General features: G+C 70.9%; 57 protein-coding genes, 2 tRNA genes and 1 riboswitch (2 of these 60 cut by a window edge). Of the genes, 31 read left to right on the plus strand and 28 right to left on the minus strand.

Translation table 11 applies throughout. The features are described from left to right. Window positions 1-478 carry the 5' portion of a mycothiol-dependent nitroreductase Rv2466c family protein gene (locus tag C8E83_RS08675; protein WP_121369439.1) on the minus strand. It extends 167 nt beyond the left edge of the window, so only the first 478 of its 645 coding nucleotides appear in the window; it begins with the start codon at window positions 476-478; its stop codon lies beyond the left edge, outside the window. Between the two features lie 43 nt (window positions 479-521). On the opposite strand from C8E83_RS08675, the gene C8E83_RS08680 reads away from it, so the two are divergent. The 5 genes from C8E83_RS08680 to C8E83_RS08700 all read left to right on the plus strand — a co-directional run bounded on the left by C8E83_RS08680 (window position 522) and on the right by C8E83_RS08700 (window position 7,048). Further along, the gene (locus tag C8E83_RS08680) at window positions 522-1,973 is read left to right on the plus strand and encodes a purine-cytosine permease family protein (protein WP_121369441.1); all 1,452 of its coding nucleotides are present in this window, start codon (window positions 522-524) and stop codon (window positions 1,971-1,973) included. Continuing rightward, window positions 1,970-2,548: a cysteine hydrolase family protein gene (locus C8E83_RS08685; protein ID WP_121369443.1), complete on the plus strand. Its 579-nt coding sequence runs from the start codon at window positions 1,970-1,972 to the stop codon at window positions 2,546-2,548. Before C8E83_RS08680 ends, C8E83_RS08685 begins: the two co-directional genes overlap by 4 nt. A gap of 130 nt (window positions 2,549-2,678) precedes the next feature. Next, a complete protein-coding gene (gene pepN / locus C8E83_RS08690; RefSeq protein WP_121369445.1) occupies window positions 2,679-5,225 on the plus strand; it encodes an aminopeptidase N in 2,547 nt (848 codons plus the stop codon). A 78-nt stretch (window positions 5,226-5,303) separates the two neighbouring features. Further along, window positions 5,304-6,575 carry a mechanosensitive ion channel family protein gene (locus C8E83_RS08695; protein ID WP_211331679.1) on the plus strand — a complete coding sequence of 424 codons (1,272 nt, stop codon included), beginning with the start codon at window positions 5,304-5,306 and terminating at the stop codon, window positions 6,573-6,575. A 53-nt stretch (window positions 6,576-6,628) separates the two neighbouring features. Continuing rightward, complete coding sequence (locus tag C8E83_RS08700) at window positions 6,629-7,048, plus strand: globin (RefSeq protein ID WP_281270838.1); 420 nt, start codon at window positions 6,629-6,631, stop codon at window positions 7,046-7,048. 219 nt (window positions 7,049-7,267) lie between these two features. On the opposite strand, the gene C8E83_RS08705 is transcribed toward C8E83_RS08700, so the two are convergent. Then, complete coding sequence (locus C8E83_RS08705; RefSeq protein ID WP_121369447.1) at window positions 7,268-8,125, minus strand: NAD-dependent epimerase/dehydratase family protein; 858 nt, start codon at window positions 8,123-8,125, stop codon at window positions 7,268-7,270. Window positions 8,126-8,189: 64 nt separating this feature from the next. Next, complete coding sequence (locus tag C8E83_RS08710) at window positions 8,190-8,957, minus strand: DUF8185 domain-containing protein (protein ID WP_121369448.1); 768 nt, start codon at window positions 8,955-8,957, stop codon at window positions 8,190-8,192. Between the two features lie 21 nt (window positions 8,958-8,978). Between C8E83_RS08710 and C8E83_RS08715 the strand changes: the two genes are divergently transcribed. Further along, entirely contained in the window at window positions 8,979-9,869 is an 891-nt protein-coding gene (locus tag C8E83_RS08715; protein WP_121371820.1) for an acyl-CoA thioesterase, read from the plus strand. A gap of 69 nt (window positions 9,870-9,938) precedes the next feature. On the opposite strand, the gene C8E83_RS08720 is transcribed toward C8E83_RS08715, so the two are convergent. The 8 genes from C8E83_RS08720 to C8E83_RS08755 form a co-directional block, all read right to left on the minus strand. Beyond that, window positions 9,939-10,412 carry an acyl-CoA thioesterase gene (locus tag C8E83_RS08720; protein WP_121369450.1) on the minus strand — a complete coding sequence of 158 codons (474 nt, stop codon included), beginning with the start codon at window positions 10,410-10,412 and terminating at the stop codon, window positions 9,939-9,941. Window positions 10,413-10,414: 2 nt separating this feature from the next. Further along, window positions 10,415-12,097: an energy-dependent translational throttle protein EttA gene (gene ettA / locus C8E83_RS08725; RefSeq protein WP_121369451.1), complete on the minus strand. Its 1,683-nt coding sequence runs from the start codon at window positions 12,095-12,097 to the stop codon at window positions 10,415-10,417. A gap of 151 nt (window positions 12,098-12,248) precedes the next feature. After that, a complete protein-coding gene (locus C8E83_RS08730; protein WP_121369452.1) occupies window positions 12,249-12,569 on the minus strand; it encodes a hypothetical protein in 321 nt (106 codons plus the stop codon). Further along, window positions 12,569-13,054 (minus strand): DUF6993 domain-containing protein, encoded by a 486-nt coding sequence (locus C8E83_RS08735; protein ID WP_147430122.1) that lies wholly within the window; start codon window positions 13,052-13,054, stop codon window positions 12,569-12,571. Before C8E83_RS08735 ends, C8E83_RS08730 begins: the two co-directional genes overlap by 1 nt. Before the next feature lie 44 nt (window positions 13,055-13,098). Beyond that, the gene (locus C8E83_RS19875) at window positions 13,099-13,767 is read right to left on the minus strand and encodes a single-stranded DNA-binding protein (RefSeq protein WP_121369455.1); all 669 of its coding nucleotides are present in this window, start codon (window positions 13,765-13,767) and stop codon (window positions 13,099-13,101) included. A gap of 102 nt (window positions 13,768-13,869) precedes the next feature. Then, complete coding sequence (locus tag C8E83_RS08745) at window positions 13,870-14,088, minus strand: methyltransferase (RefSeq protein ID WP_121369456.1); 219 nt, start codon at window positions 14,086-14,088, stop codon at window positions 13,870-13,872. Window positions 14,089-14,138: 50 nt separating this feature from the next. Next, on the minus strand, window positions 14,139-14,666 hold the full coding sequence (msrA, locus tag C8E83_RS08750) for a peptide-methionine (S)-S-oxide reductase MsrA (RefSeq protein WP_121369458.1): 528 nt from the start codon (window positions 14,664-14,666) through the stop codon (window positions 14,139-14,141). 53 nt (window positions 14,667-14,719) lie between these two features. Next, window positions 14,720-16,498, minus strand: a complete 1,779-nt coding sequence (locus tag C8E83_RS08755; protein WP_121369460.1) for an alpha-keto acid decarboxylase family protein — start codon at window positions 16,496-16,498, stop codon at window positions 14,720-14,722. Window positions 16,499-16,604: 106 nt separating this feature from the next. On the opposite strand from C8E83_RS08755, the gene C8E83_RS08760 reads away from it, so the two are divergent. The 4 genes from C8E83_RS08760 (at window position 16,605) to C8E83_RS08775 (ending at window position 19,005) form a co-directional block, all read left to right on the plus strand. Further along, window positions 16,605-17,051 (plus strand): Lrp/AsnC family transcriptional regulator, encoded by a 447-nt coding sequence (locus C8E83_RS08760; RefSeq protein ID WP_121369462.1) that lies wholly within the window; start codon window positions 16,605-16,607, stop codon window positions 17,049-17,051. A 106-nt stretch (window positions 17,052-17,157) separates the two neighbouring features. Further along, the gene (locus C8E83_RS19880; RefSeq protein ID WP_245981527.1) at window positions 17,158-17,478 is read left to right on the plus strand and encodes a hypothetical protein; all 321 of its coding nucleotides are present in this window, start codon (window positions 17,158-17,160) and stop codon (window positions 17,476-17,478) included. A gap of 169 nt (window positions 17,479-17,647) precedes the next feature. Further along, window positions 17,648-18,589 carry a hypothetical protein gene (locus C8E83_RS08770; protein WP_121369463.1) on the plus strand — a complete coding sequence of 314 codons (942 nt, stop codon included), beginning with the start codon at window positions 17,648-17,650 and terminating at the stop codon, window positions 18,587-18,589. A 344-nt stretch (window positions 18,590-18,933) separates the two neighbouring features. Beyond that, window positions 18,934-19,005, plus strand: a tRNA-Arg gene (locus C8E83_RS08775). A gap of 94 nt (window positions 19,006-19,099) precedes the next feature. Here the strand turns inward: C8E83_RS08775 and C8E83_RS19885 are convergent. The 4 genes from C8E83_RS19885 to C8E83_RS08795 are packed head-to-tail and all read right to left on the minus strand — an operon-like array spanning window position 19,100 to window position 23,618. Next, window positions 19,100-21,634 carry a glycosyltransferase family 39 protein gene (locus C8E83_RS19885; protein ID WP_245981529.1) on the minus strand — a complete coding sequence of 845 codons (2,535 nt, stop codon included), beginning with the start codon at window positions 21,632-21,634 and terminating at the stop codon, window positions 19,100-19,102. Next, window positions 21,631-22,932, minus strand: a complete 1,302-nt coding sequence (locus tag C8E83_RS08785; protein WP_245981532.1) for a bifunctional glycosyltransferase family 2/GtrA family protein — start codon at window positions 22,930-22,932, stop codon at window positions 21,631-21,633. Before C8E83_RS08785 ends, C8E83_RS19885 begins: the two co-directional genes overlap by 4 nt. A gap of 56 nt (window positions 22,933-22,988) precedes the next feature. After that, window positions 22,989-23,288: a thioredoxin domain-containing protein gene (locus tag C8E83_RS08790; RefSeq protein ID WP_121369467.1), complete on the minus strand. Its 300-nt coding sequence runs from the start codon at window positions 23,286-23,288 to the stop codon at window positions 22,989-22,991. Window positions 23,289-23,336: 48 nt separating this feature from the next. After that, on the minus strand, window positions 23,337-23,618 hold the full coding sequence (locus tag C8E83_RS08795; RefSeq protein WP_121369469.1) for an oligoribonuclease: 282 nt from the start codon (window positions 23,616-23,618) through the stop codon (window positions 23,337-23,339). 101 nt (window positions 23,619-23,719) lie between these two features. On the opposite strand from C8E83_RS08795, the gene C8E83_RS08800 reads away from it, so the two are divergent. The 5 genes from C8E83_RS08800 to C8E83_RS08820 all read left to right on the plus strand — a co-directional run bounded on the left by C8E83_RS08800 (window position 23,720) and on the right by C8E83_RS08820 (window position 26,429). Next, a complete protein-coding gene (locus C8E83_RS08800; RefSeq protein WP_121369470.1) occupies window positions 23,720-23,971 on the plus strand; it encodes a MarR family transcriptional regulator in 252 nt (83 codons plus the stop codon). A gap of 54 nt (window positions 23,972-24,025) precedes the next feature. Then, a complete protein-coding gene (gene orn / locus C8E83_RS08805; protein ID WP_121369472.1) occupies window positions 24,026-24,646 on the plus strand; it encodes an oligoribonuclease in 621 nt (206 codons plus the stop codon). 61 nt (window positions 24,647-24,707) lie between these two features. Next, window positions 24,708-24,780: transfer RNA gene (locus C8E83_RS08810), tRNA-His, on the plus strand. 243 nt (window positions 24,781-25,023) lie between these two features. Further along, complete coding sequence (locus C8E83_RS08815) at window positions 25,024-25,380, plus strand: metallopeptidase family protein (protein ID WP_121369474.1); 357 nt, start codon at window positions 25,024-25,026, stop codon at window positions 25,378-25,380. A 62-nt stretch (window positions 25,381-25,442) separates the two neighbouring features. Next, window positions 25,443-26,429 (plus strand): acyltransferase family protein, encoded by a 987-nt coding sequence (locus C8E83_RS08820; RefSeq protein ID WP_281270839.1) that lies wholly within the window; start codon window positions 25,443-25,445, stop codon window positions 26,427-26,429. Here the strand turns inward: C8E83_RS08820 and C8E83_RS08825 are convergent. The 4 genes from C8E83_RS08825 to C8E83_RS08840 form a co-directional block, all read right to left on the minus strand. Then, window positions 26,413-26,952, minus strand: a complete 540-nt coding sequence (locus C8E83_RS08825; RefSeq protein WP_245981536.1) for an ATP-binding protein — start codon at window positions 26,950-26,952, stop codon at window positions 26,413-26,415. The genes C8E83_RS08820 and C8E83_RS08825 overlap by 17 nt on opposite strands. After that, window positions 26,945-27,739 (minus strand): energy-coupling factor transporter transmembrane component T family protein, encoded by a 795-nt coding sequence (locus tag C8E83_RS08830; protein WP_121369478.1) that lies wholly within the window; start codon window positions 27,737-27,739, stop codon window positions 26,945-26,947. The genes C8E83_RS08825 and C8E83_RS08830 overlap by 8 nt, the downstream gene beginning before the upstream one ends. Beyond that, the gene (locus tag C8E83_RS08835; RefSeq protein WP_121371823.1) at window positions 27,736-29,271 is read right to left on the minus strand and encodes an ABC transporter ATP-binding protein; all 1,536 of its coding nucleotides are present in this window, start codon (window positions 29,269-29,271) and stop codon (window positions 27,736-27,738) included. The genes C8E83_RS08830 and C8E83_RS08835 overlap by 4 nt, the downstream gene beginning before the upstream one ends. 20 nt (window positions 29,272-29,291) lie before the next feature. Beyond that, window positions 29,292-29,921, minus strand: a complete 630-nt coding sequence (locus C8E83_RS08840) for an ECF transporter S component (protein ID WP_121371824.1) — start codon at window positions 29,919-29,921, stop codon at window positions 29,292-29,294. Continuing rightward, window positions 29,916-30,026, minus strand: a riboswitch (TPP riboswitch). (Overlaps the previous gene by 6 nt.) 70 nt (window positions 30,027-30,096) lie before the next feature. Here C8E83_RS08840 and C8E83_RS08845 point away from each other — a divergent pair. The 3 genes from C8E83_RS08845 to C8E83_RS08855 all read left to right on the plus strand — a co-directional run bounded on the left by C8E83_RS08845 (window position 30,097) and on the right by C8E83_RS08855 (window position 33,282). After that, complete coding sequence (locus tag C8E83_RS08845; RefSeq protein ID WP_121369480.1) at window positions 30,097-31,182, plus strand: hypothetical protein; 1,086 nt, start codon at window positions 30,097-30,099, stop codon at window positions 31,180-31,182. Between the two features lie 169 nt (window positions 31,183-31,351). Beyond that, a complete protein-coding gene (locus C8E83_RS08850) occupies window positions 31,352-32,656 on the plus strand; it encodes a BPSS1187 family protein (RefSeq protein WP_121369482.1) in 1,305 nt (434 codons plus the stop codon). A 17-nt stretch (window positions 32,657-32,673) separates the two neighbouring features. Next, window positions 32,674-33,282 (plus strand): hypothetical protein, encoded by a 609-nt coding sequence (locus C8E83_RS08855; protein ID WP_121369484.1) that lies wholly within the window; start codon window positions 32,674-32,676, stop codon window positions 33,280-33,282. 17 nt (window positions 33,283-33,299) lie between these two features. Here the strand turns inward: C8E83_RS08855 and C8E83_RS08860 are convergent, their stop codons facing one another. Beyond that, window positions 33,300-33,785, minus strand: a complete 486-nt coding sequence (locus C8E83_RS08860) for a hypothetical protein (protein WP_147430123.1) — start codon at window positions 33,783-33,785, stop codon at window positions 33,300-33,302. Window positions 33,786-34,013: 228 nt separating this feature from the next. Next, window positions 34,014-34,976, minus strand: coding sequence for an NAD-dependent epimerase/dehydratase family protein (locus tag C8E83_RS08865; RefSeq protein WP_121369488.1), 963 nt, complete (start codon window positions 34,974-34,976; stop codon window positions 34,014-34,016). 137 nt (window positions 34,977-35,113) lie between these two features. Between C8E83_RS08865 and glgX the strand changes: the two genes are divergently transcribed. Genes glgX through treZ form a run of 3 tightly spaced genes read left to right on the plus strand, consistent with a single transcriptional unit; the run spans window position 35,114 to window position 41,402 of the window. Further along, complete coding sequence (glgX, locus tag C8E83_RS08870; protein ID WP_121369490.1) at window positions 35,114-37,231, plus strand: glycogen debranching protein GlgX; 2,118 nt, start codon at window positions 35,114-35,116, stop codon at window positions 37,229-37,231. A gap of 29 nt (window positions 37,232-37,260) precedes the next feature. Continuing rightward, the gene (gene treY, locus C8E83_RS08875) at window positions 37,261-39,621 is read left to right on the plus strand and encodes a malto-oligosyltrehalose synthase (RefSeq protein WP_121369491.1); all 2,361 of its coding nucleotides are present in this window, start codon (window positions 37,261-37,263) and stop codon (window positions 39,619-39,621) included. Continuing rightward, a complete protein-coding gene (gene treZ / locus C8E83_RS08880; protein ID WP_121369493.1) occupies window positions 39,621-41,402 on the plus strand; it encodes a malto-oligosyltrehalose trehalohydrolase in 1,782 nt (593 codons plus the stop codon). The genes treY and treZ overlap by 1 nt, the downstream gene beginning before the upstream one ends. 22 nt (window positions 41,403-41,424) lie before the next feature. Here the strand turns inward: treZ and C8E83_RS08885 are convergent, their stop codons facing one another. Further along, window positions 41,425-42,084, minus strand: a complete 660-nt coding sequence (locus tag C8E83_RS08885; RefSeq protein WP_121369495.1) for a lysophospholipid acyltransferase family protein — start codon at window positions 42,082-42,084, stop codon at window positions 41,425-41,427. A gap of 195 nt (window positions 42,085-42,279) precedes the next feature. Here C8E83_RS08885 and C8E83_RS08890 point away from each other — a divergent pair, with 195 nt between their 5' ends. After that, entirely contained in the window at window positions 42,280-43,284 is a 1,005-nt protein-coding gene (locus tag C8E83_RS08890; protein WP_121369496.1) for an aldo/keto reductase family protein, read from the plus strand. Between the two features lie 163 nt (window positions 43,285-43,447). Beyond that, window positions 43,448-44,008, plus strand: a complete 561-nt coding sequence (locus C8E83_RS08895; RefSeq protein ID WP_121369498.1) for a YceI family protein — start codon at window positions 43,448-43,450, stop codon at window positions 44,006-44,008. 67 nt (window positions 44,009-44,075) lie between these two features. On the opposite strand, the gene C8E83_RS08900 is transcribed toward C8E83_RS08895, so the two are convergent. Then, on the minus strand, window positions 44,076-44,681 hold the full coding sequence (locus C8E83_RS08900; protein ID WP_121369499.1) for a hypothetical protein: 606 nt from the start codon (window positions 44,679-44,681) through the stop codon (window positions 44,076-44,078). Between the two features lie 230 nt (window positions 44,682-44,911). Here C8E83_RS08900 and C8E83_RS08905 point away from each other — a divergent pair, with 230 nt between their 5' ends. Continuing rightward, complete coding sequence (locus C8E83_RS08905; RefSeq protein ID WP_121369500.1) at window positions 44,912-45,466, plus strand: TIGR03086 family metal-binding protein; 555 nt, start codon at window positions 44,912-44,914, stop codon at window positions 45,464-45,466. A 7-nt stretch (window positions 45,467-45,473) separates the two neighbouring features. Here the strand turns inward: C8E83_RS08905 and C8E83_RS08910 are convergent, their stop codons facing one another. Continuing rightward, window positions 45,474-46,412 (minus strand): oxygenase MpaB family protein, encoded by a 939-nt coding sequence (locus tag C8E83_RS08910; protein ID WP_121369502.1) that lies wholly within the window; start codon window positions 46,410-46,412, stop codon window positions 45,474-45,476. Window positions 46,413-46,494: 82 nt separating this feature from the next. Further along, complete coding sequence (locus tag C8E83_RS08915) at window positions 46,495-47,313, minus strand: SDR family oxidoreductase (RefSeq protein ID WP_121369504.1); 819 nt, start codon at window positions 47,311-47,313, stop codon at window positions 46,495-46,497. Window positions 47,314-47,459: 146 nt separating this feature from the next. On the opposite strand from C8E83_RS08915, the gene C8E83_RS08920 reads away from it, so the two are divergent. The 6 genes from C8E83_RS08920 (at window position 47,460) to C8E83_RS08945 (ending at window position 52,865) form a co-directional block, all read left to right on the plus strand. Next, window positions 47,460-49,142 (plus strand): long-chain-fatty-acid--CoA ligase, encoded by a 1,683-nt coding sequence (locus tag C8E83_RS08920; protein WP_121369506.1) that lies wholly within the window; start codon window positions 47,460-47,462, stop codon window positions 49,140-49,142. A gap of 6 nt (window positions 49,143-49,148) precedes the next feature. After that, a complete protein-coding gene (locus tag C8E83_RS08925) occupies window positions 49,149-49,940 on the plus strand; it encodes an NAD-dependent epimerase/dehydratase family protein (protein WP_121369507.1) in 792 nt (263 codons plus the stop codon). A gap of 176 nt (window positions 49,941-50,116) precedes the next feature. Beyond that, a complete protein-coding gene (locus C8E83_RS08930) occupies window positions 50,117-50,437 on the plus strand; it encodes a DUF7882 family protein (protein ID WP_121369509.1) in 321 nt (106 codons plus the stop codon). Between the two features lie 514 nt (window positions 50,438-50,951). Then, entirely contained in the window at window positions 50,952-52,163 is a 1,212-nt protein-coding gene (locus tag C8E83_RS08935; protein ID WP_147430124.1) for a TNT domain-containing protein, read from the plus strand. Next, window positions 52,163-52,486: a hypothetical protein gene (locus tag C8E83_RS08940; protein ID WP_121369513.1), complete on the plus strand. Its 324-nt coding sequence runs from the start codon at window positions 52,163-52,165 to the stop codon at window positions 52,484-52,486. Before C8E83_RS08935 ends, C8E83_RS08940 begins: the two co-directional genes overlap by 1 nt. 127 nt (window positions 52,487-52,613) lie before the next feature. Beyond that, a complete protein-coding gene (locus tag C8E83_RS08945) occupies window positions 52,614-52,865 on the plus strand; it encodes a hypothetical protein (protein ID WP_121369515.1) in 252 nt (83 codons plus the stop codon). Between the two features lie 124 nt (window positions 52,866-52,989). Here the strand turns inward: C8E83_RS08945 and C8E83_RS08950 are convergent, their stop codons facing one another. The 3 genes from C8E83_RS08950 to C8E83_RS08960 are packed head-to-tail and all read right to left on the minus strand — an operon-like array spanning window position 52,990 to window position 54,644. Beyond that, window positions 52,990-53,388: a DUF3054 domain-containing protein gene (locus tag C8E83_RS08950; RefSeq protein WP_121369517.1), complete on the minus strand. Its 399-nt coding sequence runs from the start codon at window positions 53,386-53,388 to the stop codon at window positions 52,990-52,992. Beyond that, window positions 53,388-54,047 (minus strand): spermidine/putrescine ABC transporter substrate-binding protein, encoded by a 660-nt coding sequence (locus tag C8E83_RS08955; protein ID WP_121369518.1) that lies wholly within the window; start codon window positions 54,045-54,047, stop codon window positions 53,388-53,390. Before C8E83_RS08955 ends, C8E83_RS08950 begins: the two co-directional genes overlap by 1 nt. A gap of 36 nt (window positions 54,048-54,083) precedes the next feature. After that, entirely contained in the window at window positions 54,084-54,644 is a 561-nt protein-coding gene (locus tag C8E83_RS08960) for a nucleoside deaminase (RefSeq protein ID WP_121369520.1), read from the minus strand. 286 nt (window positions 54,645-54,930) lie between these two features. On the opposite strand from C8E83_RS08960, the gene C8E83_RS08965 reads away from it, so the two are divergent. After that, a protein-coding gene (locus C8E83_RS08965; protein WP_121369522.1) for an SGNH/GDSL hydrolase family protein crosses the window boundary here: on the plus strand, window positions 54,931-55,612 show its 5' portion. 548 nt of this gene lie beyond the right edge of the window; 682 of the gene's 1,230 nt are visible here — the first part of the coding sequence; it begins with the start codon at window positions 54,931-54,933; its stop codon lies beyond the right edge, outside the window.

The raw sequence follows: 55,612 nt of genomic DNA on the forward strand, positions 1-55,612 counted from the left end.
TGCCGACGTCCTGCCCGACGCGCCCGATGCCGTCCTCGTGGCTGGCGCGCATCTGCGCGTCGAACTCGTCGCTGTCGGCGTGGGCGGCGAAGTCGGCGGGGAGGCCGACCTCCTCGAGGGCGCCGGCGATCACTGCATCCTGCTCGTCCTTCATGGCCTGCACGTGGATGCGGGTGCCCAGCGCGTCGTAGAGCGGTTTGACGATCTGCTGGCCGTGGAGCTCGGCCGCGGCGGTCACGATGCGCGTGTAGCGGATCAGCTTCGCGAGGTTCGCCGGGTCGAAGCCGTCGCGGCCCTCGTTGAGCAGACCGAGGCTCATCACGTGGAAGGTGACGTCGAGGTCGCGGTGGGCGGCCACCTCGTCCATCCAGCGGCTCGTCATCCAGGCCCACGGGCAGGACGGGTCGAACCAGAAATCGACGGCGGTGGCGGCGTCTGTCGCGGCTGAAGGCTGGCTGGAAGCTACTGTGTCGGTCATGGGTTGAGCCTAGAACCCGCCCCTTCCAGCGAGAAGAGAAACGATGTCCACAACAGCCATCGCAGACGGCGCCCCGCGCGGTGTCGAGGCCAACGGCGTCAACGCCATCGACGAGTCCGAGCGCAAGGGATCGCCGCGCGACCTGTTCTGGCCGTGGTTCGCCGCGAACGTGTCGGTGCTCGGACTCAGCTACGGCTCGTACCTGCTCGGCTTCGGCGTCTCGCTCTGGCAGGCGACCGTCGTCGGCGTGCTCGGCATCGCCGTGTCGTTCCTCTTCTGCGGGATCATCGCCCTGGCGGGCAAGCGGGGCAACGCGCCGACCATGACCCTCGGGCGCGCGGCCTTCGGCGTCAACGGCAACAAGGTGCCGTCGGTGATCTCGTGGGTGCTGACCGTCGGGTGGGAGACCGTGCTCACCTCGCTGGCCGTGCTGGCCACCGCGACGGTCTTCGACACGCTCGGCTTCCACGGCGGCGCGGCCACCAAGATCGTGGCTCTGATCGTCGTCGCGGCGCTCGTCGTGCTCGGCGGCATCCTCGGCTTCGACTTCCTCATGCGGCTGCAGCAGTGGATCACGATCGCCACGGGCGTCCTCACCGTCGTCTACATCGTGCTCACCGCCCACCGCATCGACTTCTCGGCGGTCGCCTCGCTGCCGAACGGAGCCCTGCCGGCCGTCATCGGCGGCTTCGTGTTCATGATGACCGGCTTCGGCCTCGGCTGGGTCAACGCCGCCGCCGACTACTCGCGCTACCTCCCGCGGAACGCGTCGAGCGGCGGCGTCGTGTGGTGGACCACGTTCGGGTCGTCGATCGCGCCGATCATCCTCCTCGTCTTCGGCCTGCTCCTCGCAGGCAGCTCGAAGAGCCTGAACACGGCGATCGGCGGCGACCCGATCGGCGCGCTGGCGACCATCGTGCCGACCTGGTTCCTCATCCCGTTCGCACTCGTCGCCATCCTCGGCCTCGTCGGCGGGTCGGTCATGAACATCTACTCGTCCGGATTCTCGCTGCTGAACGCCGGAATCAGGATCCCCCGCTACGCCGCCGCCACGGTCGACGGCGTCGTCATGATCGCCGGCACGATCTACGTCGCGTTCTTCGCCGGGTCGTTCATCGGCCCGTTCCAGGGCTTCCTCATCACCCTCGGCGTGCCGATCGCCGCCTGGGCGGGCATCTTCCTGGCCGACGTGCAGATGCGCCGGAAGGACTACGCCACCGACGAGCTCTTCGACCCGCGAGGTCGCTATGGCAGCGTCCGCTGGGCCACGATCGGGCTCATCGTCGTCGGCACCGGCATCGGCTGGGGCCTCGTCGACAACGGCTACGCCGCGAGCTGGCTCACCTGGCAGGGCTACTTCCTCGGTCGCGGCTCGTTCTACTCGACCTGGGGCGGCGCCAACCTCGGCGTCCTCGCCGCGCTGGTCATCGGCTACGTCGGCACATTGCTGCTCACCCGCGGCGCCGTGCGCCGCCAGGAGGCGCAGGCGTCGTGACCCTCGACTTCGCCACACCGCCCTGGCTGGTCCTCGTCGACCTGCAGAACGTCTTCAGCGACCCCACCTCCGACTGGGCGACTCCCGGCTTCGCCGATGCGGCCGCAGGATCCGCACGCCTGCGCGGTGCCTTCGGCGGCCGCACGGCTCTCACCCGGTTCACGGCCCCCGCCGCGCCCACCGGCGCCTGGAAGCCGTACTACCGCGACTGGCCGTTCGCCCTGGTGGCCGAGGACGACCCGCTGTACGACCTCGTGCCCGACTTCCCGGTCGCGGCCCCGGACGGATCCGGCGACGCCGTGGTCCTCACGCGGACGACGTTCGGCAAGTGGGACGCCGAGGCCTCGGCCGCGCTTGGCCATCCGACCGACATCGTGCTCGGCGGCGTCTCGACCGACTGCTGCGTGCTCTCCACCGCGCTGGCCGCGGCCGACGCCGGCGTGCGGGTGCGGGTCGCCGCGGACGCGTGCGCGGGGCTCAGCCCGGCGGACCACCAGCGCGCCCTCGACGCCATGGCGCTCTACGCTCCGCTCATCGAGATCGTGTCGGTCGACGAGGTGCTCTCGGCCGTGTGAGTGTCGGATCCTGCGCCCTGGAGCCGGCGGCCTGTGGACAACCCGATGGCGGCCTGCGGGCGGCGCTAGGCTCGATGAGGGCCAGAAGCCCGGGCCACAGCCGGCCGCAGCGACGCAGGATGGAGCACCAGTGCCAGGAGAGAACCTCACCCGAATCGAGGCGCAGGAGCGCAAGAGCATCGTCGACGTCGAGTCGTACGTGATCGACCTCGACCTCACGCGCGGAGCCGAGGTGTTCGGGTCGACGACGACCGTCACCTTCACGGCGACCGAGGGCGCCTCGACGTTCATCGACGCCCTCACCCGCACGGTGCACTCGATCACGCTGAACGGCGCGTCGCTCGACGTGGCGTCGGTCGACGACGGCGTGCGGATCCAGCTCGACGGGCTCGCCGCCCGCAACGTGCTCACCGTCGTCGCCGACGCCGAGTACACCAACACCGGCGAAGGCCTCCACCGCTTCGTCGACCCCGTCGACGACGAGGTGTACCTCTACACGCAGTTCGAGGTGCCCGACAGCCGCCGCGTCTTCGCCGTGTTCGAGCAGCCCGACCTCAAGGCGACCTTCCAGTTCACGGTGACCGCGCCCGCACGCTGGCAGATGGTGTCGAACTCGATCACTCCCGAGCCCGAGGTGTCAGCTACCGACGCGTCGATCGCCACATGGCGCTTCGCACCGACCCCGGTGCTCTCGAGCTACATCACGGCGATCGTCGCCGGCCCCTACGACGTCGTGCGCTCGTCGCTCACGTCGTCGGACGGCCGTGAGATCCCCCTCGGCATCTTCACGCGCAAGTCGCTGTCGGAGTACATGGACGCCGACTACATCTTCGAGAAGACCCGGCAGGGCTTCGCCTACTACGAGGCGAAGTTCGACTACGCCTACCCGTTCGACAAGTACGACCAGCTCTTCGTGCCGGAGTACAACGCGGGCGCGATGGAGAACGCGGGTGCGGTGACGTTCACCGAGACCTACGTGTTCCGCAGCAAGGTGACCGACGCGATCAAGGAGCGCCGGGTCGTCACGATCCTGCACGAGCTCGCCCACATGTGGTTCGGCGACCTCGTCACGATGAAGTGGTGGAACGACCTGTGGCTGAACGAGTCGTTCGCCGAGTGGGCGTCGACGATCGCCACCGCCGAGGCCACCGAGTGGACCGAGGCGTGGACCACCTTCCAGGCGATGGAGAAGAGCTGGGCCTACCGCCAGGACCAGCTGCCGTCGACCCACCCCGTCGTCGCGACGATCAACGACCTCGAAGACGTCCAGGTGAACTTCGACGGCATCACGTACGCCAAGGGCGGCTCGGTGCTGAAGCAGCTCGTCGCCTGGGTCGGCATCGACGCCTTCTACGCCGGAGTCGCCGCGTACTTCACGAAGCACCACCACTCGAACACCGAGCTGGCCGACCTCCTGGCCGAGCTCGAGGTCACGAGCGGCCGCGAGCTCGCCTCCTGGTCGAAGAAGTGGCTCGAGACGGCCGGCGTCAACACTCTCCGGCCCGAGATCGAGACCGACACCGACGGCGTCATCACGTCGTTCGCCGTGGTGCAGACCGCGCCCGCCGACTACCCGACGATCCGCCCGCACCGCCTCGCGATCGGCCTGTACGACCTCGAGGGCGAGAGCCTCGTGCGCACCCACCGCGTCGAGATCGACGTCGACGGCGAGCGCACCGAGGTCCCCGAGCTCGTCGGCCTGCCCAAGGGCGCCCTCGTGCTCACGAACGACGACGACCTCGCGTACGCCAAGGTCCGGCTCGACGAGGGCTCGCTCGCCACGGCGATCGAGCACCTGTCGAAGATCCACAACCCGCTCGCCCGTGCCATCGTGTGGGGCTCGGTGTGGGACTCCACTCGCGACGGCGAGAGCGCCGCGAGCGACTACGTGAAGCTCGTGCTCGCGAACATCGCGTCCGAGACCGAGTCGACGACCATCCGCACGACGCTCACGCAGCTGACCCAGGTCGCCCGCTCGTACGTCGCCCCGGCGAAGCGCGCTGAGACCATCACCGAGGTCGGCGACACGCTCTGGACCCTGGCGACGGAGGCCGAGGCCGGCTCCGACGCGCAGTTCCAGTTCGTGAAGTTCTTCGCGAACATCCCCTCGACCGAGGCTCACGCCGCGACCCTCCGAGGTCTCGTCGACGGCACCGTCGCGCTCGACGGGCTCGAGATCGACACCGACCTCCGGTGGGAGCTCCTCGAGGGCCTCGTGCTCCTCGGCAAGGCCGACGGCGACGACGTCGACGCGGCGCTGGCGCTCGACAACACCGCGAACGGCGCCCAGGCTGCGGCCCGCGCCCGTGCGTCGATCCCCACCACCGAGGGCAAGCTCGCCGCTTTCTCGTCGATCGTCGACTCGAAGGAGGCCCCCAACGCGATCGTGCGCTCCACGGCGCTCGGCTTCCAGCACGCCAACGATCCCGCGATCCTGCAGCCCGTCGTCGCGAAGTACTTCGAGTCGCTCGCCGGCATCTGGGAGTCCCGCAGCTACCACATCGCCGAGACCCTCGTCGCTGGCCTCTACCCCGCCGGCCTCGCCGACGAGGCACTCGCCGAGGCGGCCCGGGCCTGGCTCGCGGCGAACCCCGACACGCCCGCACTGCGGCGGATCGTGGCGGAGAACCTCGCGGGCACCGAGCGCGCCCTGCGAGTGCAGGCGGCCGACAGCTAGGCCGCACACAGGGGCGATCCGGCCCACGCCGAGGCGGCGGTCAGTGTTTCGATGTGACCGCCGCCTAGCATGGTCCGGATGATCTCCACCCTTCTCGCAGCAGCCACCCCGCCGCCGTCGGGCGTCGCTGGCGACGTCGCCGCCGGTGTGAAGTCCTTCTGGACCATGTGGGGCACCGCGATCACCGTGGCGGGCATCATCGTCGGCGCGGTCATCGTCCGCGTGATCGCCATCTTCGTGATCCGCCGCATCGTCGACCAGATCGTCACCGGCGTGAAGCGCAAGCAGCAGGTCGACGACACCCAGGCCCTCGTCGCGTCGCCGCTGCAGGCTGTCCGCGTGGTGCAGCGCACGCGCACCCTCGGCAGCGTGCTCCAGAACGTCGTGACCGTGATCGTCGTGGTCGTCGCGCTGTCCAGCATCCTGAGTCAGTTGCACGTGAGCATCGTCGGCATCGTCAGTGCAGCCGGCGTCATCGCGGCAGGCCTCGCGTTCGGCGCGCAGAGCATCGTGAAAGACATGCTGTCGGGCCTGTTCATCATCGCCGAGGACCAGCTGGGAGTCGGCGACATCGTCGACGTCGGCCTGGCCACCGGCATGGTCGAGTCGGTCGGCATCCGCGTCACCCAGGTTCGCGATGTCAACGGCACGCTGTGGTTCGTGCCGAACGGGCAGATCCTGCGCGTGGGCAACATGTCGCAGGGCTGGGCGCGCGTCGTGCTCGACACGGCCGTGCCGTACGAGGTCGACATCGACGAGGTCGAGGCGGTGATGCTGCAGACCGCCGTCGACCTGTCCAAAGAACCGCGCTGGAAGACCAGGATCGTCGAGAAGCCCGAACTCTGGGGCCTCCAGTCGATCTCCGAGTCGCACGTGGTGATCCGCCTCGTCGTCCGCACGAGGTCGGCCGAGAAAGACAACGTCGCGCGAGAGCTGCGCACGCGCGTCAAGCGGGCGATGGACGCGATGGACATCACGCTGCCGTCGCTCACGAACGTGGTGCTCACCGGGTTCGACGAGGCCACCTCCGTCAAGGGCGCGCGTCCGGTCGAGACGGCGCCGACGCCGGTCACGCGGAAGCCTCGGGCGCCGCGGAAGCAGCCGGCCGCACCCACGACGCCGGCGGCCACGGCCCCGCGGGCCCCCCAGCCCTCGGCAGCCCAGACGGCCCCGGCGCCCACGCCGACGCGCCCGGCGGACGTCGAGCGGCGGGCGACCGAGGCCGGCCGCGCCATCAACGTGCCGCCGCCAGGCACTCCGGGGCCGTCGAGCGCGCCGGGGCCCTCGGGCACAGCGCCGTCGAAACCCCCGCGCACCCCGAGGAAGCCCGCAGAAGGAGCAGACGAGTGAGCGACGAGACCGTGCCCGATCCTGCGCCCTCGACCGGCCCCGGACTCGGCTCTCTGCAGCCGGTCACGCTGCGCGCAGGACTCGGTGCCGATGCCGCGCAGGGCAACTTCTGGCGACAGGTCGGCGGTCGGGCGACGTTCGAGAAGCTGGTGCGGCGCTTCTACGAGGGGGTGCAGACCGACGAGCTGATCTGGCCGATGTACCCGCAGGACGACCTCGAGGGCGCGATCCAGCGGCTGACGGGGTTCCTCGAGCAGTACTGGGGCGGGCCCACGACCTACAGCGAAGAGCGGGGGCACCCGCGGCTCAGGATGCGGCACATGCCCTTCGCCATCACGCCGGCCGCCCGCGAACGCTGGCTCGTGCACATGCGCGCCGCCGTCGACTCGCTCGGGCTGTCGCCGCTCGACGACGCCACCCTCTGGGGCTACCTCGAGCGCGCCGCCCACGCGATGACGAACACCGCCGGCTAGACGTCGTTCCGGGCTCGCGGAGCCCGCGTGCGCCGCTCGAGTCCACCTCGCGGGAGGGACCATTCGCCCGGGCGTTCTACAGGTTTGCCTGAATTCAGGAATTCCTGAAGCTGGCCTCACCCTCGACCTGAGCCCCAATTTCAGGTTTGCCTGAATTCAGGCGAACCTGTAACTCGTCCACGACAAGGTCACCGCCCACCCGGCTCGGGCGCGAGACGGTCAGGGGGCGTAGCTGCCGGACTCGAGCTCGGTGAGAAGCGACGGCGCCGACGGGGTCCAGCCGAGCGACTCGCGAGCGTGCGCGCCCGTCGCCTGCTGGTCGAGCAGGAGCGCGTCACCGTACGCCTCCCCGAAGCGGTCACGCGCCTCCGACGCGGTCTCGGGCACGACCTCCCACCCGCGACCGCGCGCCACCGCTTCGCCGAGCGACCGCACCGTCGGGTTCTCGCCCGAGACGCCGAGGTAGTACTCGTCGGCGGCACCGGCCTCGAGGGCGAGCACGTAGAGGAGGGCGACGTCGTCGAGATGCACGGTCGTCCAGTGCTGCGAGCCGTCGCCGACGAGGCGGACCACGCCGTCGCCGATCAGCTCGGTCGGAATGCTCCGGCCGTCGCCGTAGACGACACCGGGCGCGACGATCGTCGAGTGCACGGGCGAGTCGCGCAGCCGCTGCTCGATGTCGACACGCCAGGCCGAGATGCCGAGCGGCACCTGGGGCGTCTGCTCGGTGAGGTCGGCGCCGGGGCCGAAGACCCAGATCCCGCCCGAGTGCACGTACGGGGTGTCGCGCCCTGCGAGCCCGCGGATCACCGTCTCGACGACTCCCGAGTCGACGGCCGCATTGGTCGCATCCCCGGGCGACGCCGTGTGGATGATGCCGTCGGCGTCCACGACGAGGTTCAGCAGCAGGTCGAGGTCGGTGATGTCGCCGACGACGGGCCGGGCGCCCGCTGCCGAGACGGCCTGGGCCTTCTCGTCCGAGCGGACCAGGGCGATGACGTCGTGACCGCGCTCGACGAGGGTTCGCAGCACGACCGAGCCGATGTAGCCGCTGCCACCGGTGAGCAGAACAGACATGCCGCTCAGGCTATCCTCGCCCGAGACCGGTCGACCGGGCAGACGCACGAGGGCGCAGGATCGGCTACAGTAGCCGGCCTCGACGCTTCACCAGCACGTGACCCCTCGACGTGCTGAGCCGCATCCACGACCCCGTCGAGAACACCCGGACGGGCTCGGTGCCGCCTGCCGCGCCCAGGAAGCCCAGGGTGAGCGCCGCGAACGCGGCACCCGACACCACGCCGGCCGCCCCCTCGACCTCGCGCGACCACACGCTCGAGCGGACGCGCTGCACGATCTGCTCACCGGTGCCGGAGGGGATCGCCGCGGCGACCTCGTCGATGCCGGCCTTCGCGACGGACTCCAGGAGCGCTGGGTCGACGGCGGGGTGGGCGGCCCAGCCTCCGCGCGGCGGCGAGATCGCGGCCCAGGAGGCGGCCACGACCTGCGGCGGAAGCGAGATCGTCACCGCGGCTGTGGGGTCGACGACGTCGTTGCGGAGCCGCGTCGTGCGATCGACAATCGCGCGCAGGGGCACGACGGCGTCGAGGCGCTCGGCGGGCTCGCCGGCGGGGTGGTCTGCGGCTGCTCCTGCGCCCGGATCGACGGAGGCTGGGAGAGTCTCGCCGCCCGCCAGCGCGTAGGTGCGGAGCCCCAGCACGGTGGGGCCGTCGTCGAGGATGCCTGCGGGCGACAGTACGCCGACGTAGGCCGCGAGGACTCCCCCGCCCGCCTCGGACGGCGTCGCGATCAGGCGCACGGCGCCGCCCTCGTCGAGCGGGAGCGCGCGCCCGAGGAAGGTGTGGAGGTCGTCGAGCGACAGGGAGTCGGGCAGGCGGATCGCGGGTGTCATCGGCGTTCTACACTACCGATGATGACTGACGACGCCGCGCGCGAAGGCGCCCCCGACGATCCGCTCGACGACTTCCTGCGGGCGCTGAGGCTCACGCCGGGCGCGCTGGCCGACGAGTTCGCGGGCCCGAGCCAGTGGATGCCCAACGCGCGCGTCTTCGGCGGGCAGGTCCTGGCGCAGTCTCTCGTCGCCGCGAGCGCCACGGTGCCGGCCGAGAAGGTCGTGCACTCGATGCACGCGTACTTCCTGCGGGCCGGCAAGATCGAACTGCCGATCGAGTTCCACGTCGACCGCAGCCACGACGGCCGCTCGTTCGCGTCGCGCCGCACGGAGGCGCTGCAGGGCGGCGTCCCGATCATGACGACGATGTCGTCGTTCCAGACCATCGACGAAGGCCTGTCGCACGCCGACGCCATGCCCGATGACCTGCCGAACCCCGAGGCCCTGCCGACCATGGCCGATGCGCTGGCCGGCATCGACCACCCGGCCGCCCAGTTCTGGGCTCACGGACGGCCGTTCGACATCCGCCACGTGCCGTCGCCGCTGTTCCTCCGGGTCGAGGGCGAGCACATGGCCCACCAGGCGCTCTGGATGAAGACGGTCGGCCGGCTGCCCGACGACCCCGCGATCCACCGGGCGGCGCTGGCGTACGCGAGCGACCTCGGGATCCTGGAGCCGATCCTCCGCCGCCACGGCGTCGCCCTGTCGCGGCCGGGCATGAAGATCGCGTCGCTCGACCACGCCATGTGGTGGCACCGCGAGGGGCGCGCCGACGAGTGGCTGCTCTACGCGATGGAGTCGCCGACGGCCCAGGGCGGGCGCGGCCTGTCGACGGGCCGCTTCTTCGACCGGTCGGGCCAGCTGCTCGCCTCGGTCGCCCAGGAGGGCATGGTCAGGCTGCCGCAGGTCTAGCGGCGCGGGGCGCGGGCCAGCTGCGCGATCAGGGCGCAGGAGCACGCACCACGCCGCTCGGGCCCGCGTCTACCGGCGGCGGAACGTCAGCGGTTCGTCGACGTACGGCCCCCAGGCGGCACGCTCGGCGTCGCTGATTCGGCGCGGGCGCTGCGTGGTCGCGTCGACCAGCACGAGCGTCGACGCCGCCCGCGTGTGCAGCACCTGCGGCTCGACGCCGACGGGCGAGAAGACCTCGTAGAAGATCTCGAGGCTCGCGCCGCCCATGTGGCCGATCCAGAGCTGGATGTCGAGCGGAAGCCGCGTGTAGGCGATCGGCGCCAGATATTCGACCTCCTGGCGCGCGATGAGCGACCAGGTGTCGGTGCCGGGGCTCGAATCGAGGATCGCGGTCGCCGCCGGGTCGTCGCTCTCCTCGCCGGCCGACCAGAACGCCTGGATGCGCGCCTCTTCGAGGAGGTGAAGCATCTCGGCGTTGTTGACGTGGCCGTACGCGTCGAGGTCGCCCCACCGCAGCACGGTGGGGACGTGCAGGCGCGCCACGCCTAGTCTCTCGTCAGCTTGCGGTACGTGACGCGGCTCGGCTTGGCCGCGTCGGCGCCGAGGCGCTCGATCTTGTTCTCTTCGTACGCCTCGAAGTTGCCCTCGAACCAGTACCAGTTCGCCGGATTGTCGGGGGTGCCCTCGTAAGCGAGGATGTGGGTCGCGATCCGGTCGAGGAACCACCGGTCGTGGGTGATGACCACGGCGCAGCCGGGGAACTCCAGCAGAGCGTTCTCGAGGGAGCCGAGGGTCTCGACGTCGAGGTCGTTGGTCGGCTCGTCCAGCAGGAGCAGGTTGCCGCCCTGCTTGAGCGTCAGCGCCAGGTTGAGGCGGTTGCGCTCACCACCGGAGAGCACGCCGGCCTTCTTCTGCTGGTCGGGGCCCTTGAAGCCGAACTGCGACACGTAGGCGCGCGACGGGATCTCGGTCTTGCCGACCTGGATGTAGTCGAGGCCGTCGGACACGACCTCCCACAGGTTCTTGTTCGGGTCGATGCCGCCGCGGTTCTGGTCGACGTACGAGATGTCGACCGTCTCGCCGACCTTGAGGTCGCCGCCGTCGAGCGGCTCGAGGCCGGTGATGGTCTTGAACAGCGTGGTCTTGCCGACGCCGTTCGGGCCGATGACGCCGACGATGCCGTTGCGGGGCAGCGTGAACGAGAGGCCGTCGATGAGCACGCGGCCGTCGAAGCCCTTCTCGAGGTTCTTCGCGTCGATGACCTGCTGGCCGAGGCGCGGGCCGACGGGGATGATGATCTCCTCGAAGTCGAGCTTCTTGGTGCGCTCGGCCTCGGTGACCATCTCCTCGTAGCGGGCGAGGCGCGCCTTCGACTTCGCCTGGCGGCCCTTCGAGTTGCTGCGCACCCACTCGAGCTCGCTCGACAGGCGCTTGGCCAGCTTGGCGTCCTTCTTGCCCTGGACCTCGAGGCGCTCGCCCTTCTTCTGCAGGTAGGTCGAGTAGTTGCCCTCGTACGGGTAGAGGCGGCCGCGGTCGACCTCGGCGATCCACTCGGCGACGTGGTCGAGGAAGTACCGGTCGTGGGTCACGGCGAGGACTGCACCGTGGTACTGGCTGAGGTGCTGCTCGAGCCAGAGCACGCTCTCGGCGTCGAGGTGGTTGGTGGGCTCGTCGAGCAGGAGGAGGTCGGGCTTCTGCAGCAGGAGCTTGCAGAGCGCCACGCGACGCTTCTCACCACCGGAGAGGTTCGTGATCAGCGCGTCGCCCGGCGGGGTGCGGAGGGCGTCCATGGCCTGCTCGAGCTGGGAATCGAGGTCCCACGCGTCGGCGGCGTCGATCTCCTCCTGGAGGCCGCCCATCTCTTCGAGCAGGGCGTCGAAGTCGGCGTCGGGCTCGGCCATCAGCGCCGAGATCTCGTTGAAGCGGTCGATCTTGCCCTTGATCTCACCGACGCCCTCCTGGACGTTCTCCAGGACGGTCTTCGACTCGTCGAGCTCGGGCTCCTGCATGAGGATGCCGACGGTGTAGCCGGGGCTCAGCTTCGCCTCGCCGTTCGACGGGGTGTCGAGACCGGCCATGATCTTGAGGATCGTGGACTTGCCGGCCCCGTTCGGGCCGACCACGCCGATCTTGGCGCCGGGGATGAACGACATGGTCACGTCGTCGAGGATCAGCTTGTCGCCGACCGTCTTGCGGGCGCGGACCATGGAGTAGATGAATTCGGCCATGTCTTCCAGTCTATTCGGGCACGCGGCCGCCGCCCGACCGCCGGTGCGGTCGCGGGCGGCTCCGCGGCCAGGAGGCCCTGCGATACGAGGAGGCCCAGGGCTACGAGAAGGCCGGGGCTATGAGAAGGGCGGGGCTATGAGAAGGGCGGGGCTATGAGAAGAGGATGGCCAGATAGACGACGATGTTGGCCGGCACGACCACGCACGCGAGCACGAAGGCCACCGTGTCTCGCCTCGTCCGCGCCGGTCGGTGCATCGCGCCGACGCCGACGGCGATGGCGAGTCCCGCCAGCAGCAGCGCGACCACGGACAGGCCGACGGCGGTCCTGAACCAGGAGTCCGTCGACTCGCCCGTGTCGCTCAGGATCATGTAGTCCGCGATCCCCAGCACGACCGCCGTGACCGCGGTGAGAGCGAACGACACCCAGGCCCAGGTGCGGCGGTCGTCCGCGGCCGGGACTTCGTCGGTCATCAGCCGACGGCGCGAGTCGAGCCGACGAGGCACTTTCCGGTCGAGAGCACCGGCGCTGAGGTCGACGCGTAGCCGGCCGAGCCGACCTGGCCGATGAGGCACGTCTTCTTCTGCCACAGCACCGCGAACTCGATCGAGTCGACGTTGCGGCCGATCGTGGTCGCATCCGGCGTGATCTCCATCGCGGTCTTGTCGAAGCCGGCCTTCTCGAGGGCGGTGATGACGTCGTCGCCGTGCGGCTGCGGGTCGGTCTTGAGCAGCGTCTGCACCGTCGTCGAGAAGTGCGCGAGCGCCACCGAGGCGGGCGCCGTCGGCCCGAAGGGCACGGTCGGCGTCGGCGTCGTAATCGGCGTCGCCGCCGCGGAGGTCGACACCGCGGGCGTCGGACTCGTCTGCGTGCAGCCCGTCAGCGCGGCGGCGACGACACCGGCGATCGCGAGAGCCACGAGGGGCGCGCGTCGGGATCGCGTCGAACGGGAGGGCACCGTCCGAGTCTAGGTCGAGGGGCGCAGGAGCCGAGTGCCTCGCGTCAGAACGGAGTGTCGCCCTCGTGCGACCACTCCGCCTGTGCGCCGGGCACCGCCGCCGCGCCGACGCCGGCCGGCTCGAGGGGCGCGTCGGGCGGAAGCGTGCCCGGCGACGCCTGCCACCCGGCGACGAGGGGCGCCGCGGGGTCGGTTGCGGGCGGGGTGCTCTCGCCGGGCGGGGTGTGGCCGGGCTCCTGCGACCCGGTGGTGACGGGCGACCCGATGTCGCTGGTCGAACCGGTGCCGCCGAGCGACCCGGTGCCGCCGAGCGAGCCAGCCTGCGAGGGCGCGCCCGCGGGAGGCGCCGAGCGGACGGGCGCCGTGCGGGTGAACTGCGTGCGCCCCCAGAGGAGGTCGTGGCCGATGGCCTCGGCGTCGATCTCGACGGAGGTGCCGGAGCGCTCACCTGACTCCCACGACCGCACGCGCAGCCGCCCGACCACGACGATGTGCTCGCCCTTCGCCAGCGATGCGGCGGCATTCTCGGCGAGATGGCGAAAGCAGGTCACGGTGTACCAGTTGGTGTCGCCGTCGACCCAGTCGTTCCGGTTCTTGTCGAAGCGCCGGTGCGACGACGCGAGACGGAAGCTGGTGATGGTGAGGCCGTTGCCGGTCTGCATCGTCTTGGGCGGGGTCGCGACGATGCCGGTGAGGGAGATGCTGTCTGTCATGCCCCGAGTGTGGGCGAGCGAAGGCCCGGCCGGGCCCCCGGGAGGTCCGCTGTGGACAACCCGGGGCCCCGACCGGGCCTGTGGAGGAGAGGTCGCCGCGCGCTAGTGCTCGACGAACTCGGGGCGTTCGGCCCCGGCGCCGAGCCGCGCGTGGAGCGCGCTCTTGGCGACGTCGAGGGTCGGGTAGTCGCCGTGGTAGTCGGTGTCGTGGCCGACGCGGATCGAGAACCCCTCGTCGGTGCGGTGGATGGACCCCACGGCGCCGGCCGCGCCGATGGCGACCCAGGTGCCGGAGGTGGTGGTGGAATCACTGCTGCTCATCGTCGAGCTCCTTCGATTCGTGCGGTGCTGAACCGCGGTGGTGCGCTCGCTCAGGAAGCGAGCACGTACTTCGCGTACGACTTCCGGACCTTCGTGACCTTCGGCACGGCGACGGCCATGCAATAGCCCTGACCCGGGTTCTTCGCGAAGAAGTCCTGGTGGTACTCCTCCGCCGGGTACCAGGCGCCGAGCGGCTCGAGCGTCGTGACGATCGGGCCGTCCCACACCGAGGCGGCGCGCTCGAGGGCGGCCTCGAAGAGAGCCTTCTGCGACTCGCCCTCGTAGAACATCGCCGAGCGGTATTGAGTGCCGACGTCGGCGCCCTGCCGGTTGAGCTGGCGCGGGTCGTGCAGCGTGAAGAAGACGTCGAGGATCACGTCGGCCGGGATCACCGACTCGTCGAACGTGACCTGCACCGCCTCGGCGTGCCCGGTCGTGCCGGTGCACACCATCTCGTACGACGGGTTCGACGAGGCGCCGCCGGTGTAGCCCGACACGACGTCGCTGACGCCCTGCAGGGTGCGGTACACGGCGTCGAGACACCAGAAGCAGCCGCCGGCCAGGGTGAAAGTCGTCATGCCCTCACGGTACTCCGGGCCGACGACACGAGAGGCGCAGGATCAGCGGACACTCAGCGCTTCGGCGGCACTCCCCCGCCCGCGATGGCCCCCAGGGCAGCCAGCAGCGGCGGCGCGTCGTCGGGGTCGAGGTACGCCTGGATGAGGACGGCTCGGTCGGCGGCCTCGGCTGCTGCCGTGAGGGCGTCGCGCAGCTCCTGCGCTGTGGTGGCGGAGGCCGTGACGACGTCGACGCCGGGGGCCAGTGCGGCAGGGAGCGCCTGCCAGTCCCACCGCGTGATGCCCTGGTAGACGGCGCGCGGGCTCTGGATGACGCGCTCGATCGTGTAGCCGTCGTTGTTGATCAGCACGATGATCGGCGTGAGGCCGCGGTGCAGGATCGTGGCGAGCTCGGTCGCCGTCAGCTGCGCGGCGCCGTCGCCGATGAAGAGGACGCTGCGGCGCTCCGAAGCCAGCGACGTGCCGAGTGTGGCGGGCAGCGTGTAGCCGATCGACGACCAGATCGGCTGCGCGAGCAGGTCGGTGCCCTCGGGCATCTGCAGCTCGAGCGCGCCGTACATCGCGGTGCCCGCGTCGGCGATGGCGATGCTGTCGGTCGGCAGCCACTCCTGCACGATCGTCCACAGCTCGTGCTGCGTGAGCGGGCTGTCGCCCTGCTCGTCGGCGCTGGGCGCAGGAGCCGGTGCCCCGCCCTGGTCCGGACGGTACGGATACCGCGGCGTCACCGCGCCCGCCGGGCCCCGGTCGAGGGTCGACACCAGCTCCTCCACCGCCCGCAGGCTGTCCTCGAGCCGCACGTCGTGGAAGGTGACGGCGCCCACCCGGGCGCTCGAGACGCCGAGCTCGACGGCGGTGTCGACGTCGAACCCCATGCTGTAGAAGCCGGTGAGCACGTCGCTGAGCACGGTACCGGCGAGGATCACGAGCGGCGCGCCGTCGACGGCCGCACGCGTCTCGGGCGACGGGGTCATCTGGCCCATGTAGATCCCGAGGCTCGCGGGGTGCGTCTCGGGCAGCATCGACTTGGCGCTGGCCTGGGTCGCCACACGGACGCCCGCGTGGTCGGCGAGCCGTTCGAGTGTGGCCTCGGCGCGGCGGCGGTGGATCCGGGGGCCGGCGAGGATGGTGATCGGGTGTCGCCCTGCTCCTGCGACCGCTTCGGCCAGCGCCCGGCGGAAGTCGTCGAGCGCGACCGGGTCGCTCGGGGTCGCCCGGAGCGGATGGCGGAGAGGCGCCGACGACACCGGCGAGGCGGCGATGTCCATGGGGATGCCGAGGTAGACCGGCTTCGACTCGTCGAGGGCGGCCCGCAGCACCCGGTCGATGTCGCGCGTGGCGTCGGCGGCGCGGAGGATCGCCCCGGCCACCGTCACCTCCTTGTACGCGCGGAAGAAGTGGTCGTAGTCGCCGTCGACCAGCGTGTGGTGCGAGAGCGCGCCGTTCGTGCGCGCCGTCGTCGTCGGCATGCCGGCGATCTGCACGACCGGGACGTCTTCGGCGAAGCTGCCGGCGATGCCGTTGATGGCGCTGAGCTCGCCGACGCCGTAGGTGGTGACGATCGCCGCGACGCCGCGGCTGGTGCGGGCATACGCGTCGGCGGCGTAGGCGGCGTTCAGCTCGTTCGTCGTGCCGACCCACTCGAGTCCGGGCACGGTGAGCATCTCGTCGAGCAGGGTGAGGTTGAAGTCGCCGGGCAGGCCGAAGACGTGCGGGCCGCCGAGCTCGATCAGGCGGCGGGCGAGGTACTGGCCCACGGTGACGACGTCGGCGGGGGTCTGTGCGGGCGCAGCGGGCTGATCGGGTGCGACGGTCTGGTCGGGTGCGGCGGTCATGCATCGAGCCCATCATGCTTCGACCGAGTGTTCAATCCGTGGCAGGCTTGTTGATCAGAGTGCTCATATTCTGGGCGCAGGAGCCGACAGAAACGGTCAGAACGCCATGCTCGACACCACAGACCGCAGGTTGCTCTCAGCGCTCGACGCCAACCCTCGAACACCCGCCGCCGTGCTCGCCGACGCGCTCTCGCTGGCCCGCGGCACGGTCCAGCACCGTCTCGAGCGCTTCGCGACCGGGCGCGACCTGCGGCCCGCGTCGACGCGAGTGCGGCCCTCGGCTCTGGGGCTGCCGATGCGCGCCATCGTGACGGCGACGATCCGGCAGTCCGAGCGGGCGCGGACCATGGCGGGCCTGACCGCGATCCCGCAGATCGTCGAGTGCCTGAGCGTGACCGGCGCCGACGACCTGCTGTGCCACGTCGTCGCCCGCGACACCGAGCACCTGCTCGAGGTGGGGCAGGCGATCCTCTCGGTACCGGGCATCGAACGGACGTCGACCGCGGTCGTGCTCGAGGAGCCCCTGGAGTACCGGGTGGCGCAGCTGTTCTGACGCGGTGCGTCGCGCTGCTCCCTTCGTGCCGGCGTCCGATGTCGGTGGTCGCACATATCTTCGAAGCGTCCACCTGATCATCGGCCGGAGAACGAAGGAGCACGACATGACCAGCACCCGCCTCACCTCAGCCTCGACTGCCAGCGCCTCCCGCTCGGGCTTCGAGCCGCGCCCGGCCCACGGCCTCTACGCCTCGGCCGGGCCGGTCTCCGAGACCCATGGCGGCCTGACCCTCGTGCAGCTGCACGACGACCTCGCCCGCGTCACGCGACCCAACGGCGAGGTGCTCGGCTACGTCGAGCGCTTCATGCACGAGAAGGGCGAGCGCTACCGCGCCAAGAGGTTCCTCCCCCGGCAGCGCCGCTTCGTCGAGATCGGCGAGTTCTGGAGCCGCGCCGACGCGACCGACTGCTTCCGCTTCAACTAGGTCGGCGGATTCGCCGGCGGCTCGGCCCGGTGGCACCCGGCGGCATGCCGCCGGGCGACCGGCTGCCGCCCGGCGGGTGCTCCCGGGCGACCGGCTGCCGCTCGGCGGGTTGCCGCCGCGCCGGTGTCGTACCGCATTTCAGTCGCGGCGAGCGGTTACCCTGCCCCGCATGAACGTCTGGACCGATTTCGTGAACTGGCTGACATCGACGCAGGGGTCTCGTCTCGTGACCGATGCGATCCTCCCGTTCCTGGCCATCGTCGTCGCCGGGGTCGTCGCCGCGCTCATCGCGCGCTCGACCGGCAACCGACTGCTCGCCCTGCACGAACGGGAGGCCGCCGGGGCGAGTGTCACCTCGGTGATCGCCGCGGCCCGCAAGGCTGCGGCCTGGGCGACACTCGGCGATCCCGAGCGCGAGTTCGCCGCGCACCTGGCCGACGAGGCGACCGTCCGACTGCGGCTCCTGCCGGTGCCCGGGGCCGGGCAGGCCGCCGCGTGGGCGGAGCACGAGATCGTCACGATCCGCTCCAACGCCGGCACGTTCACGTTCCAGGCCGAGCAGACCTACGCCGACGTGCGCGACCGCCTCATCGAGTGGCAGGCGAAGCCCTCCCGGGCGCGCAAGCTGTTCCGTTACGACCTCGAGCGGTGGAAGGTCGAGGAGGACGCCGTCACGGCGGGTGCCGGAGGTGCCGCGGGTGCCGGAGGTGCCGCGGGCGCCGCGGGTGCGAGCGTCGCCGTGGACGCCCCGGCGTCGTCGCTGCCCGCGAACGAACTCGTAGCCGTCGAGCCCGCGACCGCTGCCGTTCCGCCGACCGCGACCGCTGCCGCAGCGCCGACCGCGACCGCCATGACCGCTGCGCCGACGGCGACCCACACCTCGGCTGCGGTGCCGGCGCGCGCCCTGGACGACAGCACTCCGGCCAGCCCGAGCGACGGGGTGGCGCCCGGCGCGCCGGTGTCGGACGCCGCGGCCTCCGAGGCCACGGCCGCCGGGGCGCCTCGCTCCGGCGACCGCGACGACGAGCCGACCGACACGGAGGCCGCCGCGTTCAGCGCGCCCGTGAGCGCCGGCCAGGTGCGCCGCCGCACCACTCCCGACGCCGGCTGACGCTGCGTTGCCGCCCGGCGGCCGCTCCGCGCCGCGCGTTCCACGGCGCCCGCCGCACGACGCGGCGCGTTCAACGCGACGCGACGCGTTCGACGCGACGCGGCGCGTACCGGCGACGCCCGTCGCACGCGGCGGCGCGTTCCAAGCGATGCGGCGCGTACCGGCGACGCCCGCCGCACGCGGCGGCGCGTTTCACGCGATGCGGCGCGACACGGCGCGTGACTATGCGTGAAACGCGCCGCATCGTTCGGCTCGGCGAGCGTGGCCGAGCGACAAGAGACCGCCGCCGCGGCCATCGCCCCGGCCGCCCGGGCGCCGGGGCGTAGTACTCTTGCACCCGTCTTCCCCCCGTAGCTCAGCGGAAGAGCACGTGGTTTCTACCCACATGGCCGGGGGTTCGAATCCCTCCGGGGGGACACCGCAGAGGCGGCGCACGAAGACCGGGCGCGTTCACGCATCCCGGGCGATCGCGTCGCGCCGGGATGCGTGAAGTCGCCCGGTGTTCGGCAGCTACTTCGACAGCGGGCTCGTCAGGTCGTAGAGCGTGACACCGCCGACGCTCTGCGACGAGAAGTTCGCCTCGACCCAGGCCGCGATCTTCGAGGCGTCGCTCGAGCCGCCGTTGGAGCGCCCCAGAGTCCCGCCGATGAAGTAGTGGATCTTTCCGGCCGCGACGTCCTTCTCGAACTGCGCGAGCGTCGGCGATGGGTCGCTCCCGTTGAAGCCGCCGAGCGGCATGACCGCCTTCTGCGTCGAGAGCTGGTACGACGCGGCCGATTCGGAGCCGACGGCTGCCGCGACCCAGGTGTACTTGTCGGCGTCCTTGAGCAGCAGCGTCTTGAGGGCCGAGCCGATCGTCGTCGAGCCGCCGAGGAGCCCGCCTCCCGCGCCGCCGCCGAAGCCACCGCGACCACCGAAGCCGCCCCGCGTCGTGCCGCCGGTCCCGGTGCCGGTGCCCGTGCCGCCGTTGGTGCCCGTGCCGCCCCCGGCCCCGCCGCCGAACGCGAAGCCGCCGCCACCCGTGCCGGTCCCGCCGTTCGTCCCGGTCCCGTTCTGCGTCCCGGTGCCGCCGAACCCGCCCGCGCCACCGCGAGCGCCACCGAATCCGCCCTGGCCGCCGCCGAAGCCACCGCCGCGGCCGCCGAAGCCCATGCCGCCGCTCACCGTCGGCCCGGCCGAGGGGATCGATCCGGTGTGCGCCGTCGTCATCGTCTCGATCGAGTACGCCGCCGGCCCGAGGAGCGCACCGGTGAGCATCGCACCGATCGTCGCGACCGACAGGGCACGTGTTCCCGGGAGTCCGGGGCGGCGCGGGATGAGCACGAGCACTGCGCCGACGACCGAGACGACGACCACGAGGTACTTCAGCCACGGCAGCCAGTCGCTCGACCGCTCGAGCAGGCCCCACGACCACCACGCCGTGACCAGCATGGTGGCGGCGAGGACGATGCGGGGCCACCAGACGACGCTGAGCGCGGCAGCGGCCGGGACGGGAGCGCCGAGCGCCGGGGCGGGAGCGTCGAGCGCCGGCCCGTCGAGCGGCGGCGCCCACGACGGCGCCCCGGCGGCGGGCGCGGGGCGCCCCGACGAGGCCACGGGAGCGGGCGGCGCCCACGAGGAGCCAGGCCGGGCCCCGATCGGAGCGCCGTACAGGGCCGGCCGGGGGCCGAAGACGCTCGCGGAGCGGCCGAAGATTCCGGCAGGGGCGGATGCCGCGGCTCCTGCGCCCTGATCGAAGGCCCCCGAGGGGTCACCGGGCCGGGCCGAAGCCCCACCGGACGCAGCCGGGCCGGACGCACGCCGGAACCTCGCGTCCCAGAGCAGCGACGCCCCGATGGCGAGCGTGCCCGCGATCGGCGCCGCGAGCGCCACCGTGTAGTACGGGTGGAAGATGCCGCCGGCGAAGCTGAAGACGAGACCGGTGACGACGAGCCAGGTCGCGAACAGCAGGAGCGTCGCGCGCCGCACGTCGACGCGATTCCGGCGCCCGAGAACGACGAGCCCCGCGATCATGACGATGAGCGCGGCGGGCAGCAGCCAGGCGATCTGGCCGCCGATCTCCGAGCCGAAGAGCCGGGTGAGGCCGGTGGCGCCCCAGGAGCCCGCGCCACCGCCCGCCGCGCCGGTCGTCGCCCCGCCCGTGACGCTGCCCGTCTCGTTGCCGGTCAGGCGACCGAAGCCGTTGTAGCCGAAGGTGAGCTCGAGGAACGAGTTGTCCTGCGACCCACCGACGTAGGGCCGCATCGACGCGGGCGTCAGCTCGACGATCGCGACCCACCATCCGGCGCCGACGACGACGCCCGCGGCTGCCGCCGCGATGTGCCCGAGGCGTACGAACCACCGCTTCGGCGCCGCGAAGAAGTAGACCGCGGCGAGCGAGGGCAGGATCACGAACGCCTGCAGCTGCTTGGTGAGGAAGGCGAAGCCGATGACCACGCCCGCCCAGGCGACCCAGCGGACCGCGCCCGACTCGATGCCGCGCAGCGTGAGGTAGACGGCGAGCGCCATGAGCAGCAGCAACATGGCGTCGGGGTTGTTGAAGCGGAACATCATCACGGCGACCGGCGTGAGCGCGAGCATGCCGCCCGCGACCATCGCCGTCTGCGCCGAGAAGTGACGGCGCACGATCGTGTACGTGATGAAGACCGTCGCGACGCCCATGAGCGCCTCGGGCACGAGGATGCTCCACGACGACAGGCCGAACAGCCGCACCGAGAGCTCCATGATCCAGAGGGAGGCCGGCGGCTTGTCGACGGTGATCGAGTTGCCGGCGTCGCTCGAGCCGAAGAGGAACGCCTCCCAGTTCGTCGCTCCGGCCTGCACGGCGGCCGAGTAGAACGAGTTGGCGTAGCCCGAGATCGCGAGGTCCCAGAGGTAGAGGAACCCCGAGACGACGATCAGGCCCCAGAGTGCGGGTCGTTCCCAGCGCGGAGCGTCGGCGGGCCCGAGCACGAGCCACCGAGCGAACCGGGAGAGGCGTGATCCGCCGGCCTCGGCGGCGGCGTCGGCCGGTGAGGGGCGGCGCGGGAGCGTGGCGGTCGTCATCGCTGACTCGCTTTCGTCGGTTCGTGGTCGTGGTCGGGCGCGGAAGGCACAGAGGCCAGAGGTGGCAGAGGGGGCGCAGGAGCAGCGGCAGACCCGCCCGCCCGGGGCGCCGACCGCGCCTGACGCCGGAACACCCACAGCCGCAGCAGCACGAATCGCACCACGGTCGCCACGAGGTTCGCGATCGTCAGCACGACGAGATGCACGTGCGGGCTCGCACCAGGAGACACCGCGTGCAGCCCGACCAGCGAGCCGGCGGTGATCACCCAGGCGATGCCGAAGACGATGAGTCCCTGCGCCTGGTGCTTGACGGCTCCTGCTCCCCCGCGCACGCCGAAGGTGAAGCGCCGGTTCGCCGCGGTGTTCGCGATCGTGGTCACGAGCAGCGCGAGGAAGTTCGCTACCTGAGCCGGCATGGCCTGCTGCAGCAGAAGGTAGACGAGCGCGTAGGCCGCGGTCGACAGGATGCCGACGGCGCCGAAGCGGACGACCTGACCGAAGAACGTGGGCGGTCGGGGCGGGTCGTAGGGGCGTCGGCCGATCTCGTCGTAGACGGCGCCGACGGGGATCCTGCCGCTCGCGATGCCCGTGGCCACCCGGTAGAGGCCCTGCAGGTCGGCCTTCGCCGTCGCGACGATGTCGACGGACGACTGCGGGTCGTCGATCCAGTCGACCGGCACCTCATGGATGCGCAGGCCCGACCGCTCGGCGAGAATGAGCAGCTCGGTGTCGAAGAACCAGCCGGTGTCTTCGACGAGCGGCAGGATCCGGGCGGCGACGTCCGCTCGGATCGCCTTGAACCCGCACTGCGCGTCGCTGAACGAGACCCCCATCGTCTGCCGCAGGATCACGTTGTAGCTGCGGGAGATGAACTCGCGCTTGCCGCCCCGGGTGACACGGGAGGAAGCGCTGAGGCGCGTGCCGATCGCGAGGTCGGAGTGCCCGGTGAGAAGGGGCGCCACGAGGGGCCCGAGGGCCGAGAGATCGGTCGAGAGGTCTTCGTCGACGTACACGAGGACTCGCGCGGGAGACGCCGACCACACCGCCTTGAGAGCGCGTCCTCGGCCCTTCTCGGCGAGGTGGACGGCGGTGACGCCGTCGAGGTGACGGGCCAGGTGGTCGGCGATGTACGGCGTCTCGTCGGTCGACGCGTTGTCGGCGATGGTGATCCGCCATGTCTCACGGAACGAGCGCCGCAGGAAGTCGTGCAGGGCCAGGATGCTGCGCTCGAGAGTCGCCTGCTCGTTGTAGACGGGCACGACGATGTCGAGGTCGAGGGGCGCGGTCGGGTCGGACATGCACACCAGCATTCGGGACGACTCCATGAGCGCCGCCGACGAATCCGATGAACTCCCTATGAGACCGGGGAAGGCGTGGCGGCGGGGCTCTCCATCGTCAGGTGGTCGGCGACAGCGCGCAGGAGCTGAGGCACGCTCGGCGCGCCCTTCGCCCGAAACAGCTCCGTGCCGTCCTCGTCGGTCAGCACGATCGTCGGCGTCGACCGGATCGCGAGCTCTTCGGCGCGGTCGGGGTGCGCCGCGACGTCGAACTCGGCGGTGACCAGCGCCGGCACGAGACGCTCGGCCTCCGCGACGGCGGCCCGTGCTGCGTGGCACGGGCCGCAGAACGCGGAGGTGTAGAGCTCGAGCTTCATGAGGGGGTCAACGCTCGGCAGGGCGGGGGTGTTCCCCGCTCCTGCGCCCTAGTTCGTGGATTCGCGACGGTCTTCCGGGGCCTCGACCGGGTCGGAGTCGGTCACGTCGAGCTCGTAGTGCACCTGCAGCTGGTCGCCGACCATCTTGGCGCTCGTCGCGAGGTAGGCGATCTGCGTCTCGGTGCCGTCGATCAGCACGAAGTCGGTGATCTCGTCGTCGTACGTGCCGTTCGTCGACACGCGCTTGTCGGTGCGGCCGTCGCTCGGCCCGCCGTCGAAGAACACGACGTACTCGGAGCCTTCGTCGATGGTCAGCCTCTTGTCATTCATGACGACAGGTCTACCAGCCGGGAGCCAGCGCGCGCTCAGCCGGGATTCGGCGAGCCTCCAGATGCATAGGCACGCTATGCACCGGCGTAGAATTCAGACAAATGGAATCGAACACCTGGCTCGCCACCCCTGTAGTCACCGAAATCGGCACCCGAACGCTCGACGAACTCAGCGCTCTCGGCCCCTGCCGCCCCACCGACCTCGCCACCGCCATGACCGTCGAGAAGGCCGAGCTGCGGAAGCACCTCCGGCCCCTTCTCGACGACGAGCTGGTGTACCGCATCGCCGACGTCGACGACTCCGCCGACTGGCTTCTCGCGCTCACGCCGAAAGGCGTCCGCGCGCGCGGCTGAGGCCCCCTCGCCTCTCACGGCATCAGCGTCGGCACGCCTGACTAGACTCGGGCCATGGCAACAGCTGCAGACAGACTGGTCTGGATCGACTGCGAGATGACCGGTCTCGACCTCGACATCGACGAACTCGTCGAAGTCGCCGTCGTCATCACCGACTTCGACCTCGAGCCCGTCCACCCCGGCTTCGACATCGTCATCAAGCCCGACCAGACGGCGCTCGACAACATGGGCGAGTTCGTGACCAACATGCACACGACCTCCGGCCTCATCACCGAGATCCCACACGGCAAGAGCCTCGCCGAAGCCGAATACGAAGTGCTCAACTACATCATCGAGCACGTCCCCGACGCGGGCACCGCCCCCATCGCGGGCAACACCATCGGCACCGACCGCGCCTTCCTCGCGAAGTACATGCCGCGCGTCGACACGCACCTGCACTACCGCTCCATCGACGTCTCCTCGATCAAAGAGCTCACCCGCCGCTGGTTCCCCCGCGTCTACTTCAACGCGCCCGAGAAGAACGGCGGCCACCGCGCCCTCGCCGACATCCTCGAATCCATCCGCGAGCTCGAGTACTACCGCCTCGCCGGCTTCGTCGCCGAACCCGGGCCCACCACCGAAGACGTCCAGGCGGTCTCGAAGTCGGTCGTGGACAAGTGGGCCTCCCGGTTGTAATAGACTTCTCTGGTTGCTCCGTTCGAAGTGCTCTCGCCAGCACGGCGAGCGGGGCCGCATGGTGGGTATAGCTCAGCTGGTAGAGCGCCTGGTTGTGGTCTAGGAGGCCGCGGGTTCAAGCCCCGTTACTCACCCGCGAAAATAGGTCCCGTCTGTCTTCTCTCTTCGAGAGGCAGACGGGATTTTCGCGTTCGTACCCTTTCAGCCGACGGGCGCAGGCGCCCGCGGCAGCGACGTCGCTTCGCTCCGTCGGGACTCGCTGCGCTCGTCACCTCCCGGGAGTTACTCATCGGCGACAAAACGCGACACCTGCGACGACCGGGTGCGTCGCGGGTGTCGCGTTTTGTCGCGGCGGAAGGGTGTGCGACCCTCGGGGCATGGACGTGGGCGCGATCGGGGAGGACGAGTTCGAGAGGCTCGTGGTCGCCGAACTCGACCTGCTGCCGGACGACATGGTCGACGGACTCGAGAACGTCGCCTTCGTCGTCGAAGACCGACCTGACGACGGCACGCTGGACCTCCTCGGGCTCTACGACGGCGTCGACCTCACCCGGCGCGGCGACTACGGCTTCGGCGAACTGCCCGACCGCATCATCCTCTACCGCGAGCCGCACCTCGCGGCCGTCGAGAGCCTCGACGAGCTCCGCGATGAGATCCACGTGACGCTCGTCCACGAGATCGGTCACTACTACGGCTTCGACGACGACCGACTCCACGAGCTCGGCTGGGCCTGACCGCTTGTGTCTGTGACATATTTCATGTCACACTCGAGGGACGTTCCGACCCAGGAGTCCCCATCGACACCACGACACGCAACGCCGGCCTCGACGCACTCCGCGTCGTCGGCCTCGTCGCCGTCGTCGTGGGGCACACCCTCACCGACGGCCTCACGCGGTCGCTGCTCTACCCCTGGCACGTGCCGCTCTTCTTCTTCCTCAGCGGCTACCTCGACAGGCACGTCCCGACGACCGCCCAGGGCGCAGGATCCCCGAGACCCCTCTCGGCCGAATGGCGCACGCGACTCCGAACCCTCCTCGTCCCCTACGCCACGTGGCTCGTCCTCTTCGCCGCCGCGTTCGTTCCCGTCACGGCGGCGACGGGCGGCAGCCCGGTGAGGGCCGCGGCCGCCGTGCTCGCCGGCGGCGACCACCTCGGCAAGCCGTTCTCGGCCTTCTGGTTCGTCACCGCTCTCGCCGCCGCCTGCCTGCTCGTCCGGCTCCTCGATCGCGGGCCCGCCTGGCTGCCCTGGTCGGTCGCTGTCGCCGGTCTCGGGGCCGTGGCGATCGCCCCCGGCGCCGTCGCCGCCGTACCCTGGTCGCTCGGTGTCGCCGTGCCGTCCCTCGTGTTCCTCCTCGCCGGCCGGCTCCTGCGCCGCGCGGCGCCTCGCCTCACGCGGCCGATGCTGTGGGCGGCGGGCCTCGGCACGATGGGCGTCGCTGCGGTCGCCCTGGGGTCACGCCCCCTCGACCTCAAGCAGGGCGACTTCGGCGTCCCGCTGGCTGGAGTCCTGGTGGCGCTGTGCCTCTGCACGGCCCTGACGCTCGCCTTCCAGACGATCGGCTCTCGCCTTCCCTCTTGGGCGGCGCAGACCGCGACGAGTCTTGCCCTGGTCGGAATCGGCGTGGTCCTGACGCACTCCGCCGTGATCTGGGCGGCCGAGAGCTTCGTCGACTCGGTCTGGCTGGTCACCGTGCTCGCGCTCGTCGTGCCGTGGGCGGCCGCCCTCGCTCTTCAGCGCACTCGTCTCGCGCCGCTGGCGCTCGGGGTCAGCCGACGACGGTGACGTCCGCCAGCGATCGGGGGTCGTGCCGGGCGAGGTGCGTCAGCTCCTGCGCCGCCCAGAGGTCCCACCAGGGTTCGTAGGCCGCGCCGTCACGCGCCAATGCGCGCGCCTTCCGCGTCTCGTCGTCGAGGTCGACCCAGATCCGCAGGGTGGCCAGTGCCGCCGACGCGGGCGTGACGGCGCCCGCGCCCTCGACGACGATCGGCGCCGTCGCCGAGAGTGCTCGCCACGCGCCGGGCGCCGACGCGGCCCAGTCCCAGCGGCGATAGCCGGGGTCGACGTCCCGCAGGATGTCACGGGGCACTGCCTCCGAGGCGGCGGCGAGCCCCTCCCACCCCGGGTAGACGTCGTCGAGCGCGACCAGCTGCGCGCCGGGCAGGAGCGGGGTGAGGGCCGCTGCGAGAGTGCTCTTCCCCGATCCTGAGCGCCCGTCGATCAGCACCACGACCCGTCCGCCTGCGGCCGAGGCGAGAGCCCGGGCGGCGAGTTCGGGTGCGTGCGCGGCGATGTCGAGGTCAGGCAAGGATGAACTCCCACGTGCCCGCGGCCACCGCGGCCGCGATGGCGATGCCCGCGATGACGAGCGCGATCGCCACGAGAACCGCCTCGCGCGGACCGACCGTCGACGGGCGAGCCCAGGTGCGCGGAGCATCGGATCCGAAGCCCTTCGCCTCCATGGCGGTCGCGAGCTTCGTGCCCCGCCGCACCGAGAGGACGAGCAGCGCGAACGCCATGCCGGCCAGGCGTCGGAGGGCTCCGAGCGGCCCGCCCGCATCGGAGACGCCCCGGGCGCGGCGGGCGAGCCCGAGCTGCCTCCAGTCGTCGACGAACAGCCCGACCAGCCGGATGCCCGCCAGCCCGCCGAGCACGAAGCGCGCCGGAAGGCGGAGCACCTGGCCGAGACCGTCGGCGAGGTCGGTCGGGTCGGTGGTCGCGAAGAGAACGATGCCGGGGATCCCGACGGCGAGGATCCTCAGGCCGATCGCCAGGGCCAGCGCGACCGACCCCTGCGTGACCCGGGCGAAGCCCAGGTCGAGCAGCACGGCCCCCGACGGCGCCCCGTAGAGCGACGTGGCGATGAGCGAGAGCGGGGCCGCGACCCACAGCGGCGAGGTCCGCCGCCAGAACGCGCGCCAGCCGAGGCCGGCGAACGGCAGAAGCGCCGCCTCGAGCACGAGCGCTGTGCCGGCCGACACCCAGTCGATCGAGAGCAGGAGGGCGATGCCGAGCGCGACGGCGGCGAGGAGCTTGGCCACGGGGTTGATCCGGCCCACGGCTCGCGCGGTGGCGACCGGCGCGAGCACGGTCACCGAACGCCGCCCTCATCGGAACGCGCCCGCAGATCGGACTGCGCCTGCAGCCCTGGTCGCACCGGCAGCTCGAGCGTGTCGTCGGCGAGTGCGTCGACGAACTCGGCGTCGTGCGTGACCGCCACCACCGCGGCTCCGTCGTCGAGCAGTTCGGCGAGCAGCGCGACGAGCTCGCGCCAGGTGCGGGCGTCCTGCCCGAAGGTCGGTTCGTCGAGCACCAGGATCCGGGGCGCCGCCGCGAGCACCGTCGCCACGGAGAGCCGTCGTTTCTCCCCTCCGGAGAGCGTGAAGGGGTTCGCACCGGCGACGTGGTCGAGGCGGAGGCGCGCGAGCAGCGAGTCGACGCGGGCGTCGATCTCGGCCGCCGGGAGCTTCAGGGCGCGCGGGCCGACGGCGAGCTCCTGCCGCACCGTCGCGGCGAGGAACTGGTGCTCGGGGTCCTGGAACACCGTGCCGATGCGGGTCAGCAGCTCTCGCGCGCGCCACCGCACGGGCTCGCGCGCGGCGCCTGCGGCGAGGGCGTCCGACGCCGACAGGCGGCCATCACGAGGGCGCAGGAGCCCGGCGAGAGTCAGCGCCAGAGTCGATTTCCCCGCCCCGTTCGCTCCCGTGACCGCGAGCGCCCGCCCGGCGACCAGCCGCGCGGAGATCCCCGTCGCGACGGGTGCCGATCCTCTCCCGACCGACAGCCCGTGCGCATCGAGGAGCCCCTCGGGCGCGGCGAGGCGTCGCCGGGCCGGCCGTTCGAGCGCCGCCCCGGGCACCCACACCCCCGCGTCGCGGAGTGTCGTGGCCTGCTCGGCCAGCACGGCGTCGGGGCTGCCGTCGGCGAGGACTCCTCCGCCGGCGGCGAGCACGATGACTCGGTCGACGACGGGCAGCCAGACCGAGACCCGGTGCTCGACGACGACGAGAGTCGCGCCCGTCGAGGCCGCGACGCGGGCGACGGCGTCGCGGACCTCCACGACCCCGCCGGGGTCGAGGTTCGCTGTGGGCTCGTCGAGCAGCAGGAGCCCGGGTCGCATGGCGAGCGCACCGGCCAGAGCCAGCCTTTGCTTCTGCCCTCCGCTGAGGGTCGACGTCGCCGCGTCGAGCGGCAGGTCGAGCCCGACCGCCTCGAACGACTCGGCCACGCGGTGCCAGATCTCGTCGCGCGGCACCCCGAGGTTCTCCGGCCCGAAGGCGACGTCGTCGCCGACGCGCGCGAGGACGACCTGGGAGTCGGGGTCCTGCAGCACGAGGCCGACCCGGCCGCGCTGGTCGGCCGGGTGCTGCCCGTCGACGAGGAGCGACCCGGTGGAGTCGCCCTCGTCGTCACCGCCGAGGACGCCGGCGAGGCCCGCGAGCAGCGTCGACTTGCCGGCGCCCGAGGCTCCGAGAAGCAGGACCCGCTCACCCGGCTCGATGTCGAGGTCGAGTTCCGAGACGGCCGGGCGCAGGCGACCGGCGTGGCGCCACGACCAGCCGCGCGCCGTGACGCGCGCGCCGGCCGTCGTCGGGTGCGCGCCCGGGCTCACCGCGTCGGACCTCATCGCGTCGACGTTCCGGAGGCTCACACCCGGGTCTGCGTGGCGCGCCCGGCGGCGAAGCGCGAGAGCGCCCCGGTGCGGGCGAGCCCACGGACGGCGAGCCACGAGAGCAGGCCGGCCAGGACGGCGCCGGAGACCACCGACGACACGATGTAGACGAGCTTGTAGTCGACGGCGAACGCGGCGATGCTCGAGAAGTTCGTGTCGAGGAGCCCGGTGACCAGGCCGGCTCCTGCGCCCGCGAGGATCGCCGTGCCGAGGCGCCACGAGCGGTAGAGGAAGATCGCCAGGACGATCTCGGCCCCGAGGCCCTCGAGGATGCCCCAGATCAGGGTCGAGAAGCCCCACTGCGTGCCGACGAGCATCGAGACGACCGCGGCGAGGATCTCGGTGTAGAGAGCGGCACCCGGCTTGCGCACGACGAGCCCGCCGAGCACGCCGGCGAAGAGCCAGCCGCCCGAGAGAAGGCCCTCGAGGCCGGGCGAGAACGACAGGACCGTCGAGAGCGGGGTCCAGGCGAGACCCCACGCCCAGAAGATGACGCCGGACGCGACGCCGAGGACGCTGGCGACGACGATGTCGACGACGCGCCAGCGGCGGGGCGCGCGAGACGTGGTCGAGCTTCGAGTGGAAGCAGACGTGGAAACAGACATGCTGATCTCTCCTCCCTGCGCCGGCATGATCCGGATCAGGTTCGACGGTCGAAGCGTGGATCGCTTCCTCTCAGCCCGGCTCACCGGACTCCCGTGTGTTGTGGCCACAACGATACAGCGAGACGAGGCGTCATCAAGTCGACACTGTCGGTGGCGTCTGTCAGGCTCGACGACCATGACCGAGACACCCGCGACCCCGCAGAGCGCCACCGAGTCGATCGTTCAGGGCGCGCACCTGGTCGGAAGCGTCAACCTGCCCGACGCCGAGGCAGTGTTCCGCGCTGCGGCCGGGCGCCTCGGCGACCACCTCGCGCGAATTCCCGACGGCGAGGTCGGTGAGCGCTACTACTGGATCCAGTTCCAGGGCCTCCGTTTCGACGCCACCCCGGGGCTCGTCCGGGTGGGCGACGAGGGCGGCAGGATCCGCGGGCAGTTCGACGCCCGGAAGTTCGGGCTCGACGGCACCGTCGCGGCCCCCGACCTCGCCTTCCCCGACCTCGGCTACGCGACGGCGGCCCTCGAGTCGTACGCGGTGTTCTCGACGCTCCGCACCGAGGGCGTCATCGCCTCGGGCGTCCGGTTCCAGGTGTCGCTGCCGACGCCGGCCGCCGTGATGGGCTCGTTCCTGCGTCCGGAGGATCGCGCTGCGGTCGAGCCCGTCTACGAGCGGGCGCTGTTCGCCGAGCTGGAGCGGATCCTCGACGGCATCCCGCACACCGACCTCGCGATCCAGTGGGACACCGCGGTCGAGTTCGCCCTCCTCGAGCCCGCGAACCAGTTCGGCCTCGCGAGCTGGTTCGAGCCGGTGCTGCCGGGCGTCGTCGAGCGCGCCCTGCGGCAGCTCGACGCCGTGCCGGTCGACGTCCAGGCCGGGTACCACCTCTGCTACGGCGACGTCGAGGAGGCGCACTTCGCCCAGCCCGTCGACGCCGGCAACCTGGCGGCGGTCATGCAGGGGATCTTCGAGGGCGCCTCCCGCCACGTCGACTTCGTGCACCTTCCGGTGCCGATCGAGCGCGACGACGTCGAGTACTTCGCACCGCTCGCCGGCGTGCTGCCGTCGATCCCGGCGTCGACCGACGTCTACCTCGGGCTCGTCCACCACGAGGACGGCGCCGAGGGCGCACGCCGACGCATCGCCGCGGCCAGCGCGGTGCTGCCGCACTTCGGCGTCGCGACCGAGTGCGGCTTCGGCCGCGGCCCGGCGGAGCGCACGGTGCCCCTGCTCGACCTCCACGCGGCGGTGTCCCTGCCCTGGTAGCGGGCGCCACGCCGCCGACGCGCTGACAGCCGACCGGCTCGGGCCCGGCGCCGACCGGCCGACACCCGGTCGTCCCGGGGTGCCGACCTCGTCATCCCGCAGAACGAAGTCTCCCCCAGTTCGGGTCCACAGACCTCGGGTGTTGATTTTGCTGTGATACGAACGACGGGTGAAGTTCAGGAGGTGGCCGCACGGGCTCGTGACGCTCGTCCTCCTGTGCATCGCCGTGCTCGTGCTCGTCACGGTCGAGACGGGGTCGGCGACGAAGCCGACCGCCTCGTCGACGCAGGCGTCGCTGCCGTTCTCGGCCGGCTCGCATCCTGCGCCCCTCGGGTCGGGCGCGCAGACCGGCCGCAGCCCGTACGGGCCCGGCACCCACGGTTCGGCCGCCCGCCGCCCGACCGCCGTGGCCCCCGTCAACGGCGGTGATGGCGCGGGCGTGCAGATCACCGCCCCCGTCGCGTCGAAGACGGCCCCGCCGAAGGCACCCGCGGGCTCGGGCGGCGACACCGACAACGAGGCGGCCACAGGATCCGACGGCTCGCTCTCCGTGGGCGGCACCGGCGACCCCCTCAGCCGAAGCCTCACGATGAACCCGTTCCACTTCCGACTCGGGCTCATCAACGGCGCCGTCGTGAAGCCCGACGCCCGTGACTGGGCCGCCCGCACCGTGAGCTCGGGGCCGCTGCTGCTGTTCCTGCCCGCGACCGGTCACGTGCCCGACAACTACCGGCGGTTCCTCACGGTGGCGGCGCAGTCCGGCTACCACGTGCTCGGCCTCGACTTCTGGAACCAGGGCAAGGCCGTCGCCAACATCTGCGGCGTCGACGCCCGCTGCTACACGCAGGTGCAGCGCAACCGCTTCAGCGGCGAGGGCGCCTCGCAGTTTAGCAAGGTCGACGAGGCCAACTCGGTCGTCAGCCGGCTGACCGCGGCCCTCGACTACCTCGTGGTGCACGACCCGGGCGGCGGCTGGAGCCAGTACGACCACCAGGGCGTCATCGACTGGGACAACATCGTCGTCGCCGGCCACTCGCAGGGCGGCGGGGAGTCGGCGTACATCGCGCACCGGTTCCGGGTGATGGGGCAGCTGACGTTCTCGTCGCCGATCATCACCGACCAGGACGTCCGGGCCTCGTGGCTGAAGACGAGGAGCGCGACGCCCGCCTCGGTGATGTACGCGTTCGACGACGTGCACGACGAGTTCTACCCGAGGATCGTCGGCTCCTGGAGGCAGCTGCACCTGTCGGGCCGGCTCACCGCCCGGGTGCCGGTGCCGACATCGTCGAAGGTGCACCAGCTCGTCTCGACGTACGTGCTGGGCGACCCGGGGCAGTCGCACATCCGATCGGTGGCCGACAACACGCCCCTGAACGACAAGGGCACGCCGGTGTTCGAGCCGGTGTGGAAGTGGATGCTCGCCCAGGTCTATAAGAACCCCAGCGACCCCGCTGCCGTCGCCGCCGGCTCGTGACGCCCTAGGGTTTCGGCATGGGCTTCTTCCGGTGGCTGCGCAGGGCCGCGACAGAGCGCGCAGCGGTGATCGACGTGCACCTGAACGCTCGGCTGCAGCCCATGCATCGAGGCGACCGCTTCGAAGACCCTGTCGTCGCGGCGCTGGAGTCGGCGGGGCTTCGGTCGGGCGTTCTCGACGCGGGGACGGCGTTCACCCGAGGCATGCGCATCGTGTCGTGCGACGTGTCGTTCGGCGTGCCGATCGACCAGGCCGACGAGGGACTCTTCCAGATCAAGAAGGCGCTGCGCGCGATCGGCACCCCGCGCGGCTCCACGATCACGATGTACAGCAACGAGCTCGACCCGATCGGATCGCTCTACGGGGTGGCCCTTCGCGTGCCGCTGGTCGACGCCGTCGACTTCACGGACGACCGGAACATCGAGCACAACCGTGAACTCGACGCGCTCATGATCCGCATCGACTCCGCGCTCGGCGACGACGGGTCCGTCTGGTCGTGGCACGTGCATCGCGGGTCGGATGTGTTCGTCTACGGCGACTCCCGCGGACGACTGCACGAGGTCCTGGAGTCACTCATCGCCAGCGATCCGCTGCTGGCCGGCGCGACGCTGACCGATGTCGCCTAGCCCGCGAATGCTGCGAGTCAGGCGCGGGTCCGCCGCGCGAGGTAGCGGTACAGGGCCACCGCTACGACTAAAGCCACTGCGGTCGACGCGGCGAGGCTGAGTGCTTCGCCGGTGATTGCAGCGCCGAACGGCTTCTCGCCGATCGCGCCCGGGAGCGTGAAGAGGAATCCGGCGACAAACGCGCCGACTGCCGCCCGGCCGGCCACGAACCGCAGTGTCGCGCCACGGGCGAGACCCAGGGTCACGGCGCGCCGGCGTGCGGCGATTGCGAATCCACCTGCCAGGGCGCCGAGGAGCATGCCGATCAGAAAGAACACGGCGAACAGCTCGACGGCACCCACGGGCGAGAACACGCTGATTCCGTCGTTGTCGGCTCCCCACCCGATGAATGTCGGGATGTCGATGAGCCCGACGAACACGGCGGTGGCAAGCCCTCCGACCGCCATCGAGACGGCCATGACAGACGACGAGCGCGGTGGAGTCGGAGCGGACGGGGTGGCCATCGTCCCAGTGTGTCGGTCGGCGGCGCGACCCGCGACCCCTATGCGGGTCGGTTGTCGATGCGGCGCGATTGACGCGATGCGGCGCGTTTCACGCCTTGCGGCGCGTTCCACGCGAGGCGGCGGAATTCGGCGCGGCGTCCCGAGGGATGCGGCGCGTTTCACGTGAGGCGGCGCGACGCGACGCGTGGCGACGCGTGATAGGCGCCGCATCGGTCGCCAGGCCCGCGGTCAGGCGACGGGCGCGGGCACCTGGCCGTCGGCGGCGAGCCACGCGAGGCCGTCCTCGATCGCCTCGAGCGACGTGTAGCGCGGCGCGTAGCCGAGGACCGTGCGCGCCCGCTCGATCGAGCACGAGTGGCTCCGCGAGATGTGGTCGCGCGTGGTCTCGGCGAGCGCCGAACCGATCTCGTCGGCGAGCGCGTCGAGCGGCACGTACCGCAGCGACGGCACCGCGCCGTACCAGGCGGCGATGCCCTCGGCGAGCCCGCGCAGAGTCACCGCGCGCTCCGACACGAGGTGGAAGCTCTGCCCCGCGGCCACCGCATGCCGCGCGAGCGCCCGCTCGAATCCCTGCGCGACGTCGTCCGCGTGCACGTGGTGGAGCGTCTCGAGCCCGAGGTTCGGCAGCACCACCTCGTCGCCCGCGGCGAGGGCCGCCCACACGCCGAGATCGAGGTTGCCCTGCGGGTTGATCATGGGCCACCCGGGGCCGGTGATGTGACCAGGGTGCAGGATCACCGATCGCACCCCGCCCCGACGTGTCTCCGCGACCAGAAGCTCCTCGATCGCCGCCTTCTGCGTCCCGTACTCGCCGAAGGGCGTCCGCACGGCGTCCTCGGTGATCGGCACCTCGGTGGCGGGTCCGTGCACCCAGATCGTGCCGCAGTGCAGCAGCACCGCGCCGGTACCGCGGAGCGCGTCGACGAGCTGCTGGGCCGACGGCACGGTGAAGCAGACCATGTCGATGACGGCGTCGGCGCCGAGGGCCGCGATCGCGGGGGCGAACGTGCCGTCGGCGTCGCCCTGGTCGCGGTCGAGGGTGACGCGCGTGACCTGCCGCCACGCCGGATCCTGGTGGTAGGGCTCGGAGGTGCCGCGGGTGACCGCGGTCACCTCGTGGCCGGCGCGGACGAGACGGGGGACGAGGTAGCTTCCGACGTGGCCGGTGGCTCCGATGACGACGACCTTCATGACTGCGACCCTACGCGCGGCGCACCTGCCCGGACCCTCCGAGCCGTTCGCCCCTAGGCTGGGCCGAGACTCCGCGGGCTTGCGACGCGGGGCGAGACTCCGCGGGCCCCTGACGCGGAGCGCGACTCGGAGGTTCGATGAACACCTGGCCCGGCAACCCGTATCCGCTCGGCGCGACCTACGACGGAAGCGGGACGAACTTCGCGATCTACAGCGAGGCGGCCGAGCGGGTCGTGCTCTGCCTGTTCGACGACGACGGCACCGAGACGCAGGTCGATCTGCTCGAGGTCGACGCGTACGTCTGGCACGGCTACCTGCCGACCGTCCAGCCGGGCCAGCGCTACGGCTACCGCGTGCACGGCCCGTACGACCCGGCGAAGGGGCTGCGGGCGAATCCGAACAAGCTGCTGCTCGACCCGTACGCGAAGGCCACGGCGGGCGAGATCGACTGGGACGAAGCCCTCTTCTCGTACAACTTCGGCGACCCTGCGTCTCGCAACGACAAGGACTCCGCACCCCACATGATGATGGGCGTCGTCATCAACCCGTTCTTCGACTGGCAGGGCGACCGGCCGCCGAAGTACAGCTACGACGAGACCGTCATCTACGAGGCGCACGTCAAGGGCCTCACCGAGACGCACCCCGACATCCCCGAGGAGCAGCGCGGCACCTACGCCGGCGTCGCGCACCCGGCGATCATCGACCACCTCAAGGGGCTCGGCGTGACGGCGATCGAGCTGATGCCGGTGCACCAGTTCGTGCAAGACAACACGCTGCTCGAGAAGGGCCTGCGCAACTACTGGGGCTACAACTCGATCGGCTTCTTCGCGCCGCACCAGCAGTACTCGTCGGTGGAGGACCACGGGCAGCAGGTGCAGGAGTTCAAGACGATGGTGCGGGTGCTGCACGACGCCGGCATCGAGGTCATCATCGACGTCGTCTACAACCACACGGCGGAGGGCAACCACCTCGGCCCGACCCTGTCGTTCAAGGGCATCGACAACGCCGCCTACTACCGCCTCGTCGAAGACGACAAGCAGTACTACATGGACTACACCGGCACCGGCAACAGCCTCAACGTGCGCCACCCGCACTCGCTGCAGCTGATCATGGACAGCCTGCGCTACTGGGTCACCGAGATGCACGTCGACGGCTTCCGCTTCGACCTGGCGGCGAGCCTGGCCCGCGAGTTCTACGAGGTCGACCGGCTGTCGACCTTCTTCGAGCTGGTGCAGCAGGATCCCATCGTCTCCCAGGTGAAGCTCATCGCCGAGCCCTGGGACGTCGGCCCCGGCGGCTACCAGGTGGGCAACTTCCCGCCGCAGTGGACGGAGTGGAACGGGAAGTACCGCGACACCGTCCGTGACTTCTGGCGCGGCGAGCCCGCGACCCTCGGCGAGTTCGCGTCGCGGATCACAGGATCAGCAGACCTCTACCAGCGAGACGGCCGGCGCCCCATCGCCTCGATCAACTTCGTCACCGCCCACGACGGCTTCACGATGCGCGACCTCGTCTCGTACGACGAGAAGCACAACATGGCCAACGGCGAGGACAACCGCGACGGCGAGAGCCACAACCGCTCGTGGAACTCCGGCGTCGAGGGTGCGACCCGCGACAAGGCGATCTCGGGCCTTCGGCGTCAGCGGGTGAAGAACTTCCTCGCGACGCTCCTGCTCAGCCAGGGCGTGCCGATGATCCTGCACGGCGACGAGCTGGGCCGCACCCAGCAGGGCAACAACAACACCTACGCGCAGGACAACGAGATCTCCTGGATCGACTGGGCGAACGCCGACGACGAGCTGATCGCCTTCACCACGTCGCTCATCGACCTCCGACGCAAGCACCCCACCTTCCGCCGCCAGCGGTACTTCGACGGCCGCATCGTGCGCCGAGGCGAGGGCGACCCGATTCCCGACATCGTCTGGCTGACCCCTGAAGGCGACGCGATGCAGTCCGAGGAGTGGGACTCCGGTTTCGGCCGGTCGATCGGCATGTTCCTCAACGGCAACGGCATCCGGGGGCGCGACAGCCGAGGCGGCCGGATCACCGACGTCAACTTCGTGCTCTACTTCAACGCCCACGACGACACCGTGACCTTCACCCTGCCGCCCGACGAGTACGCGTCGTCGTGGGAGTTCGTCGTCGAGACCGCCGCCACGCGGCGCTCGTCGCGGAAGCTCCGCGCCGGCGCCCGTCTCCCCGTCGCCGGCCGCTCCATGGTCGTCCTCCGCGACGCGAGCCCCGAACAGAAGTGAGTCAGCCCACCCGTGACGAAGGAGTCGCCGTGCCCCGAGACCGTGCTCCCCGCTCGACCTACCGCCTGCAGATCCGCCCCGCGTTCGACCTGAACGCCGCGGCGGACGTCGTGCAGTACCTCCGCGACCTCGGCGTCGACTGGGTCTACCTCTCGCCCGTCCTCGAGGCGGAGGCCGGCAGCGATCACGGCTACGACGTGGTCGACCACTCCCGCGTCGACCCGGCGCGCGGCGGCGAGATCGGCCTGCAGACGCTCGCCGATCGGGCGCACCTGTTTGGCCTGGGCGTGCTGATCGACATCGTGCCGAACCACATGGGCGTCGCGACTCCGAGATCGAACGCCTGGTGGTGGGACCTCCTCCAGCACGGCCGCGACTCCCGCTACGCGGAGGCCTTCGACGTCGACTGGGCCGTGGGCGGCGGCAAGGTCCTGATCCCGGTGCTCGGCGACGACGGCGACGACCGGTTCGACGCCCTCGAGATCGTCGGCGACGAGCTCCGCTACTACGACAACGCCTACCCGATCGCGCCCGGCACGCACTCGGAGGGCGACACGGCGCAGGATGTGCACGCCCGGCAGCACTACGAGCTCGTCTACTGGAAGCGCGCCGACTCCGAGCTCAACTACCGGCGATTCTTCGCCGTGAACACGCTCGCCGGCATCCGCGTCGAAGAGCCCTGGGTGTTCGACGACTCGCACGCCGAGATCGGGCGCTGGTTCCGCGACGGGATCGCCGACGGCCTCCGCGTCGACCACCCCGACGGCCTCGCCGATCCGGGCGGCTACCTCGACCGTCTCCGCGAGCTGACGGGCGGCGCCCACGTGCTCGTCGAGAAGATCCTCGAGGGGGCGGAGGAGCTGCCCGCCGACTGGGCGATGAACGGCACGACCGGCTACGACGCCCTCGGCGACTACGACCGGATCCTGGTCGACCCGGAGGGAGCCGAGGCGCTCGGCGCCCTCGACGACCGGCTCGCCGGTCGTGCGCCTGCGCCGGCCGACGACACGTGGCACACGATGATCGCCGGCACGAAGCGCGGCATCGCCGACGGCATCCTCGGCAGCGAGATCCGACGCCTGGCGCGGCTCCTGGCTGTGCCGACCGCCGACGGGTCGGCGCCCGAGGTCGATCCCGACATCGTCGACGCCCTCGCCGAGCTCGCAACGCGCTTCCCCGTGTACCGCAGCTATCTGCCGCTCGGCGGCGAACAGCTCGCCTGGGCCGCCGATCAGGCGCAGCACGCCCGGCCCGAGCTGAAGGACGCGATCGCGACGGTGGTGACGCGCCTGGGCGACCCGGCGGATCCTGCGGCCGTGCGGTTCCAGCAGACGAGCGGCATGGTGATGGCGAAGGGCGTCGAAGACACGGCGTTCTACCGCTACAGCCGCCTGGTGTCTCTGAACGAGGTGGGCGGCGAGCCCTCGTGGTTCGCCTACTCGCCCGAGCTGTTCCATACGCGGCAGCAGAAGCGCCTGGCGACCACGCCGCACACGATGACGACGCTGTCGACGCATGACACGAAGCGCTCCGCCGACGTGCGCGCACGGATCGACGTGCTCAGCGAGATCCCCGACGAGTGGGCGGCGACGCTCGGCCGGCTGCGCGAGCTCGCGCCGCTCGGCGACGGGCCGTTCGAGAATCTGCTCTGGCAGTCGATCGTCGGCGCCTGGCCCGCCTCCCGCGAGCGCCTGCACGCCTACGCCGAGAAGGCCTCCCGCGAGGCCGGGACCTCGACGACCTGGACCGCACCCGACGAGGCCTTCGAGACGCGGATGCACGCGCTCGTCGACGCCTGCTTCGACGACGACGCGACGGTCAAAGAGCTCGAGCGCATTGTCGAGATGGTGCGCGGCCCGGGCTGGTCGAACTCGCTGGCGATGGCGCTGCTGCAGCTCACCGGCCCGGGAGCACCCGACGTCTACCAGGGCGGCGAGCTGTGGGACTACTCGCTCGTCGACCCCGACAACCGGCGCGAGGTCGACTTCGACCTGCGGCGCCTCTACCTGGCGGCGATCCAGGCGGGCGAGCTCCCGGCCGTGGACGCCACGGGGGCCGCGCGGCTCCTGGTCACCCATCGCGCCCTTATCGAACGCCGCGACCGGCCCGAGCTCTTCGACCGCTACGTGCCGCTGCCCGTGTTCGGCGAGGCGGCCGTCAACGCGATCGCCGTCGATCGCGGCGGGGCCATCGCCGTGGCCACCCGCCTGCCCGTCGGGCTCGCCGAAAGCGGCGGCTGGCGCGACACGACTCTGCACCTGCCCAGCGGCTCGCACCGCGACGCCCTCACCGGCCGACGCTTCGACGGGACACGCGTGCGGCTGGCCGACCTGCTCGACACCTACCCCGTGGCGCTCCTGGTGCCCGACGACGAAAGGCACGACGACTGATGGCCCTCTACGACGTCTGGGCGCCCTTCCCGACCCGCGTCCGTCTCGTCCTCGACGGCGAGACCCACGACATGACGCAGGATGCACGGGGCTGGTGGCGCGCCCCCGCCGGCCTCGACACCGGGGCCGGCCACCGCTACGGGTTCCTGCTCGACGATTCCGACACCCCTCTCCCCGACCCCCGCTCCCTCCGACAGCCCGACGGCGTGCACGCCCTCAGCGAGACATTCGACCCCGCGTCGTTCGCCTGGACGGACCAGGCCTGGCGCGGCCGCCCGCTCGCCGGTGCCGTGGTCTATGAGCTGCACATCGGCACGTTCACGCCGGGAACGAACGGCCCTGCCGGAGCCGAGGGACCGTCGGGCGGCACGTTCGACACCGCGATCGAGAAGCTGGACCACCTCGTCGACCTCGGCGTCGACTTCGTCGAGGTGCTGCCGGTGAACTCGTTCAACGGCCGCTGGAACTGGGGCTACGACGGCGTCCACTGGTTCGCGGTCACCGAGACCTACGGCGGCCCCGAGGCGTACCAGCGCTTCGTCGACGCCTGCCACGCGCGCGGCCTCGGCGTCGTGCAGGACGTCGTGTACAACCACCTCGGGCCGTCGGGCAACTATCTGCCTCAGTTCGGGCCGTACCTCACCGACAAGCACGCCTCGACCTGGGGCACCGGCGTCAACCTCGACGACGAGGGATCCCACGAGGTGCGGGAGCTGATCCTCGAGAACACGCGGCTCTTCCTCGACACGTTCCACGTCGACGCTCTGCGGCTCGACGCCGTCCACGCCCTCGTCGACGACTCCCCCGTGCACCTGCTCGAGGAGATGGCGATCCGCACCGCGGCGCTGTCGGCAGCCACAGGAATCCCGAAGACGCTGATCGCCGAGAGCGACAAGAACGACACCTCGCTCGTCACTCCGCGCGAGGCCGCGGGGCGCTCCGGCTCCGCGTTCGGCATCGACGCGCAGTGGAGCGACGACTTCCACCACTCGGTGCACGTCGCCCTCACCGGCGAGGTCTCCGGCTACTACGCCGACTTCGAGCACCTCGGCGCGCTCGCCAAGGTGCTCACCCGCGGCTTCTTCCACGACGGCACCTGGTCGTCGTTCCGCGAGAGGTACCACGGGCGACCGGTCGACGTCGAACGGATGCCTGGCTGGCGCCTCGTCGTCGCCGACCAGAACCACGACCAGATCGGCAACCGCGCCGTCGGCGACCGCCTCGCGGCCACCCTCGACGACGGGCAGCTGATCATCGCCGCCGCGCTGACGCTCACGTCGCCGTTCACGCCGATGCTCTTCATGGGCGAGGAGTGGGCGGCTTCGACGCCGTGGCAGTTCTTCACGTCGCATCCCGAGCACGACCTCGGCGTCGCCACGGCGAAGGGCCGGATCGCCGAGTTCGCGAAGATGGGGTGGGACCCTGCCGTGGTGCCGGATCCCCAGGATCCTGCGACCTTCGAGCGCTCGAAGCTCGACTGGTCGGAGGTCTCGGAGGGCCGCCACGCCCGCGTGCTCGACGCCTACCGGCGCCTCACCGCCCTGCGGCGGTGCGAGCGCGACCTCACCGACCCGGTCATGACGGCGGTGTCCGTCGACTACTCGGAGAGCGACCGCTGGCTCGTGATGACGCGCGGGAGCCTGCGGGTTGCCGTGAACTTCGCCGACTCGCCCGCGACCCTCGACGTCGCAGCCTCCGAGGTGCTGTTCGCGAGCGAGGAGGGCATCGCCGCGGGCGAGAGCCTCACGCTGCCGCCGCACTCGGTCGCGGTGGTGCGCTGACGCCGGCGGCGCCGGGCTCCGACTAGCCGCGGCTCGTCGTGTAGCTGTCGTCGTACTCCTGCGGCGTGAGGGCGCCGATCGCGCGCATGATCTCGTCGGTGACCTCGCGCATCCTGCCCGCATCGACGTCGCCGTCGGCCTTCGCGAACGTGAGCGGCTCGCCGAAGACGATCGTCACGTCGGCGCGCTTCGCCCGCGTGAGGCCCTTCGTCGTCACGCGATCGCTGCCCTGGATCGCGAACGGCACCACGGGGGCGCCGGTGGCCAGCAGGAGCCGCGCCACACCCGTCCGGCCCCGGTGCAGCCGCCCGTCACGGCTCCTCGACCCCTCCGGATAGATGCCGATGGCCGCGCCCCGGGCGAGCGCCTCGACCCCCGCGTCGAGCGACGCCTTCGACGCCGAGCCGCCCGACCGGTCGATCGGGAGCTGGTGGATCGCGCGCAGGAACCACCCGAGGAGGCGCCCGAGCGCGCTCGTCTGCGACATGTAGTTGCTGCCGACGAGGTAGGTCATCGGCCGCGGCACGACGACGGGGACGAACACCGAGTCGATGAAGGCGATGTGGTTGCCGGCGAGGACGATGCCGCCGCGCTTCGGGATGTTGCTGAGCCCGCGCACCCGGATGCGGAAGAGCCCGAAGGCCGCGGGCCGGGCGACGAACAGGCGCAGGAACCAGTACATGCACCACAGCGTAGGGGGCTCGTGCACCCCCCGAAGACGGGCGCGCGGCCTGAGGAATCGTCAGACGACAATGGAGCAATCGCGGCCGCCCGGCTTCTGACCTGTCGGGCGTCCGCGATTGCCGTTCCCGGCCGTCGCCGATCGCGGCGTCGCTTCTCCCGGCTCGCTCCGAGGCGTCGCGGTACGGTGAAGGTCATGGACTTCCGCTACCTCGGCCGCTCCGGCCTGAAGATCTCCGAGATCACCTACGGCAACTGGCTGACGCACGCCTCGCAGGTCGAGAACGACCAGGCGACGGCCTGCGTGCACGCCGCCCTCGACTCCGGCATCACGACGTTCGACACGGCCGACGCCTACGCCAACACCGCCGCCGAGAAGGTGCTCGGCGACGCCCTGCGAGGTCAGCGCCGCGAGTCGCTCGAGATCTTCACGAAGGTGTACTGGCCGACCGGGCCGCGCGGCCACAACGACACCGGGCTCAGCCGCAAGCACATCCTCGAGTCGATCAACGGCTCGCTCACGCGGCTCGGCACGGACTACGTCGACCTCTACCAGGCGCACCGCTTCGACGTCGAGACTCCGCTCGAAGAGACGATGCAGGCCTTCGCCGACGTCGTCCGGCAGGGCAAGGCGCTCTACATCGGCGTCTCCGAGTGGACCGCCGACCAGATCCGCGAGGGTCACGCGCTCGCTCAGAAGATGGGCGTGCAGCTGATCTCGAACCAGCCGCAGTACTCGATGCTCTGGCGCGTCATCGAAGACGAGGTCGTGCCGGCGTCGAAGCAGTACGGCCTCTCCCAGATCGTCTGGTCGCCGATCGCGCAGGGCGTGCTCACCGGCAAGTACAAGCCCGGTCAGCCGCTGCCCGAGGGGTCCCGCGCCACCGACGAGAAGGGCGGCGCGAACACCATCCGCCGCTTCCTGAACGACGAGGTCCTCACCGCCGTCGCGGAGCTCGAGCCGATCGCAGCCGACCTCGGCCTCTCGATGGCGCAGCTCGCCGTCGCGTGGGTGCTGCAGAACGACAACGTCGCCTCCGCGATCATCGGCGCCTCGCGGCCCGAGCAGGTGCTCGACAACGTGAAGGCGTCGGGCGTGGTCCTGCCCCCGGAGGCCCTCGCCGCGATCGATCGGGCAGTGGGTGCGGTCGCCGAGCGGGACGCGGCCAAGACCGTGTCGCCGGAGGCGCGGCCCGCCTGATCCAGCGCCCAGGCTCGTCCTGTGCGTTCACGAAGAATTATTTCTTCGCGCGTCGGGAATACGGCAGGAATCGATACGATTGCATCCATCACCAGTCGGTGACGTGTCATCGATCGGTGACCACAAGCCAACCGTTCACATCATCCCCTCTTGAGGAGACAGCATGCCCATCACCACCGAAACCATCCCCGGCTACGTCGCGGGCACCTGGAACATCGATAGCGCCCACTCGGAGCTCACGTTCTCGGTTCGCCACCTCGCCATCTCGAAGGTCAAGGGCTCGTTCAGCACCTTCGACGTGACGCTCGTCACCGGCGACGCCATCGTCGACTCGAAGGTCACCGCCACCATCGACATCGCCTCGATCTCGACCGGCAACGCCGACCGCGACGGCCACCTCCACTCGGACGACTTCTTCAACACCGAGGCGCACCCCAAGGCCGTCTTCGAGTCGACCTCGATCACCGAGAAGGGCGACGACCTCGTCATCGACGGCAACCTCACCCTCAAGGGCGTGACCGAGCCCGTGCAGCTCGTCGCCGAGTTCGGTGGCATCACCACCGACGCCTACGGCCAGACCAAGGCCGGCTTCTCGGCCAAGGGCAAGATCGACCGCACCAAGTTCGGCGTCTCGTTCAACGCGTCGCTCGACAACGGCGGCGTCCTGCTCAGCAACGACATCGCGCTCGACTTCGAGATCCAGCTGGTGCTCGCCGCGGCGTAGTCCCGCCTCTGCCCCGCTTCACGGCGGCCGGACCCTCTCACGAGCGGTTCGGCCGCCGTTTCGCCGTTCAGGGGGTGTGCGTCTCCGGCTGCCGACCGCGCCGCGACCCCCGCACCGTCGCGCCCAGCCTGCCTGCTGCGAGGGCGAGCGCGGCGACACCGACGACGATCAACGCGGCGGCGACCACCGCGGGCGGCAGCGGGTGCGGCGCGAGAAGCGCGATCAGCTGCTCCTTCGTCATCACCACGCTTCGGCCCGCAGCGCGCGGCCCGAAGTCGTGCCAGCCGAAGAGAAGGTGCGTCTGTCGCCAGACCTCGAGCGCGACTCCGGCCGCCGTCGCCGCGGCTCCGCCGACGATCCAGGGCACCGGGCGCAGGATCCGCGAACGCCGCGCGGCCGAACGCCACCCCGCGACGAAGGCCAGCCCGGCGAACCCCGCCGCGACGAGCGCCACGCCCACGGGCGTCGCGTTCCACGCCGGCGTCGGGGTGAACGTCGTGTCGGACAGCGGGGCGTAGGCGAACCAGCCGTACGACTCGTGCGCCGACTGCCACTCGCCGACGCCGATCAGCACGCCGCCCGCGACGATCGCGGCGACGGCGGCGATCGGTGCGGCGCCGCGCAGCAGGCGGTGGCGTCGGTGCGGCGCGGCCGCGGCCCCCTCGGTCGTCATGCCGACAGCATCGCACACCGTCCGCCCCTCGCCGCATTTCGCGACCGCGGCGCGCGCTGCGCCCCGGAAAGCCTGCAACGGGTGGGGCGACGGGGCCGATTCGGTCGCGAAATGCGGCACGGGTGGCAGGGGGTGAGCGGGTCGGCACGCGTCCGCCGCGAGCGAACAGGCGGCGGGAAGACCGACCCGGTGGGCAGAGTTGGACTGAGCACACGGCCGAGAGGATCACCATGACCGACTGGATCTCCCTTCTGCGCACCGCGCACTCCGAGTTCACCGCTCGCATCGCGGCGGTCACCGACTGGGACGCCCCGACCCCCGACACCGAGTGGACCGTCCGCGACCTCGTGGCGCACGTCATCGACGATCAGCAGTGGGCGCCGCTGCTGCTCGCCGGGAGCACCACGGCCGAGGCCCGCCTCGCGATCTCCCCGCTCGGCGACGACCTGGCGCTCGCCTGGCGCGAGCACTCCCGCGCCGCGCAGCAGGCATTCGAGGCGGCCGACCTGACGACGACCGTGCAGCTCGAGTCCGACACGGTGACCGCCGACGAGTACCTCGCCGAGCTGGTGGGCGACATCACGATCCACACCTGGGATCTCGCCCGGGCCACGAACACGAGCGAAGACCTCGACGACCGCCTCGTCGACGCCGTGTGGGACGTCTTCGAGCCGCAGGCCGAGACCCTGCAGGCGAGCGGTCTCTACGCGGCCGCGGTGCCGGTCTCGGACGACGCGCCGCTCCGCATCCGGCTGCTCGCGCTCACCGGCCGCGACGCCGGCTGACCCGCGGTCAGCGACGCCGAGCGGGCGCGGGCACGTCGTCGACGATCCCGAGCCGCTCCCGCCGGGCGCGCGCGGCCATCGCGGCGGCGGGCTCCGCCCCGAGCACTCCCCCGATCCCCCGCAGCATCAGGGCGGCAGGAGCGCGCGTCGGCAGCTCGAACGATCCGATGTGGGGCCCGCGAAGCTCGAGCAGCGACCGGAACCTCGGCGACAGCGTGCCGACCGCCCCGTCGAAGATCAGCGGGTACCCCGCGCGCAGGATCGGGAACAGCGGCGGCCTGCGCAGGAAGTGCACGACCTCGTCCGTCCGGGACGTGCGCTCGAGCACCCCGGCGTCGTCGAACGCCGCCAGCTGGCTGTTCATCTCGGCGACGGATCGCGGCGGCTCCTGCACCCCCATCAGCTCGCCGGCGACGGCCCATTGGCGCACGTACGCATCGGCCCCGCCGGGGATCGGCGCGCCCCAGGCCAGAGCTGCGGCCAAGAACGAGTCGCAGAAGGCCATGTGCACCCACGAGAGCAGGTCCGGGTCGTTGGCCGCGTACCGGTGCGAGACCCCGTGCCGGTCGAGGTACGTGCCGGTGACCTTCTCGTGGAGGCGCAGCACCCACTGCGACGCCGCGGTGGCCTGCTCCTGCGACCCGTACGAGACGGTGAAGATCCAGCGGATCGTGCCGGCGAGGCGCCCGAGGGGGTCCTCCCGGTAGCGCGAGTGGTCGTGGACCCCGGCGAGCGCACCGGGGTGGAGGGCCTGCACGAGGAGGGCGCGCACACCCGCGGGGATCGTCGACATGCCTCCGTGGACGGCCCAGACGGCGCTGCCGGGGCCGAAGAAGCCCGGATCGTCGCCGTGTTCCAGCTCCTGCACCCAGTCGGGTGTGCCCGAGCGCTGTCCGTTGAAGGTGAACTGCAGCCGTGAGCGGAGGGGTTCGGTGAGGCCGGGCACGCTTCCATCAGAGCACCGCGACCTGGGAAGACGAAGCGCCCCGCCGATGGTCGAGACCGGCGGGGCACAGGATCGGCGAGAGTTACTCGCCCTGGGCGAGCTCCGCGACGGGCTGCCACTCGTTCCAGGTGGCGAGACGCGACTCGTAGTCCTTCGTCGCGACGCTCAGCGGCGTCGTGCCGAAGAAGACGCGCAGCGGCGGGTTCTCGGCGTCGACGACCTTGAGCACGGCGGCGGCCGACGCGGTCGGGTCGCCGCGCTTGGCGCTCGACATCTGCGCGGCGCGGGCGTCCCACATCGGCTTGTAGACGTCGATCTGCTCACTGTGCTTGGCCGACGGCCCGGCCCAGTCGGTGGCGAAGCCGCCGGGCTCGATGGTCGTCACGTGGATGCCGAAGGGCGCGACCTCCTGCGACAGCGACTGACCCATGGCCTCGAGGGCCCACTTCGACATGTGGTACGCGCCGATGCCGGGGAACGCCGTGATTCCGCCGATGCTCGACACGTTGATGACGTGGCCGGCGCCCTGTGCGCGCAGGATCGGCAGCGCCGCCTGGGTGACCCAGAGCGCCCCGAAGACGTTCGTCTCGAGCTGCTGCCGCACCTCCTGCTCGCTGAGCTCCTCGATGGTGCCGAAGTGGCCGTAGCCGGCGTTGTTGATGACGATGTCGAGCCGACCGAACTTCTCGTGCGCGGCCTTCACGGCGGCGAAGTCGGCGTCGCGGTCGTCGACGTCGAGCTGCAGGGGCAGGAACGTGTCGGGGTACTTCTCGGCGATGTCGTCGAGCGTGCTCACGGTGCGTGCGGTCGCCGCGACGCTGTCGCCGCGCTCGAGGGCGGCCAGCGACCACTCACGGCCGAATCCACGCGATGCTCCGGTGATGAACCAGACTTTGCTCAAGGCAGTGTGTCCTTCTTCTCGTTGGTTGATGCGTAGTCAGTGAACTCCCGCCCCGACGCCGCTGTTCCCCTCGAGACAGGCACCGACAGACCCCCTCAGGTCGCAGGAGCCCGGCCCTCGCCGCCCGGAGAAACTAGAGTGGCCTCGTGACCATCGACAGCGCACGTCCCTGGCTTGACAGCTACGCAGACGGAATCCCGCACGACATCGATCCCGTCTCGGGCTCCCTCATCGACCTCGTCCGCGTGACGGCGGAGAAGTACCCGAAGGCCGTGGCGCTGGAGTACTTCGGCGCCGAGACCACCTACGAGTCGATGGTCGAGCAGATCCAGAGGGCGGCCGAGGGTCTGCGGCGGCTCGGCGTGAAGAAGGGCGACACCGTCGCGCTGATCCTGCCGAACTGCCCGCAGCACGTGGTGGCCTTCTACGCGGTGCTGCGTCTCGGCGCGATCGTCGTCGAGCACAACCCGCTCTACACGCCCCGCGAGCTCCAGCACCAGTTCGAGGACCACGGCGCCCGCTGGGCCATCGCGTGGGACAAGACGGTGGCCACGATCCAGAAGTTCCCCGACGAGGTGCCGATCGACGGCATCGTGTCGATCGACGTGACGAAGGCGATGCCGTTCGTCATGCAGCTGCAGCTGAAGCTGCCGGTCAAGAAGGCGCGCGAGTCGCGCAACCGCCTCACGACGACGGTGACCGGCACGACGAGGTGGGAGGACATCGTCAGCCAGGCGCGCATCGACCCGTCGTTCCCGCGCCCCGAGACCGACGACCTCGCGCTCATCCAGTACACCTCCGGCACGACCGGCAGCCCCAAGGGCGCCATGCTCACCCACGGCAACCTGCTGTCGAACGCGGCGCAGTGCCAGGCGTGGATCCCGCAGATCAAGGAGGGGTCGACGGTCGTCTACGCGATCCTGCCGATGTTCCACGCCTACGGGCTCACGCTCTGCCTCACCTTCGCGATGCGCATGGGCGCGCGCCTCGTTCTGTTCCCGGCGTTCGAGCCGTCCCTCGTGCTCACCGCGATGAAGAAGCACCCGCCGACGTTCCTGCCCGCCGTGCCGCCGATCTACCAGCGCCTGCAGCGCGCCGCCGACGACGCCGGCGTCTCGCTCAAGGGCATCGAGATCGCCATCTCGGGCGCGATGCCGCTCTCGGCGAGCGTCGTCGAGCCGTGGGAGGAACGCTCGGGCGGCTGGCTCATCGAGGGCTACGGCCTCAGCGAGACCTCGCCCGTGCTCATGGCGAACCCGGTGTCGAACGAGCGACGCGCCGGCACCGTCGGCCTGCCGTTCCCGTCGACCGAGATCCGCGCCGTCGACCCCGACAACCCCACGGTCGACGTGCCGCGGGGCGAGCGCGGCGAGCTGATCGTGCGCGGGCCGCAGGTGTTCCAGGGCTACTGGAACCGCCCCGACGAGACCGCCGAGGTCTTCGTCGACGACTGGTTCCGCACCGGCGACATCGTCACCATCTCGGACGACGGCTTCGTCTCGATCGTCGACCGCATCAAAGACCTCATCATCTCGGGCGGCTTCAACGTGAGTCCCTCCGAGGTCGAAGACACCCTGCGCAAGTTCGAGGCCGTCGAGGACGTCGCCGTGGTCGGCCTCGGCACGAACACCGCCGAGCAGGTCACCGCCGCGGTGGTGGTGAAGAAGGGCATGGAGCTCGACCAGGAGGCCCTCCGCGAGTTCGCCCGCGAGAACCTCGCCGCATACAAGGTGCCCCGCCGCATCGTCGTGGTGAACGACCTGCCGAAGTCGATGGTCGGCAAGGTGATCCGCCGCCGCGTCAAAGAGCAGCTGCTGGCCAAGAAGTAGCGCGCCGTGCAGCGCATCGTCATCACGGGCGGGTCGTCGACCATCGCGACGGCGATCCGTCCGCGGCTGGCGCGCGAGGGGCGCGAGATCGTGCTCCTCGACGTCGTGCCGCCGCGTGACGCGGTGCGCTCAGGCGAGACGTTCGCCGAGGTGTCGGTGCTCGAGCCGGCGCCGCTGGCCGAGGCTCTCGCCGGGGCCGACCTCGTGGTGCACCTGGCCGGGCATCCCGACGGGCTGGAGTGGGCCGACATCCTGCGCCTCAATGTCGACGGCACGCAGAAGTGCCTCGAGGCCGCGCACAGTGTCGGCGTGCAACGGGTGCTGCTGGCCTCGTCGAACCATGCGGTCGGCTACAACCGGGCGCAGGATCTGGCAGGCGTCCCGGTGCCCGCTCCCCGCCCCGACAGCTACTACGGGGTGGGGAAGGTCGCCCTCGAAGCACTCGGCTCCCTCTTCGCCGACCGCTTCGGCATGACGATCGTCTCGGCGCGCATCGGCTCGTTCTTCGACGAGCCCCGGGCCGGCCGGCCGCTCGCGACCTGGGTCTCCCCCGGCGACATCGCGCGGCTCGTCGAGGCCGTGGCGGTGCTCGACGAGCCCGGGCATCGCATCGTCTGGGGCATGTCGCGGAACTTCCCCGGGTGGTTCGACCTGTCGGAGGGGCTCGCGATCGGGTTCTCGCCGTCGGACGACTCGCTGGCGTGGGCCGAGGCTCATGGGGTCATCGACAGCGTGCCGTCGGGCGACGTGTACGAAGGCGGCGAGATGATCGACGAGGGCTACCCGCTCCACGACTGAGCGTGTGCCGACGTGCTGGGTCGTCTCGCGCCGCCGACGCCGTCGACGCGCACTACGCCTTTCGGATGCCGCCGTCGTGCCGGATACTGCTGAGGCGCGACCCCTCGGGTACGCTCAGGTTCGCCACAAAACGCCCGGTCCGCGGCCAGAAGCAGCGGTTCGCCCGAAGGAGTTCCATGGGATCCCTCATCTACGGTTCCACGTCCATCGAGATCGAGTTCGAAGACCGTACCCTCGAGCACCTGCAGATCGTCATCGCGACGAAGCTGCGACGCCGCGAGTCGTTCTTCTTCTCCTGGCGCGACCCTCAGAAGGTCGGCGACGGCCGCTCCAGCCTGTGGATGGACCCGGGCATCCCGCTCTACTTCAAGTACTCCGGCGGCCGCGTGCCGTCGATCAGCCGCACCTGGCTCGCGGAGCTCACCGCGTCGGCGAACTCGTCGAGCGGCCTCGTGCTCACCGACGAGCCGTCGCTCGACAACAGCGCGAAGCCCTAGCCGCTGGAATTCTGATATTCGGATTTGGAATAAGCATAACGCCTCGCTAACCTAGTCGCCGTGCGCCCACTCGGGGCGCTTCGACGGCGAGCGAGGTGGCATGGCGGGCATCGTCCTCGACGTCGACCCCGACGACTTCGTCGCGGCGTCGGCGGCTGCTTCGTCAGCGGCGCGCGCGGTGAGCGCGGCCGCGTCCGATGCGGTTCGCGCGCTCGCGACATCTGCGGGGATGGCGGGCTCCGACCCATCCGGCCTCGCGTGGGCGTCGACGTATGACGGCGCGGCCGCCGAGCTTCTGGCAGGCCTCGACGCACTCGAGACGGCGTTCGGGCACGTTTCAGCAGGGCTTGCCGTGACCGGGCTGAACTACGCCACGGCGGAGCACCTCTCGGCGGGCGGCTCCGGGCACGCGCCGGGGCACAGCGTGCCGTCGCTCCCGGGCCCGGCGTGTTCCGCGCCCCCACCGTCGGCCGCCGGTGGATCCCGCGCCTGCGGCATCCCGGGCTGGGAGCTCGTGGCGAACTTCGTCGGCGACCTGTGGCCCGACGGCGACACGGGTGCGCTGCGGCGGTCCGCCTCGGCGTGGCACTCGTTGGCCGACGAGCTGGCGGCCGTGCATGGGGGCGACGTGCCCCGGATCCTGCAGGCCCTCGACACCACGCGCACGCCTGAGCTGCCCGCGATCCGGTCGACCGTCGAGCGCGTGGCGTCCGGTGCCTCGGCCCTGGCCGAGTCCGCCTCGGCGCTCGCTACGGGGTGTCGCGATCTGGCGGATCGAATCGAGCACGTCCACCGGCAGGCCGAGGGCGTGCTGCAGGAGCTCCTGGAACAGGTGGGCGCCACGGCTCTCGTCGGCGTCGGGCTCACGATCGTCACGGCTGGGCTGTCCGATGCCGCGGCAGGTCTCGCGGCGGGCGGCGAGGTGGCGGCGGCGGTCGCCCGGATCCTGGGCTTCATCGCCGACTTCGGTGCCGAGGCATCGCGCCTCGTCGGCACGGTGGCGGGGTCAGCGGGCAGGATCGCCGAGGCCGCACGGCTCTCGTCGACCGTCACCGTTCGCATCGTCACGATCGTCGGCGACACGGTCGTGACGGGTGCCGGCGGTGCCGCCACGAACGTCGGCGTCTCCCTCGTCACCGACCCCGGTGGCGACCTGGAGTCTGCCGCGGTGGACGGTTTCGTGGGCGGTGCCGCCCTCGGAGCCGTCGGCACGTCCGTCGGTATGGCGGCCGCCGCCCGCGCCGCTTTCAAGAAGCTCTCGGCTCTCAGGGCGGAGATGCAAACGTGGAGTTCGGCGGCACCCGCTTCATATAGCTTGTTTGGCCCACTCTCGGAGGAAGAGTGGTTCGCCAAGTACTTTGCAGGTTTCTCCGACGATGGCTTTCCGGAATGGACGTGGCCAGCTCACGATGGTTTCGTGCCTGGTACCGCCAAGCCGAACACCTTGAGAGCAGGAGACGTGATCGAACGCATAAGCCCGGTCGGTCGCGACGGCTCGTTCGCGACCACGCCCGGAGCATCATTTGAAGCCCTATCCTTGCCACCGGATCGACTCTCGCCTGCCTTCGTGACCACCCGCTATCGAGTGGTGCTGCCACTGGGGAAGGATGTGCTCGAGGGGCCGATCGCTCCTCATTTCGAGCAACCGGGCATGGCCAAGCAGTACTTTTTCCCGAAGCGCATGCAAGTCCTCGTCAACGCTGGTTATTTGAAGGAGGTGCCCTGATGAATTTCGCGGACCTTCGAGAGCATGTGCAGGGGCTCGGCCTCGACGTGGGTCGACTCGTGTCACGACACACGACCGAGTCGAGGGTTAGTGGCGAGGTCGGCTACAACATCATCGTTGGATCGCACGGTGCGAAGATCCTCGCGAGTACGGGGCGGGGCGGCCTCGTTCCAGCGCCATACGCCGGCTTCACTTTTCCGGATGAGGAGGAGGCATGTTCATTTGTCTGGCGGATGATCCGATCCCAAGTCGCGCCAGAACTTCTCACCCCGTCCGAAAAGGAACTGATTCGTGCAGAGGCCATCGAGACGCTCAAGCACTGACGCATTCGTGGCGCAGCGCGCCAGCACGGAGAGCCTCCGCATGAACGGTGAAGACCTGTACGAGCTGGTCGTCGACTACTTCGGCCGAAGAATCCAATTCGCCTAGGAAGACGGGCCCGAGCCCACCGTGGGCGGCGTCCTCTACGAGACCTTTGAGTTCGAGTGCGGACTCGACGGCCGCTACGGCGCCTTCGGTGTCGAGATTCGGGTCGGGAGGCAGCTCTCCACGACGGAGTTCTTCGGACGCGCGGTGTCGCGGAGCGCGGAACCTGAATCGATTAAGACGAGCCTCGACACGATCGACCGCTGGTGCCGGGCGCACCTCTCCCCCGAGTTCCTCGCCGAGTACGAGGCCAACCTCGCGGCCGAGTCGAGGTGATCCCGTCTCGGCGAGGGCCCGACTCACTCCTAGCCGCGGTGATCCGGTCTCAGCGGCACTCCTAGGCGAAGGGTATAGCCCGAAACGACGCGTACAGCCCGCCGCACGGACGACGCGGAGGCGGCTACGCGCGCCCGCGAGCCCGCCGCCGCACGACGGCACGGACCACAGCGCGCCACCCGATGAGGAACAGCCCGAGGAAGATCGACGCCACGATCACGAACGACACGGCGATCCCCTGACCGGTCTGGGCCCGCAGCAGCATCCCGATGAAGACGCTCGCGACCCACACCAGCCCGCCGCCGATGATCGACGCGTTCGCCCAGCGGAACCCGACGAGCCCCAGCCAGCCGATGATCGTGCCCACCGCGAACGGCCACAGCGTCAGCCCGATGCCCGCCAGCCCGTCGCTCTCGCCGTGGCTCGACCGGCCGATGAGCACGAAAATCAGCACGAACGCGAGGTCGACGAGGTACGGCCACCAGGCGTAGCGAGCGAACGGCGAATCGAACAGCCAGACCATCAGCGCGACCTCGGGTTCTCGAGGGCCTTCGACAGCTCGGCGAGAAGCTCGTCGATCTGCGGCTCGACGAGCCGGTCGATGGCGTCGGCGATCCGCTGACGGTGCTCGACCAGGGCCAGGCAGACGGCCGTGCCGACCTGACGGGCGTGATCGTCGGCGAGTTCGAGTTCGGTGCTCAAAGCCTTCTTGGCCTCCTCGGTGAAGACGGTGGGTTCAGGATCCGGGGCGCCCGCCCGGGCCTGCGCCTCGCGCTGGTCCTCGGTGGCGAGTTCCTCGAGGGTGAAGAGGAACGGCTGCTCGGGGTCGGGCTCCGGGTCGAGCGGGAGACCCTGGAACTCGGGAGGGAGGCCCTGCTCGGGGCGGTACCCCGTCGGCTCCTGCGCCTCGCCCTTCGAGAGCTCGCGCGCCACCATCGGCAGATTGCGGGCGGTGTACTCGTCGACCGCCTCGTCGACGATCTGACGCATGCGGCTGAGGAGCGCGTGCTGGACGGCGTGAGGCACGTCGTGGTCGAAGCCTGCGGCGGTGGCGACGGGCGAGCCGAGGCAGAGGCGGCAGACGCGGGTGCGGGCGCGGGAGGTGCCGACCTCCCATCGCGGCAGCCAGCGCAGGAAGGCGTCGACACCGGTGCGCACGCGCCCCTCGATCGAATCCGCCATACCCCGATCGTACGGGCGTGTCGTGCGTGCGGGCGGCTAGCGCGCCCAGAAGTCGCCGTGCGCGGCCCTCGCATCCCGCGCCACGTCGCCGCCGACGGGACCGACCACCTCGATCGAGCGCTGGCCGCCGTTCAGCACCGTGCGGCACTCGAGCGACATCGTCGGGTTCTCGTCGTGGTCGCCCGTCATCGCGAGCAGCTCGGTCTCGGCCACCGCGTAGACGACGCGCCCGATGCCCGACCAGTAGATGGCGCCGGAGCACATGGCGCACGGCTCGCAGGTCGTGTACAGCGAGTAGGCGGCCAGGGCTTCGCCGCCGAACCTCTGCCAGGCGGCGCGCACGACGTTCGTCTCGGCATGACCCGTGCAGTCATCGCCCGTCACCACCGTGTTCTCCGCCTCGAGGACGATCTCACCCGAGGCGTCGACCAGGACTGCGCCGAACGGGTGGTTGCCGTGCTCGACCGACCTCGTCGACACCGCGATCGTCTCGCGCAGGATCTCGAGGTCGCGCTCCGTGGGTGCCGTCGATGCCACTGGCTGCTCGTCACTCGTGCTGTTCGTGCCGTCGGTTGCGCTCGCGTCGCCCGTTGTCATGCCTCCATCGTGGCAGGAGCCGGCGATCGCGCGGACCCGACGGTCGGGTGACACGTTGCTTTTTCCGTGGTTTCACATCCGGCTGCATCCAACGCCGATCGAAACGAACTTCGAGCACGGTTGGATCCAACGCCGATCGAAACGGACTTCGAACGCGATTAGATCCAACGGCATCTGAAATCACGCAGAAAACAAGGGTGCCTCCGCACGCGCGCCCCGCGCGGCCGGAGAATGCCGCGCAGGTCGCTCGCAGAAAGCGCCACCGCGCCGCCCGTACGATTGTCGGATGCTCGGGCGGTCGACTCTGCGAGCGGCGGGGGCCGCGATCCTGCTCGCCCTCGGCATCTCCTCGAGCATCGGTGCCGCAGCCCCGGCCGCCGCAGCCCCGGCAACTGCAGCCACGACGACGGCGAGCCCCACTCCGACCACCACGGGACTCGCGTACGTCGCCCTCGGCGACTCGTACGCCGCCGGCTACGGTCTCAGCCACCTCACGAAGCAACCCGTCGCCGCGTGCGACCAGTCGGGCCTCGACTACCCGCACCGCATCGCCGCAGCCCTCGGCCTCCGCCTCACCGACGTCACCTGCGCCGGCGCCACGACCGCGAACGTGATCGACACGAAGCAGAACGGCGCCGCCCCTCAGATCGACGCGCTGTCGGCCCGCACCCGCCTCGTGACCATCTCGATCGGCGGCAACGACTCCGGCCTCTTCTCGACCGCGCAGTCGTGCATCGCCCTGTCGAAGAACGGCCCGATCTTCGGCGCCTCGTCATCGACCACGACCTGCAAGAGCGAGTTCGTGACGAAAGGCCACGACGCACTCACGTCGGCGATCGAGACGAAGACGGCGAAGGGCCTCGCCGCGACGTTCCGCGCGATCAAGCACCGAGCGCCGAACGCCGCAGTGGTCGTCATCGGCTACCCCGCGGTCTTCCCCGACCGCGCGAACACGCCGAAGTCCGGCT

It is taken from the genome of Frondihabitans australicus, from assembly GCF_003634555.1.
Lineage (GTDB): Bacteria > Actinomycetota > Actinomycetes > Actinomycetales > Microbacteriaceae > Frondihabitans > Frondihabitans australicus.

Bases quoted from the DNA above. Each gene is read 5' to 3' on its own strand.
- C8E83_RS08680 (WP_121369441.1), top strand. From the start codon at position 522: ATGTCCACAACAGCCATCGCAGACGGCGCCCCGCGCGGTGTCGAGGCC.
- C8E83_RS08695 (WP_211331679.1), top strand. From the start codon at position 5,304: ATGATCTCCACCCTTCTCGCAGCAGCCACCCCGCCGCCGTCGGGCGTC.
- C8E83_RS08705 (WP_121369447.1), bottom strand. From the start codon at position 8,125: ATGTCTGTTCTGCTCACCGGTGGCAGCGGCTACATCGGCTCGGTCGTG.
- C8E83_RS08710 (WP_121369448.1), bottom strand. From the start codon at position 8,957: ATGACACCCGCGATCCGCCTGCCCGACTCCCTGTCGCTCGACGACCTC.
- C8E83_RS08715 (WP_121371820.1), top strand. From the start codon at position 8,979: ATGACTGACGACGCCGCGCGCGAAGGCGCCCCCGACGATCCGCTCGAC.
- ettA (WP_121369451.1), bottom strand. From the start codon at position 12,097: ATGGCCGAATTCATCTACTCCATGGTCCGCGCCCGCAAGACGGTCGGC.
- C8E83_RS08730 (WP_121369452.1), bottom strand. From the start codon at position 12,569: ATGACCGACGAAGTCCCGGCCGCGGACGACCGCCGCACCTGGGCCTGG.
- C8E83_RS19875 (WP_121369455.1), bottom strand. From the start codon at position 13,767: ATGACAGACAGCATCTCCCTCACCGGCATCGTCGCGACCCCGCCCAAG.
- C8E83_RS08745 (WP_121369456.1), bottom strand. From the start codon at position 14,088: ATGAGCAGCAGTGATTCCACCACCACCTCCGGCACCTGGGTCGCCATC.
- msrA (WP_121369458.1), bottom strand. From the start codon at position 14,666: ATGACGACTTTCACCCTGGCCGGCGGCTGCTTCTGGTGTCTCGACGCC.
- C8E83_RS08755 (WP_121369460.1), bottom strand. From the start codon at position 16,498: ATGACCGCCGCACCCGACCAGACCGTCGCACCCGATCAGCCCGCTGCG.
- C8E83_RS08760 (WP_121369462.1), top strand. From the start codon at position 16,605: ATGCTCGACACCACAGACCGCAGGTTGCTCTCAGCGCTCGACGCCAAC.
- C8E83_RS19880 (WP_245981527.1), top strand. From the start codon at position 17,158: ATGACCAGCACCCGCCTCACCTCAGCCTCGACTGCCAGCGCCTCCCGC.
- C8E83_RS08770 (WP_121369463.1), top strand. From the start codon at position 17,648: ATGAACGTCTGGACCGATTTCGTGAACTGGCTGACATCGACGCAGGGG.
- C8E83_RS19885 (WP_245981529.1), bottom strand. From the start codon at position 21,634: ATGACGACCGCCACGCTCCCGCGCCGCCCCTCACCGGCCGACGCCGCC.
- C8E83_RS08785 (WP_245981532.1), bottom strand. From the start codon at position 22,932: ATGTCCGACCCGACCGCGCCCCTCGACCTCGACATCGTCGTGCCCGTC.
- C8E83_RS08790 (WP_121369467.1), bottom strand. From the start codon at position 23,288: ATGAAGCTCGAGCTCTACACCTCCGCGTTCTGCGGCCCGTGCCACGCA.
- C8E83_RS08795 (WP_121369469.1), bottom strand. From the start codon at position 23,618: ATGAATGACAAGAGGCTGACCATCGACGAAGGCTCCGAGTACGTCGTG.
- C8E83_RS08800 (WP_121369470.1), top strand. From the start codon at position 23,720: ATGGAATCGAACACCTGGCTCGCCACCCCTGTAGTCACCGAAATCGGC.
- orn (WP_121369472.1), top strand. From the start codon at position 24,026: ATGGCAACAGCTGCAGACAGACTGGTCTGGATCGACTGCGAGATGACC.
- C8E83_RS08815 (WP_121369474.1), top strand. From the start codon at position 25,024: ATGGACGTGGGCGCGATCGGGGAGGACGAGTTCGAGAGGCTCGTGGTC.
- C8E83_RS08835 (WP_121371823.1), bottom strand. From the start codon at position 29,271: ATGAGGTCCGACGCGGTGAGCCCGGGCGCGCACCCGACGACGGCCGGC.
- C8E83_RS08840 (WP_121371824.1), bottom strand. From the start codon at position 29,921: ATGTCTGTTTCCACGTCTGCTTCCACTCGAAGCTCGACCACGTCTCGC.
- C8E83_RS08845 (WP_121369480.1), top strand. From the start codon at position 30,097: ATGACCGAGACACCCGCGACCCCGCAGAGCGCCACCGAGTCGATCGTT.
- C8E83_RS08855 (WP_121369484.1), top strand. From the start codon at position 32,674: ATGGGCTTCTTCCGGTGGCTGCGCAGGGCCGCGACAGAGCGCGCAGCG.
- C8E83_RS08860 (WP_147430123.1), bottom strand. From the start codon at position 33,785: ATGGCCACCCCGTCCGCTCCGACTCCACCGCGCTCGTCGTCTGTCATG.
- C8E83_RS08865 (WP_121369488.1), bottom strand. From the start codon at position 34,976: ATGAAGGTCGTCGTCATCGGAGCCACCGGCCACGTCGGAAGCTACCTC.
- glgX (WP_121369490.1), top strand. From the start codon at position 35,114: ATGAACACCTGGCCCGGCAACCCGTATCCGCTCGGCGCGACCTACGAC.
- treZ (WP_121369493.1), top strand. From the start codon at position 39,621: ATGGCCCTCTACGACGTCTGGGCGCCCTTCCCGACCCGCGTCCGTCTC.
- C8E83_RS08885 (WP_121369495.1), bottom strand. From the start codon at position 42,084: ATGTACTGGTTCCTGCGCCTGTTCGTCGCCCGGCCCGCGGCCTTCGGG.
- C8E83_RS08890 (WP_121369496.1), top strand. From the start codon at position 42,280: ATGGACTTCCGCTACCTCGGCCGCTCCGGCCTGAAGATCTCCGAGATC.
- C8E83_RS08895 (WP_121369498.1), top strand. From the start codon at position 43,448: ATGCCCATCACCACCGAAACCATCCCCGGCTACGTCGCGGGCACCTGG.
- C8E83_RS08900 (WP_121369499.1), bottom strand. From the start codon at position 44,681: ATGACGACCGAGGGGGCCGCGGCCGCGCCGCACCGACGCCACCGCCTG.
- C8E83_RS08905 (WP_121369500.1), top strand. From the start codon at position 44,912: ATGACCGACTGGATCTCCCTTCTGCGCACCGCGCACTCCGAGTTCACC.
- C8E83_RS08930 (WP_121369509.1), top strand. From the start codon at position 50,117: ATGGGATCCCTCATCTACGGTTCCACGTCCATCGAGATCGAGTTCGAA.
- C8E83_RS08940 (WP_121369513.1), top strand. From the start codon at position 52,163: ATGAATTTCGCGGACCTTCGAGAGCATGTGCAGGGGCTCGGCCTCGAC.
- C8E83_RS08950 (WP_121369517.1), bottom strand. From the start codon at position 53,388: ATGGTCTGGCTGTTCGATTCGCCGTTCGCTCGCTACGCCTGGTGGCCG.
- C8E83_RS08955 (WP_121369518.1), bottom strand. From the start codon at position 54,047: ATGGCGGATTCGATCGAGGGGCGCGTGCGCACCGGTGTCGACGCCTTC.
- C8E83_RS08960 (WP_121369520.1), bottom strand. From the start codon at position 54,644: ATGACAACGGGCGACGCGAGCGCAACCGACGGCACGAACAGCACGAGT.